This is a genomic window from Dactylosporangium sp. NPDC000244 (assembly GCF_040300725.1).
In the GTDB taxonomy this organism is placed as follows: Bacteria; Actinomycetota; Actinomycetes; order Mycobacteriales; family Micromonosporaceae; genus Dactylosporangium.
The window spans coordinates 57,672-98,772 of record NZ_JBEPEH010000017.1 but is presented as its reverse complement, the minus strand read 5'-3'; the positions used below and the strand labels follow the sequence as shown (position 1 = coordinate 98,772).

Annotated in this window: 34 protein-coding genes and 1 pseudogene (1 of these 35 running past the window's edge); 16 read left to right on the top strand and 19 right to left on the bottom strand. The window is 72.5% G+C overall.

The features are described from left to right. Positions 1 to 215 precede the first annotated feature (215 nt). The 4 genes from ABT369_RS24735 to ABT369_RS24720 all read right to left on the bottom strand — a co-directional run bounded on the left by ABT369_RS24735 (position 216) and on the right by ABT369_RS24720 (position 5,127). The gene (locus ABT369_RS24735; protein WP_350615275.1) at positions 216 to 743 is read right to left on the bottom strand and encodes a YbhB/YbcL family Raf kinase inhibitor-like protein; all 528 of its coding nucleotides are present in this window, start codon (positions 741 to 743) and stop codon (positions 216 to 218) included. Positions 744 to 810: 67 nt separating this feature from the next. Continuing rightward, positions 811 to 2,649, bottom strand: a complete 1,839-nt coding sequence (locus ABT369_RS24730; protein WP_350615273.1) for a DUF2207 family protein — start codon at positions 2,647 to 2,649, stop codon at positions 811 to 813. A gap of 18 nt (positions 2,650 to 2,667) precedes the next feature. Beyond that, positions 2,668 to 3,282, bottom strand: coding sequence for a LemA family protein (locus ABT369_RS24725; protein WP_350615271.1), 615 nt, complete (start codon positions 3,280 to 3,282; stop codon positions 2,668 to 2,670). 402 nt (positions 3,283 to 3,684) lie between these two features. After that, a complete protein-coding gene (locus ABT369_RS24720; RefSeq protein WP_350615269.1) occupies positions 3,685 to 5,127 on the bottom strand; it encodes an aminopeptidase P family protein in 1,443 nt (480 codons plus the stop codon). A 62-nt stretch (positions 5,128 to 5,189) separates the two neighbouring features. Between ABT369_RS24720 and asnB the strand changes: the two genes are divergently transcribed. From asnB to ABT369_RS24690, 6 genes are all read left to right on the top strand, one after another. Then, positions 5,190 to 7,118: an asparagine synthase (glutamine-hydrolyzing) gene (gene asnB / locus ABT369_RS24715; RefSeq protein ID WP_350615268.1), complete on the top strand. Its 1,929-nt coding sequence runs from the start codon at positions 5,190 to 5,192 to the stop codon at positions 7,116 to 7,118. Next, positions 7,115 to 8,038 carry a carbohydrate kinase family protein gene (locus ABT369_RS24710; protein ID WP_350615267.1) on the top strand — a complete coding sequence of 308 codons (924 nt, stop codon included), beginning with the start codon at positions 7,115 to 7,117 and terminating at the stop codon, positions 8,036 to 8,038. The genes asnB and ABT369_RS24710 overlap by 4 nt, the downstream gene beginning before the upstream one ends. Further along, positions 8,035 to 8,766: a hypothetical protein gene (locus ABT369_RS24705; RefSeq protein WP_350615265.1), complete on the top strand. Its 732-nt coding sequence runs from the start codon at positions 8,035 to 8,037 to the stop codon at positions 8,764 to 8,766. The genes ABT369_RS24710 and ABT369_RS24705 overlap by 4 nt, the downstream gene beginning before the upstream one ends. A 44-nt stretch (positions 8,767 to 8,810) precedes the next feature. Next, on the top strand, positions 8,811 to 9,194 hold the full coding sequence (locus ABT369_RS24700; RefSeq protein WP_350615264.1) for a hypothetical protein: 384 nt from the start codon (positions 8,811 to 8,813) through the stop codon (positions 9,192 to 9,194). Positions 9,195 to 9,460: 266 nt separating this feature from the next. Continuing rightward, positions 9,461 to 12,550, top strand: coding sequence for an ATP-binding protein (locus ABT369_RS24695; protein ID WP_350615262.1), 3,090 nt, complete (start codon positions 9,461 to 9,463; stop codon positions 12,548 to 12,550). 114 nt (positions 12,551 to 12,664) lie between these two features. Further along, complete coding sequence (locus ABT369_RS24690) at positions 12,665 to 15,430, top strand: aconitate hydratase (protein WP_350615261.1); 2,766 nt, start codon at positions 12,665 to 12,667, stop codon at positions 15,428 to 15,430. A 62-nt stretch (positions 15,431 to 15,492) separates the two neighbouring features. On the opposite strand, the gene ABT369_RS24685 is transcribed toward ABT369_RS24690, so the two are convergent. Beyond that, a complete protein-coding gene (locus ABT369_RS24685) occupies positions 15,493 to 18,351 on the bottom strand; it encodes an Hsp70 family protein (RefSeq protein WP_350615260.1) in 2,859 nt (952 codons plus the stop codon). Positions 18,352 to 18,453: 102 nt separating this feature from the next. Between ABT369_RS24685 and ABT369_RS24680 the strand changes: the two genes are divergently transcribed. Next, positions 18,454 to 19,413: a quinone oxidoreductase family protein gene (locus ABT369_RS24680; RefSeq protein ID WP_350615259.1), complete on the top strand. Its 960-nt coding sequence runs from the start codon at positions 18,454 to 18,456 to the stop codon at positions 19,411 to 19,413. 240 nt (positions 19,414 to 19,653) lie between these two features. Here the strand turns inward: ABT369_RS24680 and ABT369_RS24675 are convergent, their stop codons facing one another. Continuing rightward, positions 19,654 to 20,559, bottom strand: a complete 906-nt coding sequence (locus ABT369_RS24675; protein WP_350615257.1) for a serine protein kinase RIO — start codon at positions 20,557 to 20,559, stop codon at positions 19,654 to 19,656. 144 nt (positions 20,560 to 20,703) lie between these two features. After that, entirely contained in the window at positions 20,704 to 21,351 is a 648-nt protein-coding gene (locus ABT369_RS24670) for an HAD family hydrolase (protein WP_350615256.1), read from the bottom strand. Positions 21,352 to 21,505: 154 nt separating this feature from the next. On the opposite strand from ABT369_RS24670, the gene ABT369_RS24665 reads away from it, so the two are divergent. The 6 genes from ABT369_RS24665 (at position 21,506) to ABT369_RS24640 (ending at position 27,182) form a co-directional block, all read left to right on the top strand. Continuing rightward, the gene (locus ABT369_RS24665) at positions 21,506 to 22,078 is read left to right on the top strand and encodes a TetR/AcrR family transcriptional regulator (protein ID WP_350615255.1); all 573 of its coding nucleotides are present in this window, start codon (positions 21,506 to 21,508) and stop codon (positions 22,076 to 22,078) included. Between the two features lie 82 nt (positions 22,079 to 22,160). After that, entirely contained in the window at positions 22,161 to 23,099 is a 939-nt protein-coding gene (locus ABT369_RS24660; RefSeq protein WP_350615254.1) for a TIGR04222 domain-containing membrane protein, read from the top strand. Next, a complete protein-coding gene (locus tag ABT369_RS24655; protein ID WP_350615252.1) occupies positions 23,096 to 23,920 on the top strand; it encodes an MbnB/TglH/ChrH family RiPP precursor modification enzyme in 825 nt (274 codons plus the stop codon). Before ABT369_RS24660 ends, ABT369_RS24655 begins: the two co-directional genes overlap by 4 nt. Further along, positions 23,902 to 24,306 carry an SCO6045 C-terminal-like domain-containing protein gene (locus ABT369_RS24650; protein ID WP_502891818.1) on the top strand — a complete coding sequence of 135 codons (405 nt, stop codon included), beginning with the start codon at positions 23,902 to 23,904 and terminating at the stop codon, positions 24,304 to 24,306. The genes ABT369_RS24655 and ABT369_RS24650 overlap by 19 nt, the downstream gene beginning before the upstream one ends. Before the next feature lie 108 nt (positions 24,307 to 24,414). Continuing rightward, positions 24,415 to 25,188 carry an SDR family oxidoreductase gene (locus ABT369_RS24645; protein ID WP_350615251.1) on the top strand — a complete coding sequence of 258 codons (774 nt, stop codon included), beginning with the start codon at positions 24,415 to 24,417 and terminating at the stop codon, positions 25,186 to 25,188. A 914-nt stretch (positions 25,189 to 26,102) separates the two neighbouring features. Then, the gene (locus tag ABT369_RS24640) at positions 26,103 to 27,182 is read left to right on the top strand and encodes a caspase family protein (protein WP_350615249.1); all 1,080 of its coding nucleotides are present in this window, start codon (positions 26,103 to 26,105) and stop codon (positions 27,180 to 27,182) included. A 345-nt stretch (positions 27,183 to 27,527) separates the two neighbouring features. On the opposite strand, the gene ABT369_RS24635 is transcribed toward ABT369_RS24640, so the two are convergent. From ABT369_RS24635 to ABT369_RS24625, 3 genes are all read right to left on the bottom strand, one after another. Further along, on the bottom strand, positions 27,528 to 29,480 hold the full coding sequence (locus tag ABT369_RS24635; RefSeq protein ID WP_350615247.1) for an ABC transporter ATP-binding protein: 1,953 nt from the start codon (positions 29,478 to 29,480) through the stop codon (positions 27,528 to 27,530). A 124-nt stretch (positions 29,481 to 29,604) separates the two neighbouring features. Further along, complete coding sequence (locus tag ABT369_RS24630) at positions 29,605 to 30,381, bottom strand: enoyl-CoA hydratase/isomerase family protein (protein WP_350615246.1); 777 nt, start codon at positions 30,379 to 30,381, stop codon at positions 29,605 to 29,607. Beyond that, on the bottom strand, positions 30,378 to 30,602 hold the full coding sequence (locus tag ABT369_RS24625) for a helix-turn-helix domain-containing protein (protein WP_223102223.1): 225 nt from the start codon (positions 30,600 to 30,602) through the stop codon (positions 30,378 to 30,380). The genes ABT369_RS24630 and ABT369_RS24625 overlap by 4 nt, the downstream gene beginning before the upstream one ends. A 666-nt stretch (positions 30,603 to 31,268) precedes the next feature. On the opposite strand from ABT369_RS24625, the gene ABT369_RS24620 reads away from it, so the two are divergent. After that, on the top strand, positions 31,269 to 32,072 hold the full coding sequence (locus ABT369_RS24620; RefSeq protein ID WP_350615244.1) for a hypothetical protein: 804 nt from the start codon (positions 31,269 to 31,271) through the stop codon (positions 32,070 to 32,072). Positions 32,073 to 32,229: 157 nt separating this feature from the next. Here ABT369_RS24620 and ABT369_RS24615 read toward each other — a convergent pair whose 3' ends face one another. Then, the gene (locus tag ABT369_RS24615; protein WP_350615243.1) at positions 32,230 to 33,828 is read right to left on the bottom strand and encodes an ABC-F family ATP-binding cassette domain-containing protein; all 1,599 of its coding nucleotides are present in this window, start codon (positions 33,826 to 33,828) and stop codon (positions 32,230 to 32,232) included. Positions 33,829 to 34,019: 191 nt separating this feature from the next. On the opposite strand from ABT369_RS24615, the gene ypfJ reads away from it, so the two are divergent. Both ypfJ and ABT369_RS24605 read left to right on the top strand, forming a co-directional pair. Continuing rightward, on the top strand, positions 34,020 to 34,964 hold the full coding sequence (gene ypfJ, locus ABT369_RS24610; protein WP_350615241.1) for a KPN_02809 family neutral zinc metallopeptidase: 945 nt from the start codon (positions 34,020 to 34,022) through the stop codon (positions 34,962 to 34,964). Then, complete coding sequence (locus ABT369_RS24605; protein WP_350615239.1) at positions 34,961 to 35,701, top strand: DNA alkylation repair protein; 741 nt, start codon at positions 34,961 to 34,963, stop codon at positions 35,699 to 35,701. Before ypfJ ends, ABT369_RS24605 begins: the two co-directional genes overlap by 4 nt. Here the strand turns inward: ABT369_RS24605 and ABT369_RS24600 are convergent. From ABT369_RS24600 to sufB, 8 genes and pseudogenes are all read right to left on the bottom strand, one after another. Next, the gene (locus tag ABT369_RS24600) at positions 35,610 to 36,239 is read right to left on the bottom strand and encodes a LysE family transporter (RefSeq protein WP_350615237.1); all 630 of its coding nucleotides are present in this window, start codon (positions 36,237 to 36,239) and stop codon (positions 35,610 to 35,612) included. The two genes, ABT369_RS24605 and ABT369_RS24600, sit on opposite strands and share 92 nt — an antisense overlap. Before the next feature lie 112 nt (positions 36,240 to 36,351). Continuing rightward, a pseudogene (locus ABT369_RS24595) lies at positions 36,352 to 36,672 on the bottom strand (metal-sulfur cluster assembly factor); the annotation flags it as partial. A 2-nt stretch (positions 36,673 to 36,674) separates the two neighbouring features. After that, a complete protein-coding gene (gene sufU, locus ABT369_RS24590; protein ID WP_350615236.1) occupies positions 36,675 to 37,130 on the bottom strand; it encodes a Fe-S cluster assembly sulfur transfer protein SufU in 456 nt (151 codons plus the stop codon). Then, positions 37,130 to 38,377, bottom strand: coding sequence for a cysteine desulfurase (locus tag ABT369_RS24585; RefSeq protein WP_350615234.1), 1,248 nt, complete (start codon positions 38,375 to 38,377; stop codon positions 37,130 to 37,132). Before ABT369_RS24585 ends, sufU begins: the two co-directional genes overlap by 1 nt. A gap of 13 nt (positions 38,378 to 38,390) precedes the next feature. Beyond that, positions 38,391 to 39,167, bottom strand: a complete 777-nt coding sequence (gene sufC, locus ABT369_RS24580; protein ID WP_350615232.1) for a Fe-S cluster assembly ATPase SufC — start codon at positions 39,165 to 39,167, stop codon at positions 38,391 to 38,393. After that, entirely contained in the window at positions 39,164 to 39,490 is a 327-nt protein-coding gene (locus ABT369_RS24575) for a non-heme iron oxygenase ferredoxin subunit (protein ID WP_350615231.1), read from the bottom strand. The genes sufC and ABT369_RS24575 overlap by 4 nt, the downstream gene beginning before the upstream one ends. A 133-nt stretch (positions 39,491 to 39,623) precedes the next feature. Further along, positions 39,624 to 40,763, bottom strand: a complete 1,140-nt coding sequence (gene sufD, locus ABT369_RS24570) for a Fe-S cluster assembly protein SufD (RefSeq protein WP_350615229.1) — start codon at positions 40,761 to 40,763, stop codon at positions 39,624 to 39,626. Continuing rightward, a protein-coding gene (gene sufB / locus ABT369_RS24565) for a Fe-S cluster assembly protein SufB (RefSeq protein ID WP_350615227.1) crosses the window boundary here: on the bottom strand, positions 40,760 to 41,101 show its end. 1,065 nt of this gene lie beyond the right edge of the window; the window shows 342 of its 1,407 coding nt (coding positions 1,066-1,407); the start codon falls outside the window, past its right edge; its stop codon occupies positions 40,760 to 40,762. The genes sufD and sufB overlap by 4 nt, the downstream gene beginning before the upstream one ends.

Genomic DNA, 41,101 nt, shown 5'->3' with positions numbered 1-41,101 from the left:
ACGTCAGTCAGCAGCCGAGGCCGCCAACTTCGGCCAGAAGCCGAAGCCAGCGACTTCGCTCAGAAACCGAAGCTGGCGACGTCAGTCAGCAGCCGAGGCCGCCAACTTCGGCCAGAAGCCGAAGCCAGCGACTTCGCTCAGCAACCGAAGCCGGCGACGTCAGTCAGCAGCCGAGGCCACCGACTTCGGCCAGAAGCCGAAGCCAGCGACGTCGATCAGAAGCCGAAGCTCGCGACGAGAATCGCGCGCCCCAGCGTGTGGGCGGTCAGGTTGAAGCCCACGACGTTGGGGCTCGCGTCGGCGTCAACGCCCAGCGAGTCGGTGTCGAGGGCGTGGACGACAAAGAAGTACCGGTGCGGCGCGTCCTGCGGCGGCGGGGCGGCCCCGCCGAAGTCCCGGCTGCCGTAGTCGTTGCGGGCGTGGATGGCCTCGTCGGGCAGGCCGTCCTTGTCCCCGGTCCCGGCGCCCGTCGGCAGCTCGGCCACCTCGGCCGGGATGTCGTAGACGAGCCAGTGCCAGAAGCCGCCACCGGTCGGGGCGTCCGGGTCGTAGCAGGTCACCGCGAAGCTCTTGGTGCCCTCGGGGGCGCCCGACCAGGACAGGTGGGGCGAGGTGTTGCCGCGCTCATAGACCTGGGCGTCGGGCAGGGTGCTCCCGTCCGTCAGGTCCTCGCTGGTCAAGCTGAACGCCGGCACCGCGGGCAGGAAGTCGTAGGGCGACGGCGGGCGCGGACGATCGGACATGCGCAATCTCCTTGCGAGGTGGCTACAGCTGTCTCTCGGGAATCCTCTTACCCAACGACCGTCAACCTCAAGTGAGGCGGCCGACAGCTAGCCCGAGCAACCACACCAGGTACGGCTGATGGATCGCGCCGGCGCTGCGCTGTTCGAGGCTGATCACCGTCTGACCCCGCCGGGCGACCGCCCACTGCCCGGACGCGAACGCCTCCTCCCCCACCCCGGGAACGGCAGCGCCGGCGCGGTGGGCCCGGATCGCGAGTTCGGCCGCATCGCCGGTGGCCACCGTGACGACGAGCGCCGAGCCGTCCGCCGCCCGGAACTCCGCCATCGTCATCGGCCCGACCGCCACGCCGCGGTCGGCGCCGGTGAGCGTCACCGGCCGTCCGAGTACGCGACCGGCCTCCTCCGCCGTGACCAGTTCGGCGGCCGCGACCCGGGTCGGGCGGACCGCGGTGGCCAGGGCCGGGGCGCCCGCGTTCATGGCGCGCAGGATGAGGGCGTCGGTGTCGTCTTCGCCGTACGTTTGTGATCGTGTGCGCGCGCTGGTGTCCACGCGCAGTTCGACCACGCGCCGGGTCCAGCGCCGGGCGGTCAGCGTGATGACGTCGCCGATGTCCGCGCGGTGCACGATTTCGGACGGACACGCCCAGGCGACGACACGATCGGCCGTGCCCGAGTCGATCGCCAGGTAGTGCAGGACGGGGATGGTCGGCCCGTCGTCGCCCTCGGTCTTCGTGCGCCAGGTCTCCACCCACACCACCTCGCCGGTGACGGTGACCGGGGTGAGCACGTCGACGAGGGTGCCGATCAAGGTGTACCCGCCGTAGAGCAGCGGCCACAGGATGAGCACGCGCACGGTGAGCGTCACCCAGCTCGATATGGAGCCTGGGGTGAAGTCGAACGCGATCGCGTTGAAGCGGACGATGAACGCGGCGATGGCGAGCGCGATGAAGCCTTTGACGGTGAGGCGTGCGGCTTTTTGTCCGTACCGTGGCCAGAACGACGGATATCGCACACGAATTCGGTGCCAGGTGCCGCCGAACGAGCTCCAGACCCGGCGCCGGTTGCCCATGCCGAGGTCGATGACGGCGGCGCAGACCCGTGTGGCTCCGACGGCGTCGCCGTAGGAGAGGTACCGGTCCCACACGGCGACGGCCGCGGGCGGGAGGTCGGCGAAGCTCTCGTGGGCGCGCAGGAACGCCTTGAGGCCGAGCCAGCGCACGGCCGCCTGGCGTCCCGCGGGGGTGTCCCGCTCGCCGCGCGACTTGCCGGCGAAGATGCCGAGCGCGGACCACAGGATGATGACCGCGACGAACGAAGCGCCATTGCGGCTGTGGAGGAATATGGCGATTCCGGCGGCAAACGCCGGGATTCCCGCAAGAATCGTGAGCGCGGCGACCATTGCCGAGGAGAACCGGCGCTGCGAGAGGCCTTGCGATCGGGCGTCCGCGATGATCGCCGCGTTCAGCCGCTTCGTCCAGCCCTGCGCCTGCGCGGCGTCGCGGAACGTGAGCGCGGTGAGCGGGACGACGCCGTGCATCATGAGCGATTGGACACGTTCGAAAATCATTCGCTCGTACGCGTTCAGCCCGGTCGGCTGCTCATTGCGCACATGGACGGTCGTTTGCAGCGGATCGTTGCCGGGTTGCCGGAACTCGAGGATGCGCCGGGCCGCGAGATCGATGAACGTGGACTCGGCGGCATCCTCGGTGAGCTCCCATCGCCCGGTGATGAGGCTGACCACGGCGGGCGATTCGGCGCCACCGAAGTCCTGGGTGGCCGGCGGCGCGAGGAGCACCGGTGGCCGCATTGCGTACAAAAGCCCCCAGAACGCCGCAAACCACACCAAAAGCCCGATTGCGACGATCCCGATCTCGACCAGGAGCCGGGGCTCGACGACGAGGTCCACGACGCGCCGCCCGGCCCGTCAGAACCGCACGTTGACGTCGGCGCGCTCGCCGCCCGCGGCCTCGAAGTACGGCCGCGCCCGGAACCCGCCGACACCCGCGATGATGTTGGACGGGAGCGTCTGGGTCCGCTGGTTGTACGTCTGCACGGCGCTGTTGTAGAACTGCCGCGCGTACGCGATCTTCTCCTCCGTGGCGCCCAGCTCCGCCTGCAGCTGCAGGAAGTTCTGGTTCGCCTTGAGGTCCGGGTACGCCTCGGCGAGCGCGAACAGCCGGCCGAGTGCCTGGGTCAGCATCCCCTCGGCCTGCACCCGCCGCGCGGGGTCGGCTTCGCCGCCGCCGCCGCCGGCGCCGGCGGCGGCGGCCGGCCCGGCCCCGACGGCCGAACTCGCGGCGGCGTTACGGGCGGCGATCACGGCCTCGAGGGTCCCGCGCTCGTGCGCGGCGTACCCCTTCACCGTCTCGACCAGGTTCGGGATCAGGGAATGGCGGCGCTTGAGCTGCACGTCGATCTGGGCCCATGAGGCGTCGACCTGGGTGCGGGCCTTGACCAGCGCGTTGTACGTGGCCACGGCCCACCAGACGAGCGCGATCACGAGCACGACGGCGACGCCGAGCACGATCAGAGCGGTCATGGGCGCATGGTGACCGCCCAGGGTTGCCCAGCGCGTAACACGGTCGCCGATCCGACAGACCCCGGCGTATCAGCAGACGCCGAGCCACATCAGACCGAGCCGGACCACACCAAGCCGCGTCGCAGCGAGCGAGGCCAGGCGAGGCCAGGCGAGGCCATCAACGCCGAATAAACGCCAACAGCCGGCGCCGAACGACGTCACAGCGATCGCCGCCAAGCAATGCCAGGCGGCGAGAGCCGAACCCAAAAAACGTCAAGCAACAAACGAGAGCAGTGCACAACAAAGAGCAAGAAAGAGCCAAATAGCGGGGGTGAAGAAGAGAAAACAAAGCGGGCGGGAGTGCGCCTTCTTAATTCCCTATTCTACCCGGGCCGACCTAATCGATCTTGCCGGGAGTCACGCTCAGTAAGGCAGGCGGAACTCCTCGGCTCGGCGGGCCGCCAGCCAGGACTCCACGTCCGACGCGGTGCGCGGCAGGCCGTCCGACAGGTTGCGCGCCCCCGTCGGCGTGACCAGCACGTCGTCCTCGATGCGCACCGCGATGCCCCGCAGCTCGGCCGGCACCAGCTCGTCCTCCGGCTGGAAGTACAGGCCCGGCTCGACCGTCAGGACGTAGCCGGCGTCCAGGGTGCCCTCGCGGTAGCGCTCCTTGCGCGCCGCCGCGCAGTCGTGCACGTCCAGGCCCAGCATGTGGCCGAAGCCGTGCAGGGTCCACCGGCGGTACAGGATCGCGCTCTTGTCCATCGCCTCGTCGACGCTCACCGGCAGCACGCCCAGCGAGTGCAGGCCCTCGGCCAGGACGCGCATGCACGCCTGGTGCACGTCGTCGAAGGCCACGCCGGGGCGGATGGTGTCGATGCCGGCCTGCTGGGAGCGGTACACGATGTCGTAGACCTCGCGCTGCAGGGGCGTGAACGCGCCGGAGACGGGGACGGTGCGGGTCACGTCGGCGGTGTAGAGGTTGCGGTTCTCCACGCCCATGTCCATGAGCAGCAGGTCGTCGCTGGTGGTGCGGCCCGTGTTGCGCATCCAGTGCAGGATCGTGCCGTGCGCGCCGGCGCCGACGATCGAGTCGTAGCCGACGTCGTTGCCGTCGTGGCGGGCGCGCATCGCGAAGATGCCTTCGATGAGGCGCTCGTTCACGGGGCGGTCGGCCGGCAGGGCGCGGGCCGCGTCCTCGAAGCCGCGGACGGTCGCGTCGATCGCGTCCTGCAGCTGCTCGAGCTCCCAGGCGTCCTTGACGAGCCGCAGCTCGCCGAGGACCCAGGCGAGCTCCTGGTCGCGGGCCGGGTCGGTGCTGCGCACGGCGGCGTCGACGGACGGGTCGAAGCCGCGCAGGACCCGGGTGCGGCCCGGGGAGCTGTCGTCGAGGACCGCGGCGAGGTCGTCCACGTGCGCGGTCTGCACCTGCAGCTCGGTCGACTTCTCGGCGAGGGTGTGCCGGCGGCCGATCCACAGCTCGCCGTGGTTGCGGTCGGTGAAGAACTCGTCGGTGTCGCGGGGCGAGCGGGGGCGGACGTAGAGCGTCGCGTCGTGGCCGCCGTCGGTCGGGCGCAGCACGAGGACCGACTCGGGGTCGTGCTCGCCGGTGAGCCACACGTGCTCGCTGCCGGGGCGGAACCGGAAGTTGGTGTCGTTGGAGCGCACGTGCTCGATCCCGGACGGGATGATGAGCGTCTCACCGGGGAACGCGCCGGACAGCTCGGCGCGGCGCTTGGCGTGGTCGGGCGCCTCCGTGCGGGGCGAGACGTCGAGCGTGGTGTCGCGCCAGCCTGTGCGCATGAATGCCCGGAAACGCTCCGGAAAGTCGGGGTCGTGGGACTGACTGCCGACTGCTTCGTCCATGTGAACCTCCGCCGCGAATTCGTGCTCCACCTGCGACCGTACCCCGTGCGAGGATGCATGCCATGGCGGGACTTCTCACGTTCGTCAGCGCGCGGGGCGGCGCGGCGGGGCAGCGGGATGCGGTCGCCGACGCGCTCGGGCTGCTGCGCCACCGCGGGCCCGACGACGAGGGCATCGTCGCCAACGACGACGTGGTGTTCGGCGCCGAGCAGCTGACCGTGAGCGAGCACCGCTCGGCGCAGCCGGCCAAGTATCCGCCGATGGGCGTCACGGCCGGGCGGTACCTGATCGTCCTGGACGGCGCGCTGTACAACGCCGGGGAGCTGCGCGCCGAGCTGGTCGAGGACCGCCGCGCCGAGTTCGGCACCGACGGCGACGCCGAGGTGATCCTCGCCGCCTACCACCACTGGGGGCCGGGTGCGGTGAGCCGGCTGCGGGGCATGTTCGCATTCGTGATCTGGGACGGCTCGGCCCGGCGGGCGTTCGGGGCCCGCGACCCGTTCGGCATCAAGCCGCTCTTCCAGCTGCAGACGCCCCAGGGGGTGTACCTCGCCAGCGAGAAGAAGGCCCTCCTGCCGTTCGTCGCCGACCGGGCCGCGGTCGACACGGTGCGCCTGCAGCACTACCTGACGATGCAGTACGTGCCGGAGCCGGCGACGATGCACCCGGAGGTGCGCCGGCTCGGGGCGGGCGAGTCGTTCGTCTACACCCCGGGCGGGCCGCTGGCGAACCGGCGGTACAGCCAGCTGACCTTCCGCCCGGCGCCGGTCGCCGACGAGGAGGCCGTCGTGCGCCGCATCGGGGAGGCGCTGCGCGAGAGCGTCCACGCGCACATGCAGGCCGATGCCCCGGTGGGCGCGTTCCTGTCCAGCGGCATCGACTCGACGGCGATCGTCGCGCTCGCGGCCGAGAAGGATCCGGGGCTGCGGACGTTCACCGTGGGTTACGACGCGGCCGGGCCGGGCGCGCAGTTCTCGGAAATCGACGTGGCCGAGCAGTCGGCCCGGGCACTGGGCGTCCCGCTGACCGCGACGGTGGTCACCGCGGGTGACTTCATGCGGGCCCTGCCGCGGATCGTGTGGCATCTCGACGACCCGGTCGCGGATCCGGCGCTGGTGCCGCTGTTCTTCCTCGCGGAGCGGGCGGCCCGGGACGTGACGGTGGTGCTCGGCGGCGACGGGGCGGACGAGCTGTTCGGCGGCTATCCGATCTACCGGGAGCCGCTGTCGCTGTCGAGCGTCAGCCACCTGCCGGACTCGATGCAGCGGGGGCTGCGGGCGGTGTCGCGGGTCATCCCGCAGGGCGTGAAGGGCAAGAGCTTCCTGGAGCGGGGCACGACCCCGATCGAGGAGCGCTACTACGGCAACGCGCGCATCTTCACCGACGAGGAGAAGGCCGCGCTGCTGCGCCACTACGAGCCGGACGTGCGGCACACCGACGTGACGGCGCCGGTGTTCAAGGAGGCCGGGGCGCTCGACGACGTGACGACGATGCAGTACGTCGACCTGTACACGTGGCTGCGCGGCGACATCCTGGTGAAGGCCGACCGGATGACGATGGCGCACTCGCTGCAGCTGCGCACGCCGTTCCTGGACCGGGCGGTGTTCGAGGTGGCGGCGGGGCTGCCGAGCGAGCTGAAGGTGCCGCCGCGCTCGCAGGAGACGAAGGCGGCGCTGCGCCGGGCGCTGGCCGGGGTGGTGCCGGAGCCGATCGTGCACCGCAGGAAGCTCGGGTTTCCGGTGCCGATCCGGCCGTGGCTGCGCGGGGAGATGTACGACTGGGCGCACGGCCTGCTCGACACGTCGGGCGCCGGGGATCTGCTCGACCTCGACGTGGTGCGGGGGCTGCTGCGGGCGCACCGCAAGAAGGAGGCCGACCATTCGCGCAAGCTGTGGACGGTGCTCGTCTTCTGCGTGTGGCACGCCGTCTTCGTGACCGGATCCATGCGCCCGGGGTTCACCGGCGCCGCGAACGAGGAGGTGTTCCCGTGACCGGGTACGGCGTGGTCATCGGTGAGGCGCTGATCGACCTGCTGGAGTCGACGTCGGGCGGTGAGCTGGTCTACCGGCCGGCGGTCGGCGGCGCGCCGTTCAACGTGGCCGTCGGCATCGCCCGGCTCGGCGCCGACGTGCACTTCCTGGGTTCGTTCGGCGACGACCCCTTCGGCCACCGGCTGCTGGACTTTCTGGATAAATCCGGCGTCGGTACGGATGGTGCCGTCACGGTCCCGGGCGTGGCCACCACGCTCGCCGTCACCACCTTCCAGGGCCACGAGCCGACGTTCCGCTTCTACGGGGAGCCGCCGTCCTACGGGCTGCTCGACGCCGGCGGCGTCGACGAGTCCCTGGTGGCGGGGGCGCGGCTGCTGTACTGCGGCTCGATGTGCCTGCTCGCCCCGCCGGTGCTCGCCGCCGCCCGCCGCGCCTGGGCGGTGCCGGGGCCGGTCCGCGTCTTCGACCCCAACGTGCGCCCGATCGTGGGGCTCAACCCGGACGTCGTGGAGGAGTTCGCGGCCACGGCCGACCTGGTGAAGCTGAGCTCGGCCGACGCGGCGGCGCTGTGGGGCGACTCGCCCGAGCGGGCCGCCGCCCGCCTGTTGTCCTGCGGCGCGGACGTGGTCGTGGTGACCCTGGGTTCGCAGGGTGCGCTGGTGGCGAAGGGTTCCTCGACGGTACTGGTGCCGGCCCCCCGCATCGCCCCGGTCGACGCGACCGGCGCGGGCGACGCGACGATGGCCGGGCTCAGCTGGGGCATCCTCGCCCACGGCCGGCCGGTCGATCTCGGCGGCTGGGCGACCCTCACCCGGGTCGCGGTCCACGTCGCCGGCCTGGTGTGCGAGTCGCCCGGCGGCGCCGTGTCCATGCCGACGGTCGCCGACCTTCGCACCCGGTTCGTAGACTTGGCGGTGTGACGCCCGGGCGGTTCGGCCGCTACGTGATGGCATGCAAGGCGGCGGCCGTGGGCGTCGCCTTGCTGATCGTCGTGCTCCGGGTCGTCTACGAGTTCGGCGTCACCCCGGCGAACACCCCGATGTGGGCCGCCGCCGCGCTGCTGTTCGCCCCGGTCGTCGTGCTCAGCGGCGCGTTTATCGGCTTCGGCATCGTGTTCCGCCCGATCCTGCACCCGCCGCCGGCGGCGCTGCGGGTGCGGGGGGACGCGTTCGTGGTGCCGGGCTCCCCGGTGCTCATGGGCCGGCTCACGATGGGCTGGGCGCTGCTGGGCACCGTGTTCCTGGAGAGCGACCCGGGCCTGTCGCCGACGACGCGCTTCGGGATCAACGCGGGCGCCTTCCTGGTCATCGCCGGGGCCGCCCTGCCGCTGCTGCGCGGCCCGCGGATCGTGGTCACCCCGGCGGGGCTGAACATCCGCTCCGGGGGCCGCCGGGTCCTGGCCTGGGACGACCTGGTGCGGGTGCCGGCCAACCCGCTGCCGATCCCGGTGCGGGCGCCGAAGCTGGCGCTGAGCATCCGCCGCCCGGGCCGCCCGGAGCCGGGCTGGCTGCTGGTGCCGCTGGAGCTGCTGGCGGTCGAGCCCGTCTTCCTCGGCACCGTCGTGGAACACTACGTCGAGCACCCGGACCGCCGCGGGGCGATCGGCACGAAAGAGGAGTACACCCGCCTGACGGGGGTGCCCGTCTGACGGTTGGCAAGGCGTTTGCAAGGGCGGCGGCGGATGCTGGGGCCGTGACTGCTCTGCTGTTGGTTCGCCGGGTGCCGCCGGCCCGCCTGGAACTCACCCGCACGACGGCCCGGCAGTGGGATGCCGCGCTGGCGGGTGACGCGACCCTGCAGTGGTGGGAGCTGGTCGACCCGGCGGCCGACGACGCCGCCCCGCCGGCCGCGCTCGCGGCCCTGCGCCCGGACCCGGTGACGGTGCGCCTGGCCGGCGTGGCGACCCCGCCGGGGCGTCGCGACCGGGCCGTGCAGGTGGTGGTCGCGCTGGTCGACGCGCTGCGGGCCACGTCCGCGCTCACGCTGGAGGCGCTGCCGTCGGCGGAGCTGTCGCCGATCCTGAGCGACGCCGGCTTCCTTCCGGCCGCGGACGGCCGCGCCGTCGTCGAGCTGTAGGCGACCCGCGGACGGGCGCACGGCCGTCGAGCTGTAAGCGCCCCGCGGACGGCCACACGGTCGTCGAGCTGTGGGCGACCCGCGGACGGGCGCACGGCCGTCGAGCTGTAAGCGCCCCGCGGACGGCCGCGCCGTCGTCGAGCTGTAGGCGACCCACGGACGGAGGCACGGCCGTCGAGCTGTAAGCGCCCCGCGGACGGCCACACGGTCGTCGAGCTGTGGGCGACCCGCTCCGGACCGGGCCGGGAGGCGCTACCGTCGACTGGTTGGAACTGCGCATCCTGGGCCCGCTTGAGGCCCTCACCGACGACGGCGTCCCGATCGACCTGGGCACCCCGAAGCAGCGTGCCGTCCTGGCGCTGCTCGCGACCCGTCCGGGCCGGGTGGTGCCGGTGCAGACGCTGGTCGACGAGCTGTGGGCGGACGAGCCGCCGGAGCGTGCGATCGCGTCGCTGCAGGCGTACGTGTCCCGCCTGCGCCGTGCCCTGGAGCCGGACCGGGCCGCGCGGGGTCCCGCGACGGTCCTGGTGAGCCGGGCGCCCGGCTATCTGCTGGCGGTCCCGCCCGAGGCCGTGGACGCGGTCCGGTTCGCGGCCGCGGTAGGGCCCGCGGACGGCGGCGACGATCCGGCGGTGCTCGACGCGGCCCTGGCGCTGTGGCGGGGTGATCCGCTGCCGGAGCTGGGCGACTCCCCGCTGGCCCAGGCGGAGCGGGCCCGGATGCAGGAGCTGCGCTTCGCCGCGCTCGAGCGCCGGGCGGCCGCGTGGCTGGCCCGGGACCGGCTCCCCGAGGTGATCTACACCACCGAGGCGGCGCTGGCCGAGTCGCCGTACCGGGAGCCGCTGTGGGCCCAGCTGATGCTGGCCCTGTACCGGGCGGGCCGGCAGGCCGAGGCCCTGAGCGCGTTCGCGAAGGCCCGCGCGATCCTGGCCGGGGAGCTCGGCATCGAGCCGGGCCCAGAGCTGCGCCGGCTCGAGTCGGACATTCTGCGCCAGTCCCCCGGCCTCGGCGCGCTGGGGCCGCCGGCGACGGTCGCGCCGAGCCCCCAGCCGGTGGCGGCGACGACGGCGACGGTGCCCCCGAGCCCCGGGCCGGTGGCGGCGGCGACGGTGCCGCCGAACCCCGCGGAGCCGGTGGCGGCGGAGCCGGACGGCGACGCGGGGCCGCTCGTGGGGCGGGACCGGGAGCTGGCCGTCGCCGACGAGGTCCTCGCGCGGCGGGGGCGGGTGCTGGTCGTGGAGGGCGCGGCCGGGATCGGCAAGTCGGCGCTGCTGGACGAGGTGGCCCGGCGGGCGGCCGGGCTCGGGTTCGCGATCGGGCGCGGGGGCGGGGTCGACGGGCCGCAGCCGCCGGTGTTCCTGCCCTGGGCGCAGGCGCTGCGCGGGCTGGCGGACGGGTGGGCGGCGGAGCTGGCGGAGGCGTTCGCGCCGTTCGGGAACCTGCCCGCGGTGCTCGACCCGGCGCTGGCCGAGGCGATCGGGCTGCCCGCGCCGGAGCGGCTGGCCGACGCGGAGCTGGCCCGGTCGCGGCTGTTCCAGGGGCTGGTCGACGGGTTGCGCCGGCTGGCCGGGCGGCGTCCGGTGCTGCTGGTGTTCGACGACGCGCACCTGCTCGACCGGCCGTCGCGCACGCTGCTCGGGCTGTGCCTGCGGGCGGTGCCGGGGTCGGGGCTCGTCGTGGTGCTCGCGGCCCGCAGCGGCGAGGGGGTCACGGATCTCGCCGCCGGGGCACCGGCCGTACCGCTGCGGCTCGAAGGTCTGTCGGGCGAGGACGTGGCGCGGCTCGGGGAACGGGTGGCGCAGCGGGCGCTCGGGCGCGAGACCGTCGCGGTGCTCGTCGACCGGACCGGCGGCAACCCGTTCTTCGTCGGCGAGCTGCTGCGGGTCCTGCTCGCGGAGCACGCGCTGGACGAGCGCGGCGCCCGGGAGCGCACGCCCGCGCGGGTGCAGGAGGTGATCCGGCGGCGCTTCGCGCGGCTGCCCGGCCAGCTGGGGGCGGTGCTCGCCGTCGCGGCGGTGCTGGGGCGGGAGTTCGACGTCGCGGTCCTGCGGGAGATGACGCAGCTCGACGAGCTGGAGCTGTACGACACGCTCGACACGGCGGTCGCGACCGGGGTGCTCGGCGGCGGCGCGGACGGGCGGCTGCGGTTCGCGCACGATCTGCTGCGGCAGGTGGCGTACGAGGAGCAGGGGCCGCTGCGCCGGGCGCGTCTGCACGCGCGGGCGGCCCGGGCCCTGCACGAGCGGAGCGCCACCGAGCGGGCGGCGCACCTGCGCCTGGCGCTGCCGGTCGCCGGTCCGCTGGAGGTGGCGCCGGTGCTGGCGGCCGCGGCGGGTGAGGCCTACGAGCGCACGGCGCTGGAGGAGGCGGTCGCGTTGCTGGAGGAGGCGGTGACGGTCCTGCTCAGCGCCGCCCCGTCGCGGGCGCGGGACGTCGCCGAGCTGGATCTGCGGGTCCGGCTGGCGTACACGCACCAGGCGACCGGCGACTATCTCGGCGCGCCGGCGGCCGCGCAGTACGCGCTCATGGAGCCGGTGCTCGCCCGGGTCACCCCGGGGCCGGAGCTGGTCGCGGCGTTGTGGGGGTACGCGTCGTTCCACAACGCGGCCGGCGACGACGACCGGATGGGGGCGGTCGCGGCGCTGGACCCGTTCGTCGCCGGGGTGCACGCCGGCTACGCCGCGCACACCCGGGCGGACCTGCCCCGGGCGCGGGCGCTGCTGCGGGAGGCGCTCGACGCGCTGCCGGAGGGTGGCCTGCCGGTGTTCCCGCTCATCGACTGGGATCCGGTCGCGGGCATTCTCGGGCCGGCCGCGTCGGTCGAGAGCCTGTTCGGGGACCGGGCCGCGGCGGAGGCGTTCCTGGCGCGGGCGGGACGGGCGACGCCGTTCCAGGACATGTACGTCACGTCGTACTCGGCGTCGGTGGCCGCGGACGCCTACGACGCCGAGGCGGTGCTGGCCCGGGCCCGGCGGACGCTGCGGCTGGCGGAGCAGATCCAGAGCCGGGAGTACCGGGCGGTGGCGCAGGTGCTCGCCGGCTGGGCGAGCGGCGACGAGGCGCTGCTGGCCGAGGGCGAGGACGCGCTGGGCGGGATGCTGTGGCGGTATCCGCGGCTGCTGGCGCTGCACCCGGATCTGCTGCTGCGCGCGGGGCGGGCGGCGGAGGCGGCGCGGCTCGCGCGGGCGCGGCTGGTCACCCCGCTGGACGGGCTGAACCGGTTCGCGGAGCCGGATCTGCGCCGGGTGCTGGGGGTGGCCACGGGCGACCGCGCGGAGCTGGAGCGGGCCCTGGCCCTGGCCCGTGAGCTGGGGCATGCGCCGGCCGCGGCACGGATTGGGACGGCGCTTGCGTGAAAAACAAGACGGACGTACGGTTTTCTTGACTGAACCCCCCGCGGCGTGATCCCGGCGCACGCTGGGGAAGACTGGCGTACCGGAACACGACTTGACGGAAGAGGAGCACACGCCGTGGCGAGCCTCGACTCCTTCGGAGCAAAGAGCCAGCTGAGCGTCGGTGACGCGAGCTATGAGATTTACCGGATCGGCCAGGTCGAGGGGGCCGCTCGGCTGCCGTACAGCCTGAAGATCCTCCTGGAGAACCTGCTGCGGACCGAGGACGGCGCGAACATCACCGCCGAGCACATCCGGGCCCTGGGCGGGTGGGACGCGTCGGCCGAGCCGAGCGTGGAGATCCAGTTCACCCCGGCCCGCGTGCTGATGCAGGACTTCACCGGCGTGCCGTGCGTCGTCGACCTCGCCACCATGCGCGAGGCCGTCGTCGAGCTCGGCGGCGACCCGAAGCGGGTCAACCCGCTCGCCCCGGCCGAGCTCGTCATCGACCACTCCGTCATCGCCGACCTGTTCGGCCGGCCGGACGCGTTCGAGCGCAACGTCGAGCTGGAATACGGGCGCAACAAGGAGCGGTACCAGTTCCTGCGCTGGGGCCAGACCGCGTTCAACGAGTTCAAGGTCGTCCCGCCGGGCACCGGCATCGTGCACCAGGTGAACATCGAGTACCTGGCCCGGGTCATCATGTCCCGCGGCGGCCAGGCCTACCCGGACACCGTGGTCGGCACCGACTCGCACACCACGATGGTCAACGGCCTCGGCGTGCTCGGCTGGGGCGTCGGCGGCATCGAGGCCGAGGCCGCGATGCTCGGCCAGCCGGTGTCGATGCTCATCCCGCGGGTCGTGGGCTTCAAGCTCTCCGGTGAGCTGCCGGAGGGCACCACCGCCACCGACCTGGTGCTGGTCATCACCGAGATGCTGCGCAAGCACGGCGTGGTCGGCAAGTTCGTCGAGTTCTACGGCCCCGGCGTGAGCGCGGTGCCGCTGGCCAACCGGGCCACGATCGGCAACATGAGCCCCGAGTACGGCTCGACGGTGGCGATCTTCCCGATCGACGACGAGACCATCAAGTACCTGAAGCTGACCGGCCGCGACGAGGCCCAGGTCGCGCTCGTCGAGGCCTACGCCAAGGAGCAGGGCCTCTGGCACGACCCGGCCACCGAGCCGGACTACTCCGAGCGCCTCGAGCTCGACCTGAGCACCATCGAGCCGTCGCTGGCCGGCCCGAAGCGCCCGCAGGACCGGGTGCCGCTGGACAGCGCCAAGTCGATGTTCCGCTCGGTGCTCGACCACTACGTCGGCGACGGCGTCGAGGGCCCGGCCGACGAGGCCAGCGCCGAGTCGTTCCCGGCCAGCGACTCCCCCGCCAACAGCGTCACCGCCAACGGTGACCGCCCGCACGACCTGGCCTCGGCGGCCTCGGGCGCCGACGGCCGCACGTCGAAGCCGGTGCGGGTCGAGGACTACGAGCTCGACCACGGCGCGGTCGTCATCGCCGCCATCACGTCCTGCACGAACACCTCGAACCCGCAGGTCATGATCGGCGCGGCGCTGCTGGCCCGCAACGCGGTGGAGAAGGGCCTGTCCCGCAAGCCGTGGGTGAAGACGACCCTGGCCCCGGGCTCGAAGGTGGTCACCGACTACTACGAGCGCTCCGGCCTCACGCCGTACCTGGACAAGCTCGGCTTCAACCTGGTCGGCTACGGCTGCACCACCTGCATCGGCAACTCCGGCCCACTGCCGGAGCCGATCAGCGCCGCGGTCAACGAGCACGACCTCACCGTCGTGTCGGTGCTGTCCGGCAACCGCAACTTCGAGGGCCGGATCAACCCGGACGTGAAGATGAACTACCTGGCCTCGCCGCCGCTGGTGGTCGCCTACGCGCTCGCGGGCACGATGGACATCGACCTGACCAACGACCCGCTGGGCACCGGCTCGGACGGGCAGCCGGTCTACCTGCGCGACATCTGGCCGAGCCCGAAGGAGATCGAGGACACCATCGCCGCGGCGATCGGCGCGGACCTGTTCTCCACCCGCTACGCCGACGTGTTCGCCGGCGACGAGCAGTGGCGGTCGCTGCCCACGCCGACGGGCGACACGTTCGACTGGGCGGGTGACTCGACGTACGTGCGCAAGCCCCCGTACTTCGAGGGCATGGCCACCGAGCCCTCGGCCGTCAGCGACATCGCCGGCGCCCGGGTGCTGGCCAAGCTCGGCGACTCGGTCACCACCGACCACATCTCGCCGGCCGGCTCCATCAAGGCCGACTCGCCCGCCGGGAAGTACCTCGCCGGGCACGGGGTGGACCGCAAGGACTTCAACTCGTACGGGTCGCGCCGCGGCAACCACGAGGTGATGATCCGCGGGACGTTCGCCAACATCCGGCTGCGCAACCAGCTCGCGCCGGGCACCGAGGGCGGCGTGACCATCAACCACCTCACCGGCGAGCAGACCACGATCTACGACGCCTCGGTCGCCTACGCCGAGGCCGGGGTGCCGCTGGTGATCCTGGCCGGCAAGGAATACGGCTCCGGCTCCTCGCGTGACTGGGCCGCCAAGGGCACCGCGCTGCTGGGCGTGCGCGCCGTCATCGCCGAGTCGTACGAGCGCATCCACCGCTCGAACCTCATCGGCATGGGCGTGCTGCCGCTGCAGTTCCCGCAGGGCGAGACCGCCGGCTCGCTGGGCCTGTCCGGCACCGAGACGTTCACCGTCACCGGCGTCGAGCAGCTCAACGACGGCAGCACCCCGCGCACGGTGCGGGTGAGCACCGACAGCGGCGTCGAGTTCGACGCGGTGGTGCGCATCGACACCCCCGGCGAGGCGGACTACTACCGCCACGGCGGCATCCTGCAGTACGTGCTGCGCAAGATGATCGCCGCCTGACCCGGTAGCCGGACACGAAACGGCGCCCGTCCACTGTGGACGGGCGCCGTTGCCGTCCCCGCCTACTTGCCCGCGGGGATCTGGAAGCGGTACACCTTCGCCTTGTCCTTGTCCAGGAGCACCAGCGAGTCGTTGCTCATCGACACGTCCTGCAGCAGCGTCGGCACGCTCGCCGAGCCGATCGGCTTGCCGTCGAGGCCGTAGACGTAGGCGTTCCACGTGCCCTTGCCCGGCACGACGCTCTCGATGACGACCTTGTTGCCGTAGCCGGCGTAGGCGTCCTGGCTCGCCAGCCCCTGACCCAGCACGACCTGGTCGTTGCCGGTCGCCGGATCGAGCACGGCCGCGTCGCCGACGATGTCGAACACGCCGTGACCGCCGACGAGCTTGCCGTCCATCACGACCCAGATGGGGTCCTCGGTGCCCGGGATGGTGCCGCTGCGGTCACGGATCGACAGCTTGGTCCACTTGGCCTGGCCGTTGGTGGCGTCGATGGCGATGAGCACGTCCTTGCCCGAGGTCTGCGTGCCCGCGACGCAGACCAGCTTCTCGCCGCACGGGCGCACGTTGTCGACCTTCGTGCCGGACGGCGCCTTGAACTCCCACGCCTGCTGCCAGTTCCTGATGCTGTACGCCACCACGTTGCCGTCGGCCTCGCCCTTGAACATCGCCAGGTCGTTGTAGACGAGCCACGAGTTCGAGGACGAGTTCTTCTTGTAGGCGCCGGAGGCCGTCTGCTTGCCCGTGTTGAGGTCGATGGTCGCGGCCTTGGTGTCGCTGAGCAGCTGCACCGCGACCGCGCCGGCGCTCAGCGACTCCTGGAACGGCCAGAGGCTGGAGAACGTCAGCCCGTAGGTCGGCACGATGGTCGTGGCCGGAGTGTCGGAGGTCGGCCACATCAGCGCCGGCCTGGCCCCGCGGCCGGTGATGCGGTGGCTGTTCTGCTCGACGCCGGCCGACCACTTCGTCGTGCCGTCGGCGAGGTTGACCCGGTCGAGGGTCGGCTTGTTCCAGTCGCTGTGCTCCACCACGACGTCGGTGCCCAGGTAGACGAGGTCGGTCCGATCGGCCCAGGCCTTCGTCCACTTCGCGGTGTGCGTGGCCAGGTCGATGACCGAGCGCGACTCCTGCTTGCCGTCGCCGCCGAGCTTCGCGTCGTCCTTGCCGTCGACGATGAGCAGGTTGCCGACGACCTTCAGGGCGAGCTCGGCCGGCTCCGCCTGCAGCTGCACGGTCCAGATCTGCTTGCCGGCGGTCTCGTAGCCGGACACGACCGTCGCGCCCGCGTTGACCTGCGCGGTGAAGACGTTGCCGTTGCCGGCCGTGGTGGCGATCGCGCCGTCGGAGCTGAGCTGGATCACCTCGCCGGCCTTGAGCCCGTCGACCTGCCCCGGCCCGTCGGCGCCGGTGTCGAAGCCGGGGAAGCCGTTCTTGGCCGACTCGAACTGGTCGCCCATCCAGGTGAACAGACGGTTGCCGCCGTAGACGCAGCCACCGATGACGGCCAGCACGATCACGAACGCGATCCAGGGCGCGCTGCTGCGGCGCTTGCGCGGCAGCACGATCGGGACGCCCACCCCGTACGCCGGAGGCGGTGGCGCCATCGGCGGCGGGGCCATCGGCGGCGGGCCGGCCTGCTGCGGGACCATCCGGGGCGGTATGGGCGGCGGCGTGCCCGCGGGGGAAGCGGGGGCCGCGGGGAACGCCATCGAGACCGGAAACGCCGGGCTCCCCGACGGGGACACGGGCACGCCCGACACCGGGAAGCCCGTCGACGGCGTCGTCGGGGAGACGGGGCGGGGCGCGGGGGCCTGCTGGGGCCCCGGGGCCTGCTGCGGGCCCGCGGCACCGACGGCCAGGATGCCGCCGTAGGCCACCGGGAGCTCCGGCTGCTCGGGCACGACCGGCGCCACCCCGAAGCGGGCGTGCAGGCGGCTGGCCACGAGCGGGATCCGGCTGGACCCGCCGACGAGGAAGATGCCGGCGAGCTGGCGCACGTCGACGCCGGCCCGCTCCAGCACCCGGCGCGTCTCGTCCACGGCCCGGTCGATGAGCGGGCCGGCGACCCGCTCCAGCTCCTCCCGGGTCAGGTGGACGGCCTCGTCGGTGCCGGGCAGGTGCACGGGCGCGGAGGCGGCCCGGGAGAGCATCTCCTTGGCCGCGCGGACCTCGCTCCAGAACTCGCGGCGGTCGCGTTTGGCCGCGGTCGAGTCGGGGTTGGACAGCCGCTGCCACAGCTGCGGCTGGCGCAGGCTGATGAGCTGGCCGAGGTGGCCGACGAGGGCCGCGTCGATGTCGACGCCGCCGAGGTCGTCGAGGCCGCCGACGCCGAGGACCCGCAGCCCGTCGAACTCGCGGCGCACCACCGACACGTCCAGCGTGCCGCCGCCGAAGTCGAACACCGCCAGGCTCTGCAGCGGGGCGACCTGCTGGCCGAGGACGCTCAGGCAATAGGTGGCGGCGGCGATCGGCTCGTCGACGAGGACCACGGGGCCGAGGCTGGCCGCCCGGGCCGCCTCCAGCAGCACGCCGCGGCGCTGGCCGCCCCAGTCGGCGGGGCAGGTGAGCACCGTCGAGCCGACCGGGTTCACCCCGGCCTGCAGCGACTCCTCCGCGGCCCGGCGCAGCAGCGAGGCGAGCATCTCCACGACGGTGACCTCGGCCGCGCCGAGCAGGACCGAGCCCTCGTCGACGCTGCGCTTCGGGTAGGGCTCGAACCGCTCCGGCGCCAGCTGGGAGAGCCGCTCCGCGTCCCGGCCCACGCTGAGCCGGCCCTGCTCGTCGGCGTAGATCCCGGACGGCATGACGGGCGAGCCGTCGAACAGCAGCGCCCGGGGAGCCTCGTCGCCGCGGCGCACGACGGCGACGGTGTGGCAGGTGCCCAGGTCGATCGCGAGACGATGGGTCGGGGTCGGGCCCACGCGCTCACCTCCAATGACCTCCGGGATGCTACGGCAGGGGTACGACAAATCCGATCGGCGGTTTGGGGTAGACAAGAACCTGACATTCGAGGAGGCAACCCCATGCGCGCGGTGGTGTTCGGCGAGCACGGCGACCGTTCGGTCCTGACCGTCCAGGAGCGGCCCGACCCGGAGCCCGGCCCCGGCGAGGCGCTGGTGCTCGTCGAGGCCAGCGGCGTCAATTTCATCGACGTGTACCAGCGTGACGGCACCTATCAGGTCCCGCTGCCGGCGCTGCTGGGCAGCGAGGGCGCCGGGACCGTGCTCTCCTTCGGCGACGGCGTGCGCGGCCTGGCCCCCGGCGACCGGGTGGCCTGGGCCGGCGTCCGCGGCAGCCACGCCGAGCAGGCGCTCGTGCCGGCCGACCGGCTCGTCCCGGTGCCCGGGGAGGTCACCACCGAGCAGGCGGCCGCGGTCATGCTGCAGGGCCTCACCGCGCACTACCTCACCCACGACTCGTTCGCGGTCCGGCCCGGCTGCGTGGTGCTGGTGCACGCCGCCGCCGGCGGGATGGGGCGGCTGCTGACCCGGATCGTCACGCACCTCGGCGGCCGGGTCGTCGCGACCGCGTCCACGCCCGGGAAGCGGGAGCTGGCCTTGGCCGCGGGCGCGGTCCGCGCCGTGCCCTACGCCGAGGCGCTGGACGCCGTGCGCAAGGTCACCGGCGGCGCGGGCGCCGACGCGGTGTACGACGGCGTCGGCGCGGACACGTTCGACACCAGCCTCGAGGCCCTGCGCCCGCGGGGCACCCTGGTGCTGTTCGGCGCGGCGAGCGGCAAGGTCCCGCCGTTCGACCCGCTGCGCCTGATGTCCGGCTCGTATTTCCTGACCCGGCCGACCCTCGGACATTTCATCGTGTCCCGCGCGGAATTGCTCGAACGCGCGGAAACGCTGTTCGGCTGGGTGGCCGGCGGCATTGTCGACCCGGCCGTCACGGGGCGCTATCCGCTGGACGCGGCGGCGGACGCATATGCCGCACTGGAGGGCCGCCAGTCCACCGGAAAGCTGCTCATTGTTCCGTGATCATGGTCTCACCGTAGGGGCCTGGCGGAATTCGCGCCGCGGGGTGGCAGTACACCTTCAATGGTTCAGGGCCGTCGGCGGCGCGAGCAGGCTGAGGCCGAGCGTTGCCGGCGCGGCGGTCCACATGGGCTGAGGCCCTCACGAACTGCGGCCCGGCGGACCACCCTCCCCGCCGAGGTCCGCGCCCGCCGCGGCTCGCCCGGTCACGAATCCGGGCGAGCCGCGGTCCTCGTTCGCGGCTCAGCGCATGCCGGCGTCGCGCAGCAGCTCGGCGACGAGCGGCTCCGGCTCGACGGCGAAGCCCTTGCCCGTGAACCAGCGCGCCACGTTGGCCACGTCGCGGGCGAGGAACTCGGCCCCGTTCGGGTTGCCCACCACGTCGACGATCTGCGGCAGGTCGATGAGGACCAGCCGCTCGCCGTCGACGAGCAGGTTGTACGGGGACAGGTCGCCGTGGGCCACGCCGGCCCGGGCCAGCACCCGCAGCGCGTCGGCGAGCTGCTCCCACAGCGACGCCAGCTGCGCCCGGGAGGGGCGGGTCTGGGCGAGCCGGGGTGCGGCCGTACCGTCGGGCGCCCCCACGAACTCGAGCATGAGCTCGGTGCCGAGCAGCTGCACGGGGTACGGCACGCGGACCCCCAGCGCCCAGAGCCGCCCGAGCGCCGCGAACTCCGCGGCCGCCCACTGCCCGGCGATCGCCTCGCGCCCGAATGCGGTGCGGCCCGCCATCGCGCGGGTGACGCGGGACTCGCGGACGCGGCGGCCCTCGAGGTAGCCGGCGTCGCGGTGGAACATGCGGTGCTCGGCGGACCGGTAGCGCTTGGCCGCCAGCAGTGACCGGGAGCCGGCGGTGTCCGAGCCGGGCACGGCCCGCTCGACGAGATGGACGTCGGCCTCCTTGCCGGTCTTGAGCACGCCGAGCTCGGTGTCCCGGGCGGCGAGCGACGTCACCACCCAGTCGGGGCGGGGCTCGGGGCCGTGCAGCACGCCGGGGGCGTCCCAGGTCGTGTACTGCCCCTCGTCGCCGGACGGATCGTCCGACGTGTCCCACGCCGTGTCGAAGTCGTGGGAGAGGCGCTTCAGAAAAGTCGGGTCGTCGTCGTCGAAACGACGACGGCGTGGTGATGCGAAGTCATGGTCGCGCAACGCGAGTGCTCCTGAGTCGGAAAGGTCAACGGGTTGTCGGGCATGCGAAAACGCGCCATGACGGCAGCCATGCGAATCAACCCCCTTCCGTCTCGAAGTCGGGGACAGCTTGCGGTACACCCGGATCGGGCGCAACCGAATTTCTCAGCGGGAGGCCATGACCTCGGCGATCGCGGCGATCACGCCGTCGGCCGACCGGGTCGGCGCGTAGCGCCGCTCGATCCACTCGCGCCCGCGGTGCAGCCAGACGCTGCGCATCCCGGCCGCGTCCGCCCCGCCGATGTCGGCCTCGGGGCTGTCGCCGATCATCCACGCCCCCGACAGGCGCATCCGGGCCCGCTCGGCCGCGATGGCGAAGATGCGCGGGTTCGGCTTGCGCACGCCCGCCTCCTCGGAGATGACCCAGTCGGCGAGGTACCGGTCCAGGCCGGTCTTGCGCAGCTTCTCCTCCTGCTGGCGGGACTCGCCGTTGGTCACGACCACCGGCACCCAGCCGGAGTCCTCGGCGATCGCGAGGGCGCACGCGGTCAGCGGGTCGAGCCGGATCCGGTCCATGATCGCCTGGCGGATCTCCTCGACGAGATCGAGCGCGCTGTACCGCAGCCCGTAGCGCTCCCGCAGCCCCTCGGCCACGTCCCACGCCGATCCCATGCCGTCCGCGTCCACCGAGAGCAGCCACTCGAGGTCGTATTCGGGCGCACCGATCTCCGCGAGGAACCCGCTCGCCCACGCGCGGAACGCCCCGGCCCTGTCCAGCAGGGTGTCGTCCAGGCTGAGCAACAACAGGGGCACGCGGGCAGGGTACGTGACGAGCCCCATATCGAACAGATCCTCATGTTCTCGCTGGGCTCGACAAATCCCCGCAAAACCGGGCCAAACGGCGGGAAGAAACACGGGCGAAACGACCCTGTTCGCAAACCGTATGTACGGCTTGCATAATCGACAGGTGCCCCGGGTGAGCCAGGACCAGCTCGACGCGCGCCGGAAGGAAATCCTCACCGGCGCGCGGACGTGCTTCGCCCGCCACGGCTACGAAGGCGCGACCGTGCGGCGGCTCGAGGAGGAGATCGGCCTGTCCCGCGGGGCGATCTTCCACCACTTCCGCGACAAGGACTCGCTCTTCCTGGCCGTCGCCGAGGACGACGCCGCCACCATGGTAGCGACGGTCGCCGAAAACGGCCTGGTCCAGGTGATGCGCGACCTGCTGGCCTCGGCCGACGCCTCCGACACCGGCGGGTGGCTCGGCAGCCAGCTCGAGGTGTCGCGGCGGCTGCGCACCGACCCCGAGTTCGCCAAGCGCTGGGCGGCACGCTCCGAGGCCGTCGCCGCCGCCACCCGCGAGCGCCTCCAGCGCCAGCTCGAGGCCGGCGTCCTGCGCGACGACGTGCCCATCGGCGTCCTGGCCCAGTTCCTCGAGCTCGCCTACGACGGGCTCGTCCTGCACCTGGCCACCGGCCGCCCGGTCGCCGACCTGGAGGCCGTGCTGAACCTGGTCGAAGCGGCGGTACGGCGCAACTGACCGATGGCCATCGGCCACAAGGTTTCCTCAAGTGTCCGACCGGCGAGATGCCCCGCTCGACAACCACACCCACACTGAGCGCATGACGACATCGATCGTGGCGGGGCCGGGTGACACCTGGGGCATCCCGGGCCCGCAGTTCCTGTGGCTGTACTTCGGCCTCGCCGCCGTTGCGATCGTCGGCGTGCTCATCTGGCGACGCTCGATCACGGGCGGCCCGTCGTTGCGCAACGCCCGCGACCTCACCCCGACCCAGGCCGCGCTGATCAACGGAGATCGCCGCCTCGCCGTCTACAGCTCCCTCGCCGCCCTGCGCGCCGCCGGCTGCATCGAGAGCGACAAGCGCGGATACCTCCACCAGACCGCCCTCCCGCCGACCGGCGCCTCCGAACTGGACCGCGCCGTGCACGCCCTCACCCGCAACGGCATCTCCACCACCGGCGTGCTCACCCACGCGACCGTCCGCGCCGTGCTCGACCGCACCGAGGCCGAGCTGGCCCAGGGCGGCTGGATCCTCGACGCCGAGGCCCGCCGCGCCGTGCGCTCGGGCGCCATGGTGGTCTTCGCCGTGGCCATCCTCGGCATCCTGCGGGTCTTCGCCGGCCTCGACAACAACAAGCCGGTCATCAACCTGATCCTGCTGGTCATCCCGGTGACGGTGGTCGCATTCACCCTGCTGCGGGTGCCGCGGGTCTCCGCCGCGGGCCGCAAGCAGCTCAACCGGATGCGCGCCTCGGTGCGCCACCTCGCCCCGAGCCAGAAGCCGTCCTGGAACACCTACGGCCCCCAGGCCGCGGCCCTGAGCGTCGGCCTCTTCGGCGTCGGCGCGTTCTTCCTGGCCGACCCGGCCTTCGCCGCCGAGGCCGAGCTCCAGCGCAACATCGCCCAGACCGGCAACGGGCTCTACGACTCCAGCTCCACGTCGTACAACTCCTGCTCCAGCAGCTCGTCGTCGTGCTCGAGCAGCTCGAGCTGCGGTGGCGGGTCCAGCTGCGGTGGCGGCGGAGGATGCGGCGGATGACCGGTCCCGAATACGGCGTCGGCATCGGCTGGCGCCCCGAGATCTCCGGCTACGTGGCCGGCCTGCCCGGCCTGCGCTTCACCGAGGTCGTCGCCGAGTCGATCCACACCCACGCACCCCTGCCCGACGCGCTCGCCGAGCTCGTCGGGCGGGGGGTCCGCGTGATCCCGCACGGCGTCAAGCTGTCCCTGGGCGGGGCGGAGCCGATCGCCGACGAGCGCGCCGCCCACCTCTACGAGTGCGCCCGGCTCCTCGACGCGCCGATGGTCAGCGAGCACATCGCCTTCGTCCGCGCCGGCGGCATGGAGGCCGGGCACCTCCTGCCGGTCCCGCGCACCCGCGAGTCGGTGGACGCGATCGTCGCCAACGTCCGGCGGGCCCAGTCCGCGCTGGGCGGCGTACCGCTGGCCCTGGAACCCATCGCCGCCCTGTTCGACTGGCCGGACGCGGAGCTCACCGAGGCCGAGTTCCTGACCGAGATCCTCGACCGCACCGGGTGCGCGCTCCTGCTCGACATCGCCAACGTGTACGCGAACGCCCGCAACCGCCACGAATCCCCGACGGCCCTGCTCGACGCGCTGCCCCTCGATCAGATCGCGTACGTCCACGTCGCCGGCGGCATGGAACACGGCGGCTACTACCACGACACCCACACCGACGCGATCCCGTCCGAGGTCCTGACCCTGGTGAAGGAGCTCTGCGCCCGCACGACCCCGCCGGCCCTGATGCTGGAGCGCGACGGCGACTATCCCCCCGCCGCGTCCCTCACGGCCGAGCTCGACGCCATCGCGGAGGCGGCCGGATGGCCGGCCATCACATGACCGGCCTCGCCGAGCAGCAGCAGGCGCTGGTCGCGTCGCTGGTGGCCGGCGGCGAGCTGCCGCCGGGCTTCGACGGGCCGGCGGTCCAGGCCACCCGGGTGGCGCTGCGCCGCAAGCGGGCCGGCGAGGTGGCCCGGACGTGGCCGCTGCTGGCCGCGTCGTACGGGCCGTCCTGGCCGGCGACGTTCGCCGCGTGGGCGGAGGGACGGCCGCCGAACGGCTCGCTGCGCGACGGCTGGGACTTCGCCCGCGCGATGGGCACCTCGCTGCCGGATCTGGCGCGGGAGGAGCTGGCGGAGCGCGAGGCGGCCTTCACGTACGACGGCGAGTCGGCCCCGGTCCCCCGCCGCCGCGGAGGCCTCTGGTCCCGCCTGCGCCGCCGCTGAGGTCCCCTCCCCTGCCTGTCCATCCTGTTGTGCCCTGGACCGGGTCCGGGTCGGGCTTGGCGTCCTAGGAGGCTAGGTTGACACCTCCTCTCCGCTAGGGTCGGCGCCATGGATCTCGGCCTCACCGACCGCGTGTACGTCCTGACCGGCGCCTCCCGCGGCCTCGGCTTCGCCACCGCCCAGGCCCTGACCGCCGACGGCGCCCGGGTGGTCGTCTCCGGCCGCACCGAGCCGACCGTCAGGGCCGCCGTCGAGGCCCTGGGCCCGGACCGCGCCGAGGGCCTGATCGCCGACCTCGCCGCCCCGGACACCGGCGACCGCCTCGTGGCCGCCGCCCGCACCCGCTTCGGCCGCCTCGACGGCGCGCTGATCTCCGTCGGCGGCCCGCCCCACGGCGGCGTCCTGGAGTCGGCCGAGGACGCCTGGCGGACCGCGTTCGAGACGATCTTCATGGGCACCGTGCGGCTGTCCCGCACCCTGGCCGCGGCCCTGGGCACCCGCGAGCCCGGCCACGACGCCGCCATCGGTCTGGTGCTTTCCTCATCGGTACGTCAACCGCTCCCCAACCTCGCCATCTCCAACGGCCTGCGTCCCGGGCTGGCCGGATTCGCCAAGGACCTGGCCGGGGAACTGGCCCCGCGCGGCATCCGGGTCTTCTCCCTGCTCCCCGGCCGCTTCCTCACCGACCGCAACCGCGAGCTCTTCGACGCCGCCGAGGACCCGGCACGCGCCGAGGCCGAGGCGGCCGCGGCCGTACCGCTGCGGCGCATCGGCACCCCCGCCGAGTTCGGCCGCGTGGCCGCGTTCGCGCTCTCCCCCGCCGCGTCCTACGTCACCGGCGTGGCCGTCCCGATCGACGGCGGGAGCATCGCGGGCATCTGACGGTGCCCGATTCCGGACAGTACGAACCCGAACGACCGCTCCCGAACGAAGATCCCAGCACGACGGAATCCGAAGCTCAACGCCGTGCCGCCCGCCGACGGGGACAGATCGGTTGGACGCGAACGACAGGATCCGAACGATCTGCCCCACCTTGTATCAGGAACAACCAGCCCGTCCTCATGTCACCTGAAACGGGCGCCGCCACCACCCCCAGCCGGCGGCGCCACAGCGGGGACGGAGACACACCATGCACCCACGAGCCACCCGGTTACGCACCGCGTCCACCGGCCGGACGGGCCTCAGACCAGCCCGGTCATGACCGCCTCCGACGACGAGGACGAGGCCCTGCTGGCCGAGCTGCGCCGCGTGTTCGCCGCGCTCGACCCGCTCCCCGCGGCCCCACCTCCCACCGCGGCTGCCCCACCGGCCGCCCGGCCACCCCGCCCGGCCGGGCAGGCCCCGACGCCACCCGGCGACTCCCCCGACCTCGCCTCCCCCGGCGGGGCCCAGCCCCCAGGCCCCGGACTCGACGCGCCCGGCTTGGCCGGCCAGCCGGGGGCTGATCGGGAACGGCTCGCGTGGGACGACTTCGAGCTCCGGCGCCCGGCATCCAACTCCGCACGGCACTCGGCAACCGACCCGGCAGCGAGTCCGGCAGCGAGTCCGGCAGCGAGTCCGGCAAGGAGTCCGGCATCGGGGTCGCTGCGGGGTTCGGGCGAGCGCGGCCGGTCGCTGCCGCCGATCAAGGGTTCCCCGCAGCCCCCTGCGCGCCGGCCGGGCCCGCCCGCGCCGTAGCGGTCCGATTTGTGCGTTTGAGCGAGGGGCACCGATTTGAGCGAGGCCGCCCACCCAACCGCGGCCACCCTCCGTGACGCCACCCGTGCGTAAGGTCCACATCCGACCACGGGGGAACCATGAAACTCGCACTGTGCATCGGGATCAACGACTATCCCGGCACCGAGAACGACCTCGCCGGCTGCCGCAACGACGCCGACGACTGGGCCGCCGCGCTGGTCGCCCGCGGCTTCGACACCCGGCTGCTGCTCGACGCGTCCGCCACCGGCGCCGCGATCCGGGCGAGCATCCGCGACCTGCTGGCCAACACGACCGACGGCGACGCGGTCGTCATCACGTACTCCGGCCACGGCACCTGGCTCCCCGACGCCGACGGCGACGAGCCCGACCACCGCGACGAGGCCCTCTGCCCGCACGACATCGCCGCGAACGGCCCCCTGCTCGACGACGAGCTGCACGACATGTTCGCCCTGGCCGCCCCCGGCGTGCGTACGGTCCTGATCTCCGACTCCTGCCATTCGGGCACCCTGACGAGGCTGCACCACCCGATCGGCGACCACCCGTCACGCACCCGCTTCCTGCCCCCGGCCACGTTCCTGCCACCGCACCAGCACCTGCGCGCGGCCCAGCTCCCGCCCGCCCGCCTGACCCCGCGAACGCCCCTCACCCCGAGCACGCACCTCGCGTTCACCCCGACCGCCCACAGCCACCCCAACCCGTCCACGCACCCCGATTCGGCCACGCACCCCGATTCGGCCACGCACCCCGACCCCGCCGCGCACCTCGACTCGGCCGGGCACCGCGACCCCGCCGCGCCCGAGCACCACCGGCCCGCCCCGTATGCGACCCCGAGACTGCTGACACCCGCGTCCAGCACGGAGCCCCGCGACAGCGACACCGCGCCGAACCGGTCCGGGCCGAGCCCCGCGGCTCGCCGGGCGCCGGCCGACCGCCGCCCGACGGCCCTGCTCCTGGCCGGCTGCCGCGACACCGAGTACTCCTACGACGCCACCTTCAACGACCGCCCCAACGGCGCCTTCACCTACGTCGCACTGTCCGCCCTGGCCCAGCTCGCCCCCACGGCGACGTACCGCGACTGGATGCGCGCGATCCGCACCATGCTCCCGAGCCAGGACTACCCGCAGACCCCGGCCCTGCAAGGGACCAAGGAACAGCTCGCCTGGCCCCTGCTCGGCTGACCCGCGACACCACGACGAGGCTGCCCTCCGCGTCCGCGCTCGCCGAGAACGCGGAGGGCAGCAAAGGGGCAGGACGGGCGATCGCCGGCGAGCGAACCGGCCCGCCGCGAAACCGCCGCCGCCAGGGGGCGCGGGAGGGGCGGTGCCGGAGAGCGGCAAGACGGCACCGCGCCACCGACCGCGAACGGGTCGCCGCGAGCCTCACCGAGGCCGACGACGGGGACGAGCGCGGGTTCGGCGGTGTCGGCGTCGGCCCGCCACGAACCGTAACCGCAGCGGGCGGGACGGGCCGGGTGCCGGAGCGGCGGCGGCCCGGCTCGTCCCCTCGCGATCGGCGAGAGCCGGCTAGGCGGTCGCGGTCGGGCGGGGCAGCGGGGAGTCGACGACGGGCAGTGGTGAGACGTTGGGCAGTGGTGAGTCGACGACGGCGAACTGGGTGCGGTACAGCTCCGCATACAGCCCGCCCGCCGCCACCAGAGCGTCGTGCGTCCCGCGCTCCACGATGCGGCCCGCGTCCACGACCAGGATCTCGTCGGCGTCGCGGATGGTGCTCAGCCGGTGCGCGATCACCAGCGCGGTGCGCCCGGCCAGGGCCTCGGCCAGGGCGCGCTGCACGGCCGCCTCCGACTCCGAGTCGAGGTGGGCCGTCGCCTCGTCCAGGATCACGATCGACGGGGCCTTGAGCAGCAGCCGCGCGATCGCGATGCGCTGCTTCTCGCCGCCGGAGAAGCGGTAGCCCCGCTCCCCCACCACCGTGTCGAGGCCATCCGGCAGCGACTCCACGAGGTCGCCCACCTGGGCCCGCCGCAGCGCCGTCCACAGCTCCTCGTCCGTCGCCCCCGGCTTGGCGTAGCGCAGGTTCTCGGCGATGGTCTCGTGGAACAGGTGCGAGTCCTGGGTGACGACGCCGATCGTGTCGCGCAGCGACTGCAGCGTCGCCTCGCGCACGTCGACGCCGCCGACGAGGACCGCGCCGCCCGTCGCGTCGTACACCCGCGGCAGCAGCATCGCCGTCGTGGACTTCCCGGCGCCGGAGGGGCCGACGAGCGCGACCATCCGGCCGGGCGCCACGCTGAACGACACGCCCCGCAGCACCTCCTCGGTGACGGTGCGGTCGAGCGCGGCGACGTCCTCGAGCGAGGCGAGCGAGACCTCGGCGGCGGACGGGTACCGGAAGCGGACGTCGCGGAACTCGACGGTCGCCGCGCCGCGGGGGATCTCGCGGGCGTCCGGCCGCTCGGCGATCGACGGGGCCAGGTCGAGCACCTCGAAGACGCGCTCGAAGCTGACCAGCGCGCTCATCACGTCGACGCGCACGTTGGACAGGGCCGTCAGCGGACCGTACAGCCGGGTGAGCAGCAGGGCGAGCGTCACCACGGTGCCGGCGGTGATGCGGCCGTGCACGGCGAACCAGCCGCCCAGGCCGTAGGTGAGCGCCTGGGCCAGCGAGGCCACGAGCAGCATGCTGACGAAGAAGACGCGGCTGAACATCGCGGTCTGGATGCCGATGTCGCGCACCCGCCCGGCCCGCTCGGCGAAGCGCTCGGCCTCGTCGTCGGGGCGGCCGAAGAGCTTGACGAGCAGGGCGCCGGCGACGCCGAACCGCTCGGTCATGGTGGCGTTCATCTTCGCGTCGAGCTGGTAGGCCTCGCGGGTGATCGCGGCCAGCCGCTTGCCGACCCGGCGCGCGGGCAAAATGAACAGCGGCAGCATCACCAGCGAGATGAGGGTGATCTGCCACGACAGCGTGAGCATCACGGCCGCGGTGAGCACGAGCTGGATGACGTTGCTGACCACGCCCGACAGGGTGGAGGTGAAGGCGCGCTGGGCGCCCTGCACGTCGTTGTTGAGCCGGCTCACCAGGGCGCCGGTCTGCGTGCGGGTGAAGAACTGCAGGGGCATGCGCTGCACGTGGTCGTACACCAGCCGGCGCAGCGCGAGGATGATGCCCTCGCCGATGCGTGCGGAGTACCACCGCTGGGCGAGCGACAGCAGCGCGTCGGCGATCGCGAGCCCGCCGATGATCAGCGCGATCCGCACGACCGCGGCCCCGGCGTCGGGCCCGCCGCGGCCGATCTCGTTGACGACGTCGCCGGCGAGGTAGGGGGTCGCGACCCCGATGCCGGCCCCGATCACGACCGTGATCAGGAAGACGGCGATGTCGCGCCGATAGGGCCGGGCGAAGCGCAGGATGCGCCTGGTCGTGTCGCGGCCGAGCTTCTTGCCGGCCAGCTCATCGGCCTTGCGCAGCGAGCGCAGGGTCTCCCACCCCGTCATGCTGCTCATCGGCGAGGACATTGCCGCACACCCCCGAACAAAAAGAAGTACCTGCCGGGTGATTGTGCCCGGCAGGTACGACAACTTTCGGAGGCCGCCGCGGCTTCCCGGTAGCGACCAGGCCTTTGGTCCTAGGACCAGCGGCTCACTCGCCGCGACCGGTCAGGTCGGCGATCCGCCGCAGCTGTGCCGCGCGCTCCGCGGCCTCCTGCTCGGCGAACGTGTGCACCGCGGCCTGCGCCAGCAGCGCCTTGATCTCGATCACCGCGTCCCGCGGGCCGGCGAGCACGGCGGCCGCGAGGTCCTTGGCGGCGTCGTCGAGCTCGTCCCGCGGTACGACCACATTGGCCAGGCCGATCTGGGACGCCTCGGCGGCCGCCACCCTCCGCCCGGTGACGCACAGCTCGAGCGCCCGGGCGTAGCCGACCAGCTCGACCAGGCGCTTGGTGCCGCCCAGGTCGGGCACGAGGCCGAGCTTGATCTCGGCCATGCTGAACGAGACGTCCTCGGCCGCGACGCGGAAGTCGCAGGCGAGGGCCACCTGGAAGCCGGCCCCGATGGCGTGGCCCTGCACCGCCGCGATCGAGATGAGCGATGGCCGGCGCAGCCAGGCGAACGCCTCCTGGAAGCCCGCGATGCGGGTGTCGGAGTCCGGACCGGCGGCGATCTCGCCGAGCATCGCGGTCGCGGCGGTGGTGTCGAGCCCGGCTGAGAAGGCCCGTCCCTCGCCGCGGACGATGACGACGCGGACGTCACCCGGCAGTGTCCGACCGAACTCGCGCAGATCGGCCCAGAGGGCGGGGGTCTGCGCGTTGAGAACCTGGGGCCGGCACAACGTCACCGTCGCGACCGGCCCGTCGAGGTCGAAGCGCGCCTCACCCGACTCGGGTGCGGCGCTTGCCGAGAAGGGGTTGGCGCTCACGCCTTCTTGCGGCGGCGCGCGCCGCCACGCTGGCGAAGCTGAACGCCGGATTCGGTCAGCACACGGTGCACGAATCCGTAGGAACGGCCGGTGGAAGCGGCGAGTGCACGGATACTCTCACCGTTGGTGTACCGCTTCACGAGGTCCTTCGCCAGCGTCTGCCTTTCGGCGCCGATGATCCGGCGACCCTTCTCGGTGCTGGTGGTGGCGGTGGCTGCCATGCTGATCCCTCACGTCCCAGACAGAGCGGTTGGTGCGGTCCCACCTATTAGACCGCCTCGAACGATCATGCGCTAGATATCGACGGGGCGCCAACCGACACGCAGAGCATTGTCAGCTACCCGATACCGTGATGCACCGTGTTGAGCGAACCGTCCACGGCACCTCCAAGCACTGCGCACCGTGAGCGCATCGATGCTCTGTGTTGGCTGCTCCTGGCCCTCGGCGGCCTCGCCCTGGCAGCGCTCGCGGTGCAGCTCGACGCGCGTCTGGGCACCGCCAGTGCCCCCTTCCTCGGCAGGTACAAGATCAGAATCGGTCTCGGATCGATGCTGGCACCCGCCGTCGCCGCCGGGACCCTCTGGGCCGCCGCGGCGGGCCGGTTCACCCGGTGGAGATGGCACGAAATTCAGCTTTTCGGGTACACCGTAGGCCTGCTGTGGGCAATCGCTTTGGCGCTTGTCGATGGCTGGTCAGGCCTTACGAAAGCCTTGGGGTCTCCCGAGGAATACCTGGGGGACGTCGCACAGGTGGGCGACTCCCCACTCGCATACCTCAGACATTTCACGGCGGACGCGGCGTACCACTCGGTAGCGTCGCGGGGCCATCCTCCGGGCCCCGTACTCTTTTTGTGGGCGCTGCAACGAATCGGCGTCGACGACCACATTGTGCTCGGTTTCCTGATCACCGCGGTATCGGTACTCACGATTCCCCTCGTGCTCGCCGCGGTGCGCGACTCGGTCGGCGAGGAGGCGGCGCGACGGTACCTGCCGGTGCTGGTCCTCGCCCCTTACGCCATCTGGACCGCGGTCAGCCTCGACGGCCTCGTCGCCGTGCTGGGCGCCGCGGCGATCGTTTCCGGCCTGCGCGCGAGCCGGCGCCGGGTGCGAGGCTGGGCGGCGACGGGCTGGGCGGTGCTGGCCGGTCTCCTGATCGGGGTGGCCGCGCTGTTCTCCTACTCCGCGCCGTGGCTCGGGCTCTCGCTGGTGTGTGTGTACTTCGCCCGCCGCCGCGCCTCCCTCAACGTCCTCAGCGGCGTGGGCGCGCTGCTGCCCGTCCTGGGCGCGCAGCTGCTCGGGTTCGGCTGGGCGGACGGCCTCGTGTCCGCGGAGACGGACTACGCGGCCCGGGTGGCGCCGTACCGCTCGGTGCTCTGGTGGAGCGCCATCAGCGTCGTCGTGCTGCTGCTGGCCGCCGGTCCGCCGCTGTTCGCCAGCGCCCGCAAGGTGCGCAACACCGCCATGTGGCCGTTCCTCGTGGGCGCGGGCGCGGCCGTGGTGTTCTCGATCACCGCGGGGCTGGCCCGGGGCGGGGTCGAGCATGCCTGGCTGCCGTTCTTTCCCTGGCTCACGGTCGCGGCCGTGGCCCCGGAGCGCCCGGCCGGCGATCCGCCGCCCGCGCCGCTGCTGCTCGCGGGGCTGGGCGCGCTCGTCGCGGTGATCATCGAGGCGGTCCTCGTCACGCCCTGGTAGGACATGTCACCCGACGGGCGAAAAATCCGAAATGTCGCGGCGCGAAGCGCCCGACATTTCGCCCGCGAGCACACTTCGAGCAGTTCGCCACCGAGCACACTTCGAGCACACTTCGAGCACACTTCGAGCAGCTGGGCACAAAGGCGAAACAGCCGAATCAGGCGAGCTCGACCAGCTCCAGCAGATCGTCGCTCCACGCGTCCTCCACCCCGTCGGGCAGCAGGATCGCGCGGTCCGGCTTGAGGGCCTGCACAGCCCCCGGGTCGTGCGTCACCAGCACGATGGCGCCGGGATAGCGGGCGATCGCGTCGAGCACCTGCTCGCGGCTGATCGGGTCGAGGTTGTTCGTCGGCTCGTCCAGCAGCAGGACGTTGGCGCCGGAGCAGACCAGGGTCGCCAGGGCCAGCCGGGTCTTCTCGCCGCCGGACAGGACGCCCGCGGGTTTGTCCACGTCGTCACCCGTGAACAGGAAGGCGCCGAGGATCTTGCGCAGCTCGGTGTCGTTCTGCTCGGGCGCGGCCGAGCGCATGATCTGCAGGATGGTGCGGTCGACGTCGAGCTGCTCGTGCTCCTGGGCGTAGTACCCGCGCTGGAGGCCGTGGCCGGGGGTCACCTCGCCGGTGTCGGGGTCGAGCTCGCCGGCGAGCATGCGCAGCAGGGTGGTCTTGCCGGCGCCGTTGAGGCCGAGGATGGCCACCCGGGAGCCGCGGTCCACGGCGACGTTGACGTCCATGAAGATCTCGAGCGAGCCGTAGGACTTCGACAGGCCGCGCGCGGTCAGCGGGGTCTTGCCGCAGGACTTGGGCTCGGGGAAGCGGACCTTCGCCACCTTGTCGGCGGTGCGGACGTCCTCCAGCCCGTCGAGCATCCGCTCGGCGCGGCGGGCCATGTTCTGGGCCGCGACCGTCTTGGTGGCCTTGGCACGCATCTTGTCGGCCTGGGCCATCAGGGCGCCGGCCTTCTTCTCGGCGTTGGCGCGCTCGCGGCGGCGGCGCTTCTCGTCGGTCTCGCGCTGCTGCTGGTACAGCTTCCAGCCCACGTTGTAGAAGTCGATCGTGGCGCGGTTGGCGTCGAGGTACCACACCTTGTTGACGATCGCGTCGAGCATGTCGACGTCGTGGGAGATGACCACCAGCCCGCCCTTGTGGCTGGACAGGAACCCGCGCAGCCAGGTGATGCTATCGGCGTCGAGGTGGTTGGTGGGCTCGTCGAGCAGCAGGATGCCGCCGCCGGTGGCGCTCGCGTCGCGGAAGAGGATGCGGGCCAGCTCGATGCGGCGGCGCTGACCGCCGGACATGGTGCCGATGGTCTGGCCGAGCACGCGGTCGGGCAGGCCCAGGTTGGCGCAGATGCGGGCGGCCTCGGCCTCGGCCGCGTAGCCGCCGAGCCCGGCGAACTGGTCCTCGAGCTGCCCGTACCGCCGGATCAGCCGCTCGTCGTCGCCCAGCCGCTCCTCGAGCGCCTTCATCTCGGCGTAGATGGTGTCGAGCCCGCGCGCGGAGAGCACCCGGTCGCGGGCCGTGACCTCGAGGTCGCCGGTGCGCGGGTCCTGGGGCAGGTAGCCGACCGGGCCGCGCCGGTCCACGCTGCCCGCGTGCGGGGTGCCCTCGCCCGCGAGCACCTTGAGGGTGGTGGTCTTGCCGGCGCCGTTGCGCCCGACGAGACCGATGCGGTCCCCGGGCTGCACGCGCAGGTTGATGTCACTGAGCAGGATGCGGGCGCCAGCGCGCAGCTCAAGGCTGTTGGCCGTGATCACAGCGGAACTCACTTTCCGGGCAGAGGAACGAAGACGGACTCCTGGTGTCAGACCGGAGTCACTCCCTCTGCGTGATCACGGCGATAGTCTACCGTGCGACCCGGGTGGCCCCGCCACACGATTACGTCACAAGATCAACGGGTACCTGCCGCTCAGCAGACGCCGGTCGATATCAACCCCCGAGGTGTGCGATGGAGTTCAACGACGACGCCGATCTCGACACCAGCCAGGTCAATGACCTGCGCGGGTCGGGCGGCGGCGGTGGAGGCGGCGGCTTCGGCGGCATCGGTGGCATCCCGATCCCGATCGGCGGCGGCCGCGGCGGCATCATCATCACGGTCATCATCCTGGCCGTGGTGCTCTGCGGCGGTGGCGGCCTCTTCGGCAGCGGGCTGCTCGGCGGCGGGGGCGGCGGCAGCGCCAAGCCCGACAACTCCGCACTCAACAAGCAGTGTGACAAGTCGAACAAGGACCGCTTCAAGAACGCCGACTGCCGCAACGTCCTCTACATCAACTCCGTCCAGGCCTACTGGAAGACGGAGATGCCGCAGGCGTTCGGCAAGCAGTACCAGCCGGCGAAGACGAACTTCTTCAGCAGGTCCGTGAACACCGGGTGCGGCGCGGCCGACTCGGGCGTCGGGCCGTTCTACTGCCCGGCCGACAGCCAGGTGTACATCGACCTGACCTTCTACAACGAGCTCAACAGCCGCTTCGGCGCGTCGGGCGAGTTCGCGGCGCCGTACGTGCTCGCGCACGAGTACGGCCACCACATCCAGAACCTGCTCGGCACCAACGCCAAGGCGCAGCAGGGCTCCCAGCAGGGCGCCAGCTCCGCCTCGGTGCGCCTGGAGCTGCAGGCCGACTGCTACGCGGGCACCTGGGCCAACCACGCGACGGAGACCAAGGACCCGCAGGGCGACGCGCTGTTCAAGTCCATCACGGACCAGGACATCGCCGAGGCCATCCAGACCGCCGAGGCGATCGGCGACGACACGATCCAGAAGAAGGCCGGCCAGAAGGTCAACCCGGACGGGTTCACGCACGGCACGTCGGCCCAGCGCAAGAAGTGGTTCACGCAGGGGTACAACACCGGCGACCCGCGCCAGTGCGACACCTTCAACACCGGCAACCTGTGATCCTGCAGCGACTGGAGCACCTCTTCGGCGCGGCCGCCGATCCCGGGCAGGCCGCGCCGATGCGTGCGTACATGCGGGACCGCTTCGAGTTCCTCGGCATCCCGAGCGTGCCGAGGCGCGAGCTGACCCTCGACGTCCTGCGCGGCCGGCCCCGCCCGGACGAGCCCGAGCTGCTGGCCACGGCCCGCGCGTGCTGGGAGCTGCCCGAGCGGGAGTACCAGTACTTCGCCTGCGACTACCTGCGCAAGCACGCGAAGGTGCTCACCCCGGCCGCGGTGCCCGTGCTGCGCGAGCTCATCACCACCAAGTCCTGGTGGGACACGGTCGACACGCTGGCGTCCAACGTGGTCGGCCCGCTCGTGCTGGCGCACCCGGACTGTGTGTCCACCATGGACGCGTGGACGGCCGCGGGCACCGACCTGTGGCTGGTGCGCACGGCGATCCTCCATCAGCTGCGGTACGGCGAGGAGACGGACCGGGCCCGCCTCTTCGACTACTGCGACCGGTGGTCGGGCGAGCGGGACTTCTTCATTCGCAAGGGCATCGGCTGGGCGCTGCGGCAGTATGCCCGCACCGACCCGGCCGGGGTGCGCGCGTTCGTCGGCACCCACCCCGGCCTGTCCCCGCTGTCGGTGCGCGAGGCGCTCAAGCACCTGGGATTACGAGCAGCACGGCCAGCACCGCGATCACGGCGCTCGACACGATCGCCGACCAGAACCGTCCCCGGGTGCCGGTGAGCACCCGCCCGAGCAGCGACCCGCTCGCCGCCAGGAACAGCTGCCAGCTGGCCGACGCCACGAACGCGGCCGCGACCCACAGCGCCTCGGCCCCGGCCGAGAGCCCGTCGTCGGCGCGGCGCCCGAGCACGAGCGACCCGAAGTAGACGATGGTGGCCGGGTTGAGCAGCGTGAGCCCGAGCAGCGTCAGGTAGGCCCGCCGCCCATCGGTCTGGCGGGCCGTGGCGGCCTCGTGGCGGTGCCGCAGGGCGTCCACGGCGGTCTTGCCGGCCAGGGCGAGCAGGACGGCGAACGCCACCCACCGCAGCACCCCGGAGACGGGCGCGATCACCCCGGCGAGCGCGGCTCCCCCGAGCACGGCGACGACGGCGTACAGCCCGTCCGCGGTGGCCACCCCGAGCGCGGCGGCGGCCCCGACCCGCCAGGAGTGCCGGGACGCCAAGCCGACGATGAGCGCGCCGATCGCCCCGACCGGGATGGCGACGCCGTATCCGGCGAGCAGGCCGCTCACGACCGCCTCGCCCGGGCCGGCGCTCACGCCTGCTGCCGGCGGCTCGCCTCCATCAGGACGACCGGTTCAGGGGGCGGCGGCATGCGGCGGCGGGTCATGCGGCGATGATGGCGCCGCACGACCCGCGTCCGCCAGCGATTTAGACGTTGAAGCCGAGGGAGCGCAGCTGGTCGCGGCCCTCGTCGGTGATCTTGTCCGGGCCCCACGGCGGGAGCCAGACCCAGTTGATGCGGATGTCGGAGACCAGGCCGCCGCCGGGGCCGGTGGTCAGGGCCTGGCGGGCCTGGTCCTCGATCACGTCGGTCAGCGGGCAGGCCGCCGACGTCAGGGTCATGTCCAGCGTCGCGATGTTCTCCTCGTCGACGTGGATGCCGTAGACAAGGCCCAGGTCGACGACGTTGATGCCCAGCTCGGGGTCGACGACGTCCCTCATCGCCTCTTCGATGTCGGCCAGCGCCGCGGTCATGGGGTCTCCTCAGAAGGTGTGCCGACCGCCCGGGACAGGGCGTCCTTGTAGGCCATCCAGGGCAGTAGCGCGCATTTGACGCGCGCCGGGTATTGGGCGACGCCCGCGAACGCGACCGCGTCCTCCAGCACGTCCTCGTCGGGCTCGACCTGGCCCCGGCCGCCCATGAGCTCGGCGAAGGCCTCGTGCCGGCGCAGGGAGTCGGCGACCGTCGCGCCCTTGAGCAGGTCGTAGAGGACGCTGGCGGAGGCCTGGCTGATCGAGCAGCCCGTGCCCTCGTAGGACACGTCGGCGACGCTGCCGGCCTTGAGCTGCACGCGCAGGGTCACCTCGTCGCCGCAGGTCGGGTTGACGTGGTGCGCCTCGGCGTCGAAGGGCTCGCGCAGGCCGCGGCCGTGCGGGTGCTTGTAGTGGTCCAGGATGATCTCCTGGTACAGCTGGTCGATCTGCATCAGGCGAAGACCTTCCAGACCCGCTCGACCCCGCGGACGAGAGCGTCGATCTCGTCGTTGGTCGTGTAGAGGTAGAACGAGGCGCGGGTGGTGGCCGGCACCCCGAAGCGCACGCACGTGGGGCGGGCGCAGTGGTGGCCGACCCGCACCTGCACGCCCTCGTCGTCGAGGATCTGGCCGACGTCGTGCGGGTGGACGCCCTCGACGGTGAACGAGATCGTGGCGCCGCGGTCCTGGGTGGACGCCGGGCCGATGATCCGCACGTAGGGCAGCGAGGCGAGCGCCTCCAGGGCGTAGGCGGTCAGCGCCTTCTCGTGCGCGACGACGTTGTCCATGCCGACGCCGGCGAGGTAGTCCACGGCCGCGCCGAGCCCGACGGCCTGCGCGATCGGCGGCGTGCCGGCCTCGAAGCGCGCGGGCGGCGGCATGAACGTGGTGCCGGTCATCGACACCGTCTCGATCATCGAGCCGCCGCCGAGGAACGGGGGCATCGCGTCGAGCAGCTCGAAGCGGCCCCACAGCGCGCCGATGCCGGTCGGGCCGAGCATCTTGTGCCCGGTGAAGGCGACGAAGTCGGCGCCGAGCGCGGCCACGTCGACGGGCACGTGCGGCACCGACTGCGAGCCGTCGAGCAGCACGAGCGCGCCGACCGCGTGGGCCTTGGCGACGAGCAGCTCGACCGGGTTGATCGTGCCCAGGATGTTGGAGTAGTGCACGACCGACACGAGCTTGGTGCGCTCGTTGATGAGCTCGTCGATGGTGCTCAGGTCCAGCCGGCCCTCGTCGGTGAGGCCGAACCAGCGCAGGGTCGCGCCGGTGCGCCGGGCGAGCAGCTGCCACGGCACGATGTTGGAGTGGTGCTCCATCTCGGTCACGACGATCTCGTCGCCGGGGCCGAGCCGCAGGCGCGGGTCGTCGGCGTTGCTCGTGAAGGCATGCGCGACCAGGTTGATGGCCTCGGTCGAGTTCTTCGTGAAGACGATCTCGGCCGCCGACGGGGCCCCGATGAAGCCCGCGATGCGCGCGCGGGCCCCCTCGAAGGCCTCCGTCGCCTCGGTGCCCAGCGTGTGCACCGAGCGGGCCACGTTCGCGTTGTGCCGCTCGTAGTGCTCGCGGATCGCGTCGATCACCTGGCGCGGCTTCTGCGAGGTGTTGCCCGAGTCGAGGTACACCAGCGGCTTGCCGTTGACGGTGCGATCGAGGATCGGAAAGTCCTTGCGAACCGACTCAACGTCGAGGGCGGTCATGTATGGGCCTTTCTCAGGCGATCGAGGCCGGGCCGGCGTCGGCGAGGAAGCGCTCGTACCCGCTGTTCTCCAGCTGCTCCGCGAGCTCGGGGCCGCCCTCCTCGACGATCTTGCCGCCGACGAAGACGTGCACGAAGTCCGGCTTGATGTACCGCAGGATGCGCGTGAAGTGCGTGATCAGCAGCAGCCCGGTGTTGCCCTGCTCGCGCACCCGGTTGACGCCGTCGCTGACGATGCGCATCGCGTCGATGTCGAGCCCGGAGTCGGTCTCGTCGAGCACGGCGATCTTCGGCTTGAGCAGCTCGAGCTGCATGATCTCGCCGCGCTTGCGCTCGCCGCCGGAGAAGCCCTCGTTGACGTTGCGCTGGGCGAAGGCCGGGTCCATCTGCAGCTTCTCCATGGCCCCGCGCAGCTCGCCGGCCCAGGTCCGCAGCTTCGGCGCCTCGCCGTCGACGGCGGTCTTGGCGGTCCGCAGGAAGTTCGCCATGGAGACGCCGGGGACCTCCACCGGATACTGCATCGCCAGGAACAGCCCGGCGCGGGCCCGCTCGTCGACGGTCATCGCGAGCACGTCCTGGCCGTCGAGCGACACGGCGCCGCCGGTGACCTCGTAGCGCGGGTGGCCCGCGATCGCGTAGGCCAGCGTGGACTTGCCGGAGCCGTTGGGGCCCATGATGGCGTGGGTCTCCCCCGCCCGGACCGTCAGGTCGACGCCGGCGAGGATCGGCTTGAGCTCACCGTCGGGCAGCTTGACCGAGACCTGCAGGTTGCTGATCGAAAGCTCGCTCACTTCAAGACTCCGTTGCTCGGGTTCAGGTCGATGTAGACGTCGCCGTCGCGAACCTCGACCGGGTAGACCGGGACCGGCTCGGTGGCGGGCAGCCCGGTGGGGGCGCCGGTGCGCAGGTCGAAGCGCGAGCCGTGCAGCCAGCACTCCAGGGTGCAGCCCTCGACCTCGCCCTCGCTCAGCGCGACCGCCGCGTGCGAGCACTCGTCGTAGGCGGCGTAGAAGTTGTCGTCGTCGGCGTGCACGAGCGCGATCTCGGTCCCCTCGACCGTGACCTGCACGACCTCGCCCTTGGCCACCTCGGCCGCGGAGCACACTCTGATCACGCCGCCACCTCCGCAAGCTCCGGCGCCGGCGCGACAACACTGAGCTTCTGGTGAGCGGCCTCAACACCCAGTCTGGCTAGATGTAGCTTCGCGCGGATCGACCCAGACCGGGCGCCGCTTCGCTCCGAACCGCTCACGAGCCGGCCTCTTCCAGCCGCGCGTCGATCGCGGCGCCGAGACGGTCGCGGAGGTCCTCGACCGGGATCTTCCCGAGCAGCTCGTGGAAGAAGCCGCGCACGACCAGCTTGCGGGCCTGCTCGTCCGTGATGCCCCGGGACATCAGGTAGAACAGCTGCTCGTCGTCGAAGCGGCCGGTGGTGCTGGCGTGCCCGGCCCCCGCGACCTCGCCGGTCTCGATCTCCAGGTTGGGCACCGAGTCGGCCCGGGCGCCGTCGGTCAGCACGAGGTTGCGATTGATCTCGTACGTGTCCGTGCCCGTCGCCTCGGCCCGGATCAGCACGTCGCCGACCCACACCGTGTGCGCGTCGGCACCCTGCAGCGCGCCGCGGTAGTTGACCCGGCTGCGGCAGTCGGGCACCGAGTGGTCGACCAGGAGGCGGTGCTCGAAGTGCTGGCCGGCGTCGGCGAAGTACAGGCCGTAGGCGTCGATCTCGCCGCCCCGCCCGGTGTAGTCGACGCTGGTGTACTGCCGCACGAGGTCGCCGCCGAGCGTCACCTGCACGTGGTTGACCCGCGCGTCGCGGCCGAGCCGGAAGCGCACGTGCTGCGCCTGCACCGCGTCCGCGGCCCAGTCGGTGACGGTGACGAAGGTCAGCTTGGCGCCGTCGGCGACGAGCACCTCGACGTTGTCGGCGAGCGTGACCGAGCCGGTCTGCTCGAGCACGACCACGGCCTCGGCGAACCGGCCCACCTCGACGATGGTGTGGCCCGCCGCCGGCTCGGTCGTCGCGCCCACGAGGCGGACGACCGCGGCGCTGTCCAGCACGGCGCCGGGCGCGACGGCGATCAGCAGGGCCTCGGTCGCACCCCCCGCGGCCAGCGCGCTGACGCGGTCGAACGGCGTCAGGGCCGAGCCGACCCGCGGGTCGCTGCGGTCGATGGTCGACACCGTCGCGCCGGACGGCAGCTCGCCGACCTCGACCTTGGGCGCCGGGGCGCCCGAGAACACGGCGCTGTCCAGGCCGCGGAGGCGCTTGAGCGGCGTGAAGCGCCACTCCTCCTCGCGGCCGGTGAGCGCCGGGAAGTCGCCGGCGTCGAACGAGCGGACCTGCTGGGCCCTGGTCTTCGGGGGAACGAGAACGGGTGCGCTCATCCGACCGCGCCCTCCATCTGCAGCTCGATGAGCCGGTTGAGCTCCAACGCGTACTCCATGGGCAGTTCCTTGGCGATCGGCTCGATGAAGCCGCGCACGATCATCGCCATGGCCTCGTCCTCGGTGAGGCCGCGCGACATGAGGTAGAAGAGCTGGTCGTCGCTGATCTTCGACACCGTCGCCTCGTGCCCCATCGAGACGTCGTCCTCGCGGATGTCGACGTAGGGGTAGGTGTCCGAGCGCGAGATCGTGTCGACGAGCAGGGCGTCGCACTTGACCGTCGACTTCGAGTGGTGCGAGCCCTCCAGCACCTGCACGAGGCCGCGGTAGGAGGTCCG

Coding starts and splice junctions, on each gene's coding strand:
- ABT369_RS24735 (WP_350615275.1), bottom strand. CDS start 743: ATGTCCGATCGTCCGCGCCCGCCGTCGCCCTACGACTTCCTGCCCGCG.
- ABT369_RS24725 (WP_350615271.1), bottom strand. CDS start 3,282: ATGACCGCTCTGATCGTGCTCGGCGTCGCCGTCGTGCTCGTGATCGCG.
- ABT369_RS24720 (WP_350615269.1), bottom strand. CDS start 5,127: ATGGACGAAGCAGTCGGCAGTCAGTCCCACGACCCCGACTTTCCGGAG.
- asnB (WP_350615268.1), top strand. CDS start 5,190: ATGGCGGGACTTCTCACGTTCGTCAGCGCGCGGGGCGGCGCGGCGGGG.
- ABT369_RS24680 (WP_350615259.1), top strand. CDS start 18,454: ATGCGCGCGGTGGTGTTCGGCGAGCACGGCGACCGTTCGGTCCTGACC.
- ABT369_RS24660 (WP_350615254.1), top strand. CDS start 22,161: ATGACGACATCGATCGTGGCGGGGCCGGGTGACACCTGGGGCATCCCG.
- ABT369_RS24655 (WP_350615252.1), top strand. CDS start 23,096: ATGACCGGTCCCGAATACGGCGTCGGCATCGGCTGGCGCCCCGAGATC.
- ABT369_RS24650 (WP_502891818.1), top strand. CDS start 23,902: ATGGCCGGCCATCACATGACCGGCCTCGCCGAGCAGCAGCAGGCGCTG.
- ABT369_RS24645 (WP_350615251.1), top strand. CDS start 24,415: ATGGATCTCGGCCTCACCGACCGCGTGTACGTCCTGACCGGCGCCTCC.
- ABT369_RS24640 (WP_350615249.1), top strand. CDS start 26,103: ATGAAACTCGCACTGTGCATCGGGATCAACGACTATCCCGGCACCGAG.
- ABT369_RS24635 (WP_350615247.1), bottom strand. CDS start 29,480: ATGTCCTCGCCGATGAGCAGCATGACGGGGTGGGAGACCCTGCGCTCG.
- ABT369_RS24625 (WP_223102223.1), bottom strand. CDS start 30,602: ATGGCAGCCACCGCCACCACCAGCACCGAGAAGGGTCGCCGGATCATC.
- ypfJ (WP_350615241.1), top strand. CDS start 34,020: ATGGAGTTCAACGACGACGCCGATCTCGACACCAGCCAGGTCAATGAC.
- sufU (WP_350615236.1), bottom strand. CDS start 37,130: ATGCAGATCGACCAGCTGTACCAGGAGATCATCCTGGACCACTACAAG.
- ABT369_RS24585 (WP_350615234.1), bottom strand. CDS start 38,377: ATGACCGCCCTCGACGTTGAGTCGGTTCGCAAGGACTTTCCGATCCTC.
- sufD (WP_350615229.1), bottom strand. CDS start 40,763: ATGAGCGCACCCGTTCTCGTTCCCCCGAAGACCAGGGCCCAGCAGGTC.